This is a genomic window from Streptomyces sp. NPDC004610, from assembly GCF_040609715.1.
GTDB lineage: Bacteria > Actinomycetota > Actinomycetes > Streptomycetales > Streptomycetaceae > Streptomyces.
This window is the reverse complement of record NZ_JBEXLA010000001.1, coordinates 173014-228297: the sequence shown is the minus strand read 5'-3', so window position 1 is coordinate 228297 and position 55284 is coordinate 173014. Positions and strand designations below refer to the sequence as shown.

General features: G+C 72.9%; 53 protein-coding genes, 7 tRNA genes and 1 pseudogene (2 of these 61 cut by a window edge). 42 read left to right on the top strand and 19 right to left on the bottom strand.

From position 1 onward, the window contains the following. Both ABZX40_RS00985 and ABZX40_RS00980 read left to right on the top strand, forming a co-directional pair. Nucleotides 1–868, top strand: the 3' portion of a protein-coding gene (locus ABZX40_RS00985) for an acetylornithine transaminase (protein ID WP_355732892.1). It extends 332 nt beyond the left edge of the window; only the last 868 of its 1200 coding nucleotides appear in the window; its start codon lies beyond the left edge, outside the window; its stop codon occupies nt 866–868. Nucleotides 869–887: 19 nt separating this feature from the next. Then, nucleotides 888–1457: an arginine repressor gene (locus ABZX40_RS00980; RefSeq protein WP_355732895.1), complete on the top strand. Its 570-nt coding sequence runs from the start codon at nt 888–890 to the stop codon at nt 1455–1457. Nucleotides 1458–1778: 321 nt separating this feature from the next. Here ABZX40_RS00980 and ABZX40_RS00975 read toward each other — a convergent pair whose 3' ends face one another. The 5 genes from ABZX40_RS00975 to ABZX40_RS00955 form a co-directional block, all read right to left on the bottom strand. Further along, a complete protein-coding gene (locus ABZX40_RS00975; RefSeq protein ID WP_355733333.1) occupies nt 1779–2516 on the bottom strand; it encodes an FAD:protein FMN transferase in 738 nt (245 codons plus the stop codon). Nucleotides 2517–2559: 43 nt separating this feature from the next. After that, nucleotides 2560–3321, bottom strand: a complete 762-nt coding sequence (locus ABZX40_RS00970; protein ID WP_355732898.1) for an FMN-binding protein — start codon at nt 3319–3321, stop codon at nt 2560–2562. 34 nt (nt 3322–3355) lie between these two features. Further along, nucleotides 3356–4738, bottom strand: coding sequence for a ferredoxin reductase family protein (locus ABZX40_RS00965; RefSeq protein WP_355732900.1), 1383 nt, complete (start codon nt 4736–4738; stop codon nt 3356–3358). 117 nt (nt 4739–4855) lie between these two features. After that, nucleotides 4856–5572: a L,D-transpeptidase family protein gene (locus ABZX40_RS00960; RefSeq protein ID WP_355732903.1), complete on the bottom strand. Its 717-nt coding sequence runs from the start codon at nt 5570–5572 to the stop codon at nt 4856–4858. Nucleotides 5573–5653: 81 nt separating this feature from the next. After that, on the bottom strand, nt 5654–6241 hold the full coding sequence (locus tag ABZX40_RS00955; RefSeq protein WP_355732905.1) for a pyridoxamine 5'-phosphate oxidase family protein: 588 nt from the start codon (nt 6239–6241) through the stop codon (nt 5654–5656). Nucleotides 6242–6379: 138 nt separating this feature from the next. Here ABZX40_RS00955 and argH point away from each other — a divergent pair, with 138 nt between their 5' ends. The 11 genes from argH to ABZX40_RS00900 all read left to right on the top strand — a co-directional run bounded on the left by argH (nt 6380) and on the right by ABZX40_RS00900 (nt 17950). Continuing rightward, nucleotides 6380–7813, top strand: a complete 1434-nt coding sequence (argH, locus tag ABZX40_RS00950) for an argininosuccinate lyase (protein ID WP_355732908.1) — start codon at nt 6380–6382, stop codon at nt 7811–7813. 232 nt (nt 7814–8045) lie between these two features. Next, nucleotides 8046–9020 (top strand): aldo/keto reductase, encoded by a 975-nt coding sequence (locus tag ABZX40_RS00945; RefSeq protein ID WP_355732910.1) that lies wholly within the window; start codon nt 8046–8048, stop codon nt 9018–9020. A gap of 90 nt (nt 9021–9110) precedes the next feature. Continuing rightward, nucleotides 9111–9662 (top strand): helix-turn-helix domain-containing protein, encoded by a 552-nt coding sequence (locus tag ABZX40_RS00940; protein WP_355732913.1) that lies wholly within the window; start codon nt 9111–9113, stop codon nt 9660–9662. After that, nucleotides 9659–11338 (top strand): MFS transporter, encoded by a 1680-nt coding sequence (locus tag ABZX40_RS00935; protein ID WP_355732915.1) that lies wholly within the window; start codon nt 9659–9661, stop codon nt 11336–11338. Before ABZX40_RS00940 ends, ABZX40_RS00935 begins: the two co-directional genes overlap by 4 nt. Before the next feature lie 110 nt (nt 11339–11448). Continuing rightward, the gene (locus ABZX40_RS00930) at nt 11449–11679 is read left to right on the top strand and encodes a hypothetical protein (protein ID WP_355732918.1); all 231 of its coding nucleotides are present in this window, start codon (nt 11449–11451) and stop codon (nt 11677–11679) included. Next, nucleotides 11676–12659 (top strand): AAA family ATPase, encoded by a 984-nt coding sequence (locus ABZX40_RS00925; RefSeq protein WP_355732921.1) that lies wholly within the window; start codon nt 11676–11678, stop codon nt 12657–12659. Before ABZX40_RS00930 ends, ABZX40_RS00925 begins: the two co-directional genes overlap by 4 nt. Next, complete coding sequence (locus tag ABZX40_RS00920) at nt 12656–13567, top strand: DUF58 domain-containing protein (protein ID WP_356008894.1); 912 nt, start codon at nt 12656–12658, stop codon at nt 13565–13567. Before ABZX40_RS00925 ends, ABZX40_RS00920 begins: the two co-directional genes overlap by 4 nt. A gap of 31 nt (nt 13568–13598) precedes the next feature. Continuing rightward, nucleotides 13599–14549: a VWA domain-containing protein gene (locus ABZX40_RS00915; protein ID WP_355732924.1), complete on the top strand. Its 951-nt coding sequence runs from the start codon at nt 13599–13601 to the stop codon at nt 14547–14549. A 331-nt stretch (nt 14550–14880) separates the two neighbouring features. Continuing rightward, nucleotides 14881–15993, top strand: a complete 1113-nt coding sequence (locus ABZX40_RS00910; RefSeq protein ID WP_355732927.1) for a trypsin-like peptidase domain-containing protein — start codon at nt 14881–14883, stop codon at nt 15991–15993. Between the two features lie 44 nt (nt 15994–16037). Continuing rightward, complete coding sequence (locus tag ABZX40_RS00905) at nt 16038–16706, top strand: response regulator transcription factor (protein WP_355732928.1); 669 nt, start codon at nt 16038–16040, stop codon at nt 16704–16706. Next, nucleotides 16703–17950, top strand: a complete 1248-nt coding sequence (locus ABZX40_RS00900) for an ATP-binding protein (RefSeq protein WP_355732931.1) — start codon at nt 16703–16705, stop codon at nt 17948–17950. Before ABZX40_RS00905 ends, ABZX40_RS00900 begins: the two co-directional genes overlap by 4 nt. A gap of 236 nt (nt 17951–18186) precedes the next feature. On the opposite strand, the gene ABZX40_RS00895 is transcribed toward ABZX40_RS00900, so the two are convergent. Beyond that, nucleotides 18187–18867 (bottom strand): lysophospholipid acyltransferase family protein, encoded by a 681-nt coding sequence (locus tag ABZX40_RS00895; RefSeq protein ID WP_355732934.1) that lies wholly within the window; start codon nt 18865–18867, stop codon nt 18187–18189. A 420-nt stretch (nt 18868–19287) separates the two neighbouring features. Between ABZX40_RS00895 and ABZX40_RS00890 the strand changes: the two genes are divergently transcribed. The 3 genes and pseudogenes from ABZX40_RS00890 to ABZX40_RS00880 all read left to right on the top strand — a co-directional run bounded on the left by ABZX40_RS00890 (nt 19288) and on the right by ABZX40_RS00880 (nt 21249). Next, the gene (locus ABZX40_RS00890) at nt 19288–20484 is read left to right on the top strand and encodes a glycerophosphodiester phosphodiesterase (protein ID WP_355732937.1); all 1197 of its coding nucleotides are present in this window, start codon (nt 19288–19290) and stop codon (nt 20482–20484) included. Between the two features lie 82 nt (nt 20485–20566). Then, a pseudogene (locus ABZX40_RS00885) lies at nt 20567–20707 on the top strand (sigma-70 family RNA polymerase sigma factor); the annotation flags it as partial. 44 nt (nt 20708–20751) lie between these two features. After that, the gene (locus ABZX40_RS00880) at nt 20752–21249 is read left to right on the top strand and encodes a GNAT family N-acetyltransferase (protein WP_355732940.1); all 498 of its coding nucleotides are present in this window, start codon (nt 20752–20754) and stop codon (nt 21247–21249) included. Nucleotides 21250–21322: 73 nt separating this feature from the next. Here the strand turns inward: ABZX40_RS00880 and ABZX40_RS00875 are convergent, their stop codons facing one another. Both ABZX40_RS00875 and ABZX40_RS00870 read right to left on the bottom strand, forming a co-directional pair. Beyond that, complete coding sequence (locus ABZX40_RS00875; protein ID WP_355732943.1) at nt 21323–21775, bottom strand: hypothetical protein; 453 nt, start codon at nt 21773–21775, stop codon at nt 21323–21325. Next, nucleotides 21756–22115 carry a hypothetical protein gene (locus ABZX40_RS00870; protein ID WP_355732946.1) on the bottom strand — a complete coding sequence of 120 codons (360 nt, stop codon included), beginning with the start codon at nt 22113–22115 and terminating at the stop codon, nt 21756–21758. Before ABZX40_RS00870 ends, ABZX40_RS00875 begins: the two co-directional genes overlap by 20 nt. A gap of 81 nt (nt 22116–22196) precedes the next feature. On the opposite strand from ABZX40_RS00870, the gene ABZX40_RS00865 reads away from it, so the two are divergent. The 10 genes from ABZX40_RS00865 (at nt 22197) to ABZX40_RS00820 (ending at nt 35553) form a co-directional block, all read left to right on the top strand. Next, on the top strand, nt 22197–22847 hold the full coding sequence (locus ABZX40_RS00865; protein WP_355732949.1) for an HAD-IA family hydrolase: 651 nt from the start codon (nt 22197–22199) through the stop codon (nt 22845–22847). A gap of 561 nt (nt 22848–23408) precedes the next feature. Next, the gene (locus ABZX40_RS00860; RefSeq protein ID WP_355732951.1) at nt 23409–24461 is read left to right on the top strand and encodes an ATP-binding cassette domain-containing protein; all 1053 of its coding nucleotides are present in this window, start codon (nt 23409–23411) and stop codon (nt 24459–24461) included. Beyond that, on the top strand, nt 24458–25195 hold the full coding sequence (locus ABZX40_RS00855; protein ID WP_355732954.1) for a methionine ABC transporter permease: 738 nt from the start codon (nt 24458–24460) through the stop codon (nt 25193–25195). Before ABZX40_RS00860 ends, ABZX40_RS00855 begins: the two co-directional genes overlap by 4 nt. A gap of 132 nt (nt 25196–25327) precedes the next feature. Next, complete coding sequence (locus ABZX40_RS00850; RefSeq protein WP_355732956.1) at nt 25328–26170, top strand: MetQ/NlpA family ABC transporter substrate-binding protein; 843 nt, start codon at nt 25328–25330, stop codon at nt 26168–26170. A gap of 20 nt (nt 26171–26190) precedes the next feature. Then, nucleotides 26191–27027: a MetQ/NlpA family ABC transporter substrate-binding protein gene (locus tag ABZX40_RS00845; RefSeq protein ID WP_355732959.1), complete on the top strand. Its 837-nt coding sequence runs from the start codon at nt 26191–26193 to the stop codon at nt 27025–27027. Nucleotides 27028–27189: 162 nt separating this feature from the next. Further along, a complete protein-coding gene (locus ABZX40_RS00840; RefSeq protein WP_355732961.1) occupies nt 27190–27828 on the top strand; it encodes a GNAT family N-acetyltransferase in 639 nt (212 codons plus the stop codon). A 193-nt stretch (nt 27829–28021) separates the two neighbouring features. Beyond that, nucleotides 28022–29227: a precorrin-6y C5,15-methyltransferase (decarboxylating) subunit CbiE gene (gene cbiE, locus ABZX40_RS00835; protein WP_355732964.1), complete on the top strand. Its 1206-nt coding sequence runs from the start codon at nt 28022–28024 to the stop codon at nt 29225–29227. Between the two features lie 393 nt (nt 29228–29620). After that, complete coding sequence (gene cobT / locus ABZX40_RS00830) at nt 29621–33238, top strand: nicotinate-nucleotide--dimethylbenzimidazole phosphoribosyltransferase (RefSeq protein WP_355732967.1); 3618 nt, start codon at nt 29621–29623, stop codon at nt 33236–33238. 187 nt (nt 33239–33425) lie between these two features. Continuing rightward, entirely contained in the window at nt 33426–34670 is a 1245-nt protein-coding gene (gene cobA / locus ABZX40_RS00825; RefSeq protein ID WP_355732970.1) for a uroporphyrinogen-III C-methyltransferase, read from the top strand. Between the two features lie 64 nt (nt 34671–34734). After that, nucleotides 34735–35553: an RNA methyltransferase gene (locus tag ABZX40_RS00820; protein ID WP_355732973.1), complete on the top strand. Its 819-nt coding sequence runs from the start codon at nt 34735–34737 to the stop codon at nt 35551–35553. Nucleotides 35554–35877: 324 nt separating this feature from the next. Here ABZX40_RS00820 and ABZX40_RS00815 read toward each other — a convergent pair whose 3' ends face one another. Beyond that, the gene (locus ABZX40_RS00815; protein ID WP_355733339.1) at nt 35878–37236 is read right to left on the bottom strand and encodes a serine/threonine-protein kinase; all 1359 of its coding nucleotides are present in this window, start codon (nt 37234–37236) and stop codon (nt 35878–35880) included. A gap of 196 nt (nt 37237–37432) precedes the next feature. Here ABZX40_RS00815 and ABZX40_RS00810 point away from each other — a divergent pair, with 196 nt between their 5' ends. From ABZX40_RS00810 to ABZX40_RS00795, 4 genes are all read left to right on the top strand, one after another. Beyond that, the gene (locus tag ABZX40_RS00810) at nt 37433–37708 is read left to right on the top strand and encodes a hypothetical protein (protein WP_355732976.1); all 276 of its coding nucleotides are present in this window, start codon (nt 37433–37435) and stop codon (nt 37706–37708) included. Between the two features lie 209 nt (nt 37709–37917). Then, a complete protein-coding gene (locus ABZX40_RS00805; RefSeq protein ID WP_355732979.1) occupies nt 37918–38103 on the top strand; it encodes a hypothetical protein in 186 nt (61 codons plus the stop codon). 349 nt (nt 38104–38452) lie between these two features. Further along, nucleotides 38453–39427: an aminoglycoside phosphotransferase family protein gene (locus ABZX40_RS00800; protein ID WP_355732982.1), complete on the top strand. Its 975-nt coding sequence runs from the start codon at nt 38453–38455 to the stop codon at nt 39425–39427. Nucleotides 39428–39557: 130 nt separating this feature from the next. Continuing rightward, nucleotides 39558–39860 (top strand): zf-TFIIB domain-containing protein, encoded by a 303-nt coding sequence (locus tag ABZX40_RS00795; RefSeq protein ID WP_355732984.1) that lies wholly within the window; start codon nt 39558–39560, stop codon nt 39858–39860. Nucleotides 39861–39929: 69 nt separating this feature from the next. Here ABZX40_RS00795 and ABZX40_RS00790 read toward each other — a convergent pair. From ABZX40_RS00790 to ABZX40_RS00770, 5 genes are all read right to left on the bottom strand, one after another. Next, nucleotides 39930–40001: transfer RNA gene (locus ABZX40_RS00790), tRNA-Val, on the bottom strand. Nucleotides 40002–40051: 50 nt separating this feature from the next. Continuing rightward, a tRNA-Val gene (locus tag ABZX40_RS00785) sits at nt 40052–40123 on the bottom strand. A gap of 23 nt (nt 40124–40146) precedes the next feature. After that, nucleotides 40147–40218, bottom strand: a tRNA-Val gene (locus tag ABZX40_RS00780). Nucleotide 40219: 1 nt separating this feature from the next. Further along, nucleotides 40220–40293, bottom strand: a tRNA-Cys gene (locus tag ABZX40_RS00775). 37 nt (nt 40294–40330) lie between these two features. Further along, nucleotides 40331–40403: transfer RNA gene (locus tag ABZX40_RS00770), tRNA-Gly, on the bottom strand. A gap of 179 nt (nt 40404–40582) precedes the next feature. On the opposite strand from ABZX40_RS00770, the gene ABZX40_RS00765 reads away from it, so the two are divergent. The 3 genes from ABZX40_RS00765 to ABZX40_RS00755 all read left to right on the top strand — a co-directional run bounded on the left by ABZX40_RS00765 (nt 40583) and on the right by ABZX40_RS00755 (nt 43363). Then, nucleotides 40583–41647 carry a chorismate-binding protein gene (locus ABZX40_RS00765; protein ID WP_355732987.1) on the top strand — a complete coding sequence of 355 codons (1065 nt, stop codon included), beginning with the start codon at nt 40583–40585 and terminating at the stop codon, nt 41645–41647. 6 nt (nt 41648–41653) lie between these two features. Beyond that, nucleotides 41654–42475 (top strand): aminodeoxychorismate lyase, encoded by an 822-nt coding sequence (locus ABZX40_RS00760; RefSeq protein WP_355732990.1) that lies wholly within the window; start codon nt 41654–41656, stop codon nt 42473–42475. A 63-nt stretch (nt 42476–42538) separates the two neighbouring features. Next, nucleotides 42539–43363 (top strand): GNAT family N-acetyltransferase, encoded by an 825-nt coding sequence (locus ABZX40_RS00755; RefSeq protein WP_355732993.1) that lies wholly within the window; start codon nt 42539–42541, stop codon nt 43361–43363. Between the two features lie 100 nt (nt 43364–43463). Here the strand turns inward: ABZX40_RS00755 and ABZX40_RS00750 are convergent, their stop codons facing one another. Next, on the bottom strand, nt 43464–43985 hold the full coding sequence (locus tag ABZX40_RS00750) for a DsbA family protein (RefSeq protein ID WP_355732995.1): 522 nt from the start codon (nt 43983–43985) through the stop codon (nt 43464–43466). 326 nt (nt 43986–44311) lie between these two features. Between ABZX40_RS00750 and ABZX40_RS00745 the strand changes: the two genes are divergently transcribed. Beyond that, nucleotides 44312–44758, top strand: a complete 447-nt coding sequence (locus ABZX40_RS00745) for a hypothetical protein (protein ID WP_355733340.1) — start codon at nt 44312–44314, stop codon at nt 44756–44758. A 668-nt stretch (nt 44759–45426) separates the two neighbouring features. After that, nucleotides 45427–45579 carry a hypothetical protein gene (locus ABZX40_RS00740; protein ID WP_355732998.1) on the top strand — a complete coding sequence of 51 codons (153 nt, stop codon included), beginning with the start codon at nt 45427–45429 and terminating at the stop codon, nt 45577–45579. 246 nt (nt 45580–45825) lie between these two features. On the opposite strand, the gene ABZX40_RS00735 is transcribed toward ABZX40_RS00740, so the two are convergent. Both ABZX40_RS00735 and ABZX40_RS00730 read right to left on the bottom strand, forming a co-directional pair. Further along, nucleotides 45826–46386 (bottom strand): CGNR zinc finger domain-containing protein, encoded by a 561-nt coding sequence (locus ABZX40_RS00735; RefSeq protein WP_355733001.1) that lies wholly within the window; start codon nt 46384–46386, stop codon nt 45826–45828. 311 nt (nt 46387–46697) lie between these two features. Beyond that, nucleotides 46698–47111, bottom strand: a complete 414-nt coding sequence (locus ABZX40_RS00730; RefSeq protein ID WP_004002642.1) for an SsgA family sporulation/cell division regulator — start codon at nt 47109–47111, stop codon at nt 46698–46700. Between the two features lie 191 nt (nt 47112–47302). Between ABZX40_RS00730 and ABZX40_RS00725 the strand changes: the two genes are divergently transcribed. Then, entirely contained in the window at nt 47303–47767 is a 465-nt protein-coding gene (locus ABZX40_RS00725) for a TIGR02611 family protein (protein WP_355733003.1), read from the top strand. Between the two features lie 107 nt (nt 47768–47874). After that, nucleotides 47875–47946 (top strand) — tRNA-Val (locus ABZX40_RS00720). 330 nt (nt 47947–48276) lie between these two features. Here the strand turns inward: ABZX40_RS00720 and ABZX40_RS00715 are convergent. Beyond that, nucleotides 48277–50643 (bottom strand): hypothetical protein, encoded by a 2367-nt coding sequence (locus ABZX40_RS00715; protein ID WP_355733006.1) that lies wholly within the window; start codon nt 50641–50643, stop codon nt 48277–48279. A 107-nt stretch (nt 50644–50750) separates the two neighbouring features. Between ABZX40_RS00715 and ABZX40_RS00710 the strand changes: the two genes are divergently transcribed. Both ABZX40_RS00710 and ABZX40_RS00705 read left to right on the top strand, forming a co-directional pair. Further along, the gene (locus ABZX40_RS00710) at nt 50751–51236 is read left to right on the top strand and encodes an SRPBCC family protein (protein WP_355733008.1); all 486 of its coding nucleotides are present in this window, start codon (nt 50751–50753) and stop codon (nt 51234–51236) included. Between the two features lie 49 nt (nt 51237–51285). Next, nucleotides 51286–51357, top strand: a tRNA-Val gene (locus ABZX40_RS00705). Between the two features lie 87 nt (nt 51358–51444). On the opposite strand, the gene ABZX40_RS00700 is transcribed toward ABZX40_RS00705, so the two are convergent. After that, nucleotides 51445–52170 (bottom strand): 3'-5' exonuclease, encoded by a 726-nt coding sequence (locus ABZX40_RS00700; RefSeq protein WP_355733011.1) that lies wholly within the window; start codon nt 52168–52170, stop codon nt 51445–51447. Between the two features lie 221 nt (nt 52171–52391). Between ABZX40_RS00700 and ABZX40_RS00695 the strand changes: the two genes are divergently transcribed. The 3 genes from ABZX40_RS00695 to thrS form a co-directional block, all read left to right on the top strand. Further along, complete coding sequence (locus ABZX40_RS00695) at nt 52392–52982, top strand: DUF4365 domain-containing protein (RefSeq protein ID WP_355733014.1); 591 nt, start codon at nt 52392–52394, stop codon at nt 52980–52982. Beyond that, a complete protein-coding gene (locus ABZX40_RS00690; protein ID WP_355733017.1) occupies nt 52979–54199 on the top strand; it encodes a hypothetical protein in 1221 nt (406 codons plus the stop codon). Before ABZX40_RS00695 ends, ABZX40_RS00690 begins: the two co-directional genes overlap by 4 nt. Nucleotides 54200–54927: 728 nt before the next feature. Beyond that, on the top strand, nt 54928–55284 hold the start of the coding sequence (thrS, locus tag ABZX40_RS00685; RefSeq protein WP_355733020.1) for a threonine--tRNA ligase. The gene runs 1620 nt beyond the window's last position; 357 of the gene's 1977 nt are visible here — the first part of the coding sequence; its start codon is at nt 54928–54930; the stop codon falls past the right edge of the window.

Genomic DNA, 55284 nt, shown 5'->3' with positions numbered 1-55284 from the left:
CGAGGGCGCCTTCAAGATCGGGCGGCTCACCGGGCGGGGCCATATGGTCGCCACCGACGGCGGCTTCCACGGCCGCACCATGGGCGCCCTCGCCCTCACCGGCCAGCCCGCCAAGCAGGCCCCCTTCCGCCCGCTGCCCGGCGATGTCACCCATGTCCCCTACGGCGACCCGCAGGCGCTGGCCGCCGCCGTCACCGAGGACACCGCGCTCGTCATCATCGAGCCGGTCCAGGGTGAGAACGGCGTCGTCGTCCCGCCGCCCGGCTATCTCAAGGCCGCCCGCGCGATCACCGCCGCGACCGGCAGCCTGCTGGTGCTGGACGAGGTGCAGACCGGGATCGGCCGCACCGGGCACTGGTTCGAGTACCAGGCCCACGAGGGGGTGCTGCCCGATGTCGTCACCCTCGCCAAGGGGCTCGGCGGCGGGCTGCCGCTGGGCGCGACGGTCGCCTTCGGCCGCGCCGCGGACCTCCTCCAGCCCGGCCAGCACGGGACGACGTTTGGGGGCAACCCCGTGGCCTGCGCCGCCGGGCTCGCCGTGCTCGACACCATCGCGAACGAGGGGCTGCTGGACAACGTCAAGCGGCAGAGCGGGAGTCTGCGGGACGGGATCGAGGCGCTCGGACATCCGCTGGTCGCGCATGTCCGGGGTGCGGGGCTGCTGCTGGGTATCGTGCTCACGGAGCCGCTCGCACCGCGGGTGCAGCAGGCGGCCCAGGACGCCGGCTTCCTGGTCAACGCGCCCGCCCCCGATGTCGTACGGCTGATGCCGCCGCTGAATCTCGGCGACGACGAGGTGGCGGCGCTGCTGCGGGCCCTGCCGGGTGTCCTCGACGCGGCGAGCGGGGACGGACGATCCGGCGAATGAACCGGGGATTGAGACGACGATGAGTCAGGCGCAGGGTCAGGAACGGGACCGGGACCGGGACCGGGATGCCGAAGGGGCGTCGGGGGCGTCGGTGCCGCAGACGCGCACCGCGCGGCACCGGCGGATCGTGGACATCCTCAACCGGCAGCCGGTGCGGTCGCAGAGCCAGCTCGCGAAGCTGCTCGCGGACGACGGGCTGAGTGTCACGCAGGCCACGCTGTCGCGGGACCTGGACGAGCTGAACGCGGTGAAGATCCGGGACAACGACGGTGATCTGATCTACGCCGTGCCCAGCGAGGGCGGGTTCCGCACACCGCGGGCGCCGCTCGGGGAGTCGGCGAAGGAGGAGCGGATGCGGAGGCTGTCGGCGGAGCTGCTGATCTCCGCGGAGGCCTCGGCGAATCTGGTGGTGCTGCGGACCCCTCCGGGGGCGGCGCAGTTCTTGGCCTCGGCGATCGATCAGGCCGAGCTGCACGACATCCTCGGGACGATCGCCGGGGACGATACGTTGCTGCTGATCAGCCGGGGGGCTGAAGGGGGGCAGGCGTTGGCGGATCATTTGCTGCGGTTGGCTCAGAACGGGGGGTGAGGGGGGGTGTTCTTCGGGTGCGGGTCGGGTCGGGTGCGGGTTCGGGGGGCGGGTGCGGGTCGGTGGGGGCTGGTCGCGCAGTTCCCCGCGCCCCTGGGAGGGGTGGTTGAGGTGCGTTTTCTTGTGCGGGTGGTGGGTGGTTGCTCGCGCAGTTCCTCGCGCCCCTGAAGGCCGGGCGTTGTACCTATCTGCGTGACAGGTGCGAGTGGGTTCCCCAGCCGTGCGCGGTTCCCCGCGCCCCTGAAAGCGGGGGGGTCCCCCCGCCCCTGAAAACCCGCCGACGGTCCCCCCGCCCCTGAAAACCCGCCGACGGCACCCCGCTCACCCCAGCCGTGCCGCCAAACCCCCCGTGCACCGGACCTCGTCCCCCGCCGTGATCAGTAGGGCCTCCACGTCCGGCAGGGACTCCAGCCACGTCAGGCCCTCTCGGGAGCCCATGGCGAAGGCTGCTGTGGCCCAGCAGTCCGCCCAGGTCAGGCGGGGGGCCACCACCGTGACCGCCAGGAGGTCCGTCACCGCGGAGCGGCCCGTGCGCGGGTCCACTATGTGCGCGCCCCGTTCCGCCGTGCCCGATGTCGCCACCGCCAGCTCCGGCAGCCCCGAGGACGAGATCACCGCCGCCAGACCCCCCGGTCGCAGCGGATCCGCGACGCCCACCCGCCATGGACGGTCCGCCGGAGCGCCCAGCAACTGCACGTCCCCGCCGCCGTTCACACTCACGCCCGTCACCCCCGGCACCCCCGCCAGCCGCAGCGCCGCCCGCTCCACCGACCAGCCCTTCACGATCCCGGTCGGATCCAGCCGCCCCCGGTAGCGCGGGCTGAACCACCCCTCGCTCACCCGCTTCGCCTCCGCCGCCAGCCCCAGCACCTCGGCGACCTCCGGCGCGCACTGCTCCACCGTCAGCTCCCCCGCCGCCAGCCGCGACACCTGGCTGTCCTCGCGGTACGTGCTGAACACCGCGTCGGCCTCGTGCAGCCCGGCGACCACCTCCCGTACCGCCGCCGCCACCGCCCGCGCGTCACCGCCCCGGACATCCAGCGAGAAGACGGTCCCCATGACCTCCTCCACATGCCGGACCCCGACGGGAGCGGCCACCGGCTCAGCCACCGGACTGGTCCAGGGCTGATTGGAGGGATTGTTTGTAGCCGGCGCTGGTGTAGGTGGCTCCGGAGATCGCGTCGATCTGGGCGGTGCCGGTGGCGATCGCCGCCGCGTTGAGTTTGGGTACGGCGTTCGCGGTGATCTGGGTGCTCTGGCCGCCGGTCGGGGCCTGGATCGTCTCCGCCTCGGTGATCTTTCCGCCGGTGACCGTGATCCGTACCTGCACCGGGCCGTACTGGGTCCGGGCCGCCTCGCCGGTCAGTACCTGCCGCTGGGCCGGTGCGGTGGGTGGCTGTTCGGTGGGGTCGGGGCTTTCCTTGCTCAGCTGGTCCAGGGCGGATTGGAGGGATTGTTTGTAGCCGGCGCTGGTGTACGTCGCTCCGGAGATCGCGTCGATCTGGGCGGTGCCGGTGGCGATCGCCGCCGCGTTGAGTTTGGGTACGGCGTTTGCCGTGATCTGGGTGCTCTGGCCGCCGGTCGGGGCCTGGACCGTCTCCGCCTCGGTGATCTTTCCGCCGGTGACCGTGATCCGTACCTGGACCGGGCCGTACTGGGTCTGCGCGGCGGTGCCCGTGACCGTGCCGGTGCCCGCGGGCTGGGCGCCGCCCTGCGCGGACTGCTGGCCGGCGGCCGGGGGGCGGGTGCCGGCCGCCGCGGCGCCGGGGTCGGCGCCCGGCTTCATCGACAGCAGCAGCACGACGCCGGACACGGTGGCCGCGGTGGCGAGCACGGCACGCCGAACGGGGTGGCTCTTCTTCATGGTCTGCCGGTCTCCTGATGCTCGTGACGCCCGCTCACATCGCGAACGACTCGTGGTGGATGCGGCGGGCCGGAACACCCGCGCCGCGCAGGGCCTCGTACACCGTCTGGGCGAAGCCGGGCGGCCCGCACAGGAACACGTCGTGGCGGTCGATGTCGGGGATCTTGCGTTGCAGGGTCTCGGCGGAGATGTCGGGGCGGGCGCCGTTCGGACTGTTCACCGCGTACATCAGCCGGGCGCCCCGCTCGTCGGCGATGGCGGCCAGCTCGTCCCACAGGGCGAGGTCCTGGGTGGTGGTGGCCCGGTAGAGCAGGGTGATGTCACCGGCCGCGCCGGGCAGGGTCTCGAACAGTGCCCGCATCGGGGTGATCCCGACCCCGCCCGCCACCAGCAGCACCTTGCCCCGGCTGCGCCGCGACGCGGTCAGGGCGCCGTACGGGCCCTCCGCCCACACCCGGGTGCCGGGACGCAGCCCGCGCAGCCCGGCACTGTGGTCGCCGATCGCCTTCACGGTGATCCGGAGCAGGTCGGGGCGCGGCGCGGCGGACAGGGAGTACGGGTGGGAGCTGAAGCGCATACCGGGCGCGAGGAACCGCCAGCGGAAGAACTGCCCGGCCTCGGCGCCCATCCGGTGCAGCCGGCGCCCGCCGATCAGCACCGACACGATCCCCGGCGACTCCTCGATGACCGCCTCGACCCGCATCCGGTGGCGCAGGTTCAGCCGGATCGGGGTGAGGATCCGGAACCACAGCACCAGCGCGGTGACCACCCCGTACAGCCCGTACCAGAAGGTCTTCGCGACCGGCTGCACGGCGAAGTCGTTGCCGGTGGAGATCTGGTGCCAGAACGTCAGGAACACCGCCGCGTAGGTCGTCAGATGCACGTGGTACCAGGTGTCGTACGGCATGCGGCGCCTGACCGGGCCGATGGAGACCAGGCCGATCAGCACCAGCAGGGCGGTGCCGATGGCGGCCTTGCCCACGTCGGGGAGCTGGTCGATGGAGTCGGTGGTCTGGCGGACGATGTCGGCGAGGCCGAGGCCCGCCTGACGGGCGTAGCCCCACATGATCAGGAAGACATGGGCGAGGACCAGGCAGAGGGTGTAGCGGCCGGTCATGGCGTGCCAGCGGGCCACCCGGTCCGAGCCGACCCGCCGCTCCAGCGCGGGCACCCGGGCCATCTGGAGCACCACCAGCGCCATCAGATAGCCCGCGAGGAGTCCGGTGATCCGGCCCGCGTTGATGATCCGGCCGGTGTCGTCGCCGATCGAGGGGGTGTTGTGCCACCACAGCCACAGCACCGCCGCCGCGCCCGCCCACACCGCGATCAGCAGGGGCACGGCGGGGGAGCGGCGCGGGCGGATACGGCGCATCGTCTGCCGCCGGGCGGCACGGCCGCCTGCGAGCGTGCTGGTCACGGTTCCTCCGGGGACGGGGGCAACGGTGGTGTCGGAGTCCCTTGGCCCAGAGATACGTGCCGGGTCGGCGCCGCGTTCAGCACCCGGTCGGTCCGTACGCGGTCGGTCAGTACGTGGTCAGTACGTGGTGACGGCGGTGGCTCCGGACTCCGTCCCGATCGCGATGTGCGGGCGGGCCGAGGGCCGCGCCCAGGCCAGGATCGTCCGCATGGCGTCGGCCGGTACGGAGACACAGCCGGCCGTCGGTCCGCTGCCGTTCACATGCAGGAAGATCCCGGCGCCGCGCCCGCGCACCGGGGCGTCGTAGTTGAAGCCGATGACGAGCGCGTGGGCGTACTGCGTGCCATAGGTCACCAGGTGTTCGGCCTGGTCGGCGCGGCAGTCGGCGGCGCGCGGCTCGCTCCAGCGGTTGTAGTCCTTCGAGGCGTTGTCCTGGCACCACCAGGACTCCTCCCGCACCGCCCGGAAGGCGTACGTCGTCCCGGGCGGCGCGGGCTCGATGCCGAAGGCGTACGGCAGGTCGTACAGGCCGGTCGGAGTGGTGTTGGTGCCCTGCTCGCGGGTGCCGCCGTCGACCAGGCCCCTGGCCCCGAACCGGGCGGGCGCGGAACCGGACTCGGTCCAGGTGCCGTCGTCCCGCCGGTCCCACCAGGTGACGGTGCCGGTGGTGGAGCCGGTGTCCGGGGCCACGGCGGTGATCAGCTGGTCGCCGCCCCCGGTGTCGGCCATCCGTCCGGGCAGCGGCAGCGGCTCCGAGTCGGTGGGGGACGGCGCCGCGCCCAGCAGGGCGGCGGAGGTGAACAGGGCGAGGGCGGCGGCGAGTACGGGGCGCATGGCGCCGACGCTAGGGCGCACCCCCGGGCCCGGCAGCGCGGGTGACCCGTTCGGGGCGGGCTGTCGTCCCTCGGCGGGGCGCTACGCCGGGGTCGGCGGCAGGGGCAGCGGCAGTCCGGGCAATCCGTCGAGGGAGCGGGCCACATGCTCCTTCTTCTGGAAGTAGGCGTCGAGCGAGGCGTCGTCCTCCCGCGCGAACCGCCGCCCGTGCAGATCCCGGTCCTCGTCGTAGGTCATCAGCGGGACCGAGTAGCCGCAGCTGTCGCGGATCAGTTCGGCGGTGACGACGATGATCGCGCGCAGTCCGTGCGGGGTGGGGTCGATGCCGGGGAAGTGCGCCAGCAGTCCGGGGAAGCGCGGGTCGTCGCGGAAGACCGGCTCGCCGGTGCCGTGCACCCGCACGATGTTCGGCGGCCCCTGGAAGGCGCACCACATCAGCGTGATCCGGCCGTTCTCGCGCAGATGCGCGATGGTCTCGGCGCCCGAACCGGCGAAGTCGAGATACGCGACCGTCGACGCGTCGAGCACGGCGAAGGAGCCCTTGAGGCCCTTGGGGGAGAGGTTGACCGTCCCCTCGCCGGACAGCGGGGCGGTCGCGGTGAAGAAGAGCGGCTGCTCCTCGATGAACGTACGGAGTCTTCCGTCTATGCGCTCATATGTCTTTCCCACGCCTAAAGGTTATTCCGCCTAACGATCGCAGGGCAATGGGAAGGTGGGAGGGTGGTGGCGCCGGGGAAATTGACTGATCATGCAGGGGTCTGCATACTCATGCAGGACGGGTTGGGTGCGGAGTGAGGAGCAAAGCGAGTGAGCAGCAACAGCGGTGACGTTCGGCTCTGGGGCGGCCGTTTCGCCGACGGTCCCGCCGAGGCCCTGGCCAAGCTGTCCGCGTCCGTCCACTTCGACTGGCGGCTGGCCCCCTACGACATCGCCGGTTCCCGCGCCCACGCGCGCGTGCTCCACACGGCCGGGCTGCTCACCGAGGACGAGCTGACCCGGATGATCGCCGGGCTGGACCGGCTGGAGGCGGATGTCGCCGACGGCTCCTTCACCGGCACCATCGCCGACGAGGACGTCCACACCGCCCTGGAGCGCGGCCTGCTGGAGCGGCTCGGCCCCGACCTCGGCGGCAAGCTGCGCGCCGGGCGCTCCCGCAACGACCAGGTGGCGACGCTCTTCCGGATGTATCTGCGCGACCACGCCCGGACGATCGGCGCGCTGATCGCCGCTCTCCAGGACGCCCTGGTCGGTCTGGCCGAGGCCCACCCGGAGGTGGCGATGCCCGGCCGCACCCATCTCCAGCACGCCCAGCCGGTGCTGTTCGCCCACCATGTCCTCGCCCATGTGCAGGCGCTGTCCCGGGACGCCGAGCGGCTGCGCCAGTGGGACGAGCGCACCGCCGTCTCGCCGTACGGCTCCGGCGCGCTGGCCGGGTCCTCGCTCGGCCTGGACCCGGAGGCGGTGGCCGAGGAGCTGGGCTTCGAGCACGGCTCCGCCGGTAACTCCATCGACGGCACGGCCTCCCGGGACTTCGCCGCCGAGTTCGCCTTCATCACCGCGATGATCGGGGTGAACCTCTCCCGGATCGCCGAGGAGGTCATCATCTGGAACACGAAGGAGTTCTCCTTCGTCACCCTGCACGACGCCTTCTCCACCGGCTCCTCGATCATGCCGCAGAAGAAGAACCCGGACATCGCGGAGCTGGCACGCGGTAAGTCGGGCCGTCTGATCGGCAACCTCACCGGACTGATGGCCACCCTCAAGGCCCTCCCGCTCGCCTACAACCGGGACCTCCAGGAGGACAAGGAGCCGGTCTTCGACTCCATCGACCAGCTGGAGATCCTGCTGCCCGCCTTCACCGGCATGATGGCCACCCTCACCGTCCACCGCGAGCGCCTGGAGGAACTCGCCCCGGCCGGTTTCTCCCTGGCCACCGACATCGCCGAGTGGCTGGTCAAGCAGGGCGTCCCGTTCCGCGTCGCCCATGAGGTGGCGGGGGAGTGCGTGAAGGCGGCGGAGGCCGAGGGCAAGGAACTGGCCGACCTCACGGACGAGCAGTTCGCCAAGATCTCCACCCACCTCACCCCCGAGGTCCGCACGGTCCTGAACGTCCCCGGCGCGCTCGCATCCCGAGACGGCCGAGGCGGCACGGCCCCCAGCGCGGTCGCGATCCAGCTGGCAGAGGTGAAGGCGGACCTGGCACGCCAGCACCAGTGGGCGGCGGCGAAGGCGCGGGGCTGAGCCCTCAGCCAAGGGGTCCTTCGAGGAGAGGGCTGGGCAACGCGGGGGTGTCTTTTTAGGGGCGCTGGGGGTACCCCCTCTGGGGGAGGAACTGCGCGACCAGCCACGACGCACCCGCACCCGCCCTCTCCCCTTCTCCACTCACCCCCCGACGCGCCCCCGGGTTATGTTGATCGCACCGGCGCCGAAAACCGCCGACGCAACGCGATCAACGCAACCAACGGAGCCCGCGATGCCCTTGTCCCGCCTGGCCAAGGCAACCGCCCCCACCGCCCACATCGGCCTCGGCCTGGCCGCGATCGGCCGCCCGGCGTACATCACCCTCGACCGCGCCGAAGCCCTCGGAGAGACCCGCACCGCCGACGCCCTCCGCACCCGCACCGCCGAACTCCTCTCCGCCGCCTACGCCCAGGGCGTCCGCTACATCGACACCGCCCGCTCCTACGGCCGCGCCGAGGAGTTCCTCGCCGACTGGCTCACCGCCCACCCCGGCATCGACGACCTCGTCATCGGCAGCAAATGGGGCTACACCTACACCGCCGACTGGGCCCTCGACGCCGAGCGGCACGAGGTCAAGGACCACTCCCTCGCCGCCTACGAGCGCCAGCGCCGCGAGACCGGCGCCCTCCTCGGCGACCGTCTCGACCTCTACCAGATCCACTCGGTGACCCCCGACAGCCCGGCCCTCACCGACCGGGCCCTGCACGCCCGCCTCGCCGAGACGGCCGCCGCCGACGGCGTCACCGTCGGCTTCTCCACCAGCGGCCCCGCCCAGGCGGACGCCATCCGCGCCGCCCTCGCCGTGACCGTCGACGGCGAGCCCCTCTTCCGTACCGTCCAGTCGACGTACAACGCGCTGGAGACCTCGGCCGGGGCCGCGCTCGCCGAGGCGCACGACGCCGGGCTGACGGTGATCGTCAAGGAGGCGATGGCCAACGGCCGGCTCGCCGCGCCGCACGCCCCCGAGCCGCTGCGGGCCGTCGCCGAGGAGACCGGGCAGGGCGCCGACGCCGTCGCCCTCGCGCTGATCCTGCGCGAGCCCTGGGCCGGGGTGGTGCTCTCCGGCGCCACGACGGTCACCCAGCTCGCCGCCAATCTGCATGCCGCCGTGGTCGACCTGGACGACGACCAGCTCGCCCGGCTGGCGACGCTGACCGAGGCCCCCGAGGCGTACTGGACCCACCGCGCCCACCTCCCCTGGCACTGACCTGCGCGTTTGGTCGACCCCCGCTCCGTGAGCGACCTCACACACCCCCTCCGTGAGACAAGAGTGTCTCAAATGGGTTATCGTCGTCTCATGGCTGTCGATCGTGACCATGTGCTGCGCACCGCCGCGGCCCTGCTGACCCACAAAGCCACCGCGACCATGGACGAGGTCGCCAAGGCCGCCGGGATCAGCCGTGCCACCCTGCACCGGCACTTCGCCGGCCGGGACGCCCTGATCCGGGCCCTGGAGGCCCAGGGCATCGCCGCGTGCGAGACGGCCCTCGACCGGGCCCGGCTCGACGAGGGCCCCGCCGCCGACGCCGTCCGCAGACTCGTCCGCGAGATCGAGCCGGCGGCCGGACTGCTGGGCTTCCTGGTCACCGAGAACCAGCTCTTCGAGGGCGAGGAGCAGAACGCCGGCTGGGCCCGGCTGGACGCGCGGATCTGCGCGCTGTTCCGGCGCGGCCAGGACGCCGGGGAGTTCCGCATCGATCTGACCCCCGTCTGGCTCACCGAGGCCCTCTACGGGCTGGTTGGCTCCGCGGCCTGGGCCGTGATGGACGGCCGGGTCGCCGCCAAGGACTTCGAGAACATGATCGTCGAGCTGCTGCTCGGCGGAGCGATACGGAGAGAGGAATCATGAGCAGCACCGTGCGGTCGGCGGCCCCGACCGAGGTGGTGAAGCGCCCCGGGCGCTGGCTGGCACTGGCCGTCCTGGTGCTCGCCGTACTGCTGGTGGCCGTCGACGCGACCGTCCTCGGCCTGGCCACCCCGTACATCAGTGAGGACCTCGACCCCACCGGGAACCAGCTGCTGTGGATCGGTGACGTCTACTCGTTCGTCATCGCCGGTCTGCTGGTCTCCATGGGCAGCCTCGGTGACCGCATCGGCCGCAAGCGGATCCTGCTGATCGGCGCGACGGCGTTCGGCGCGGTCTCCGTGCTCAACGCCTACGCGACCACGCCCGAGCTGATGATCGTGGCGCGGGCCCTGCTCGGTGTCGCCGGTGCCACCCTGATGCCGGCCACCCTGGCCCTGATCCGCAACCTCTTCCACGACCCGCGCGAGCGCAGCCTCGCCATCGGCATCTGGGGCGCCACCGCCTCCGCCGGTACGGCGATCGGCCCCGTCATGGGCGGGTTCCTGCTGGAGCACTTCTGGTGGGGCTCGGTCTTCCTGATCAACCTGCCGGTGATGGCGGTGCTGGTGCTGGTCGGCGCCAAGCTGCTGCCCGAGTCCCGCAATCCGCACCCCGGCCCCTGGGACATGGCCAGTGTGCTGCTGTCGCTGGTCGGCATGATCGCCGTGGTGTACGCGATCAAGGAGGCCGCCAGCCATGGCTTCGGCTGGGCCACCGCCGGGTCGGCCGTACTGGGTCTGGGCGCGCTGTACGGCTTCGTACGGCGGCAGTTCGCCCTGCCCTCGCCGCTGCTGGACATGCGGCTGTTCCGCAACCGCGGCTTCAGCGGCGCGGTCCTCGCCGATCTGCTGACCATCTTCGGTCTGTCCGGTCTGGTCTTCTTCCTGTCGCAGTTCTTCCAGCTCGTGCAGGGCAGGCGGCCCCTGGAGGCCGGACTCGCCGAGCTGCCCGCCGCGGTCGGCGCGGTGGCGGCCGGTCTGATCGCCGGGTGGGCGGCCCGCCGCTTCTCGGTGCGGGCCGTGGTGTCCGGCGGGCTCGGGGCGGTCGGTCTCGGGCTCGGCACGCTGACCTTCATGGGGCAGTCCACGGGCTATCCGCTGCTCGGCGCCGCCCTGCTGGTCGTCGGCATCGGCGCGGGCTTCGCGTTCACCGTCACGGCGGACGTGATCCTCGGCTCCGTACCCAAGGAACAGGCGGGCTCGGCCTCCGCGGTCTCGGAGACGGCGTACGAACTCGGCGCCGCGCTCGGGATCGCCCTGCTCGGCTCCATCGTCACCGGCGTCTACCGCGGCTTCGCCGCCCCGCCGGGGACACCCCAGGCGGCGCACGAGTCGCTCGGCGGTGCCGTGGAGTCGGCCGGTCAGCTGCCCCCGGAGAGCGCCGGGCAGCTGCTGGACGCGGCCCGGCAGTCCTTCGTCGACGGTCTGACCACGGCGGCGGGCATCGGCGCCGCGGTACTGCTGGCCGCGGCGGTGGCGGCGTGGTTCCTGCTGCGCGGCCAGCGCCTGGAGACCACAGAGACGGCCGAGACGGCCGAGACCCCCGAGACGGCCGAGACGGCCGAGACCACAGAGACGGCCGAGACGGCCGAGACCGCCGAGACCGTGGAGACGGCCGACGCCGGGGTCGCCTCCGGGGCTGCCTCCGGGGCCGACTCCGGAAAGCAGGCCGCCCCGTAAACGGAGGCTAAGTAGGGGCAGCGTCTCCGCTTTAAGTCCCTTTTCGCGTCCACCTGATGGTCTTGACTCCTCACCCCGTCGTCATCACACGACAGAAGGAGTCACCGACCATGACCCGACGCACCCGCCTCCTGGTCAGCCTGGGCGCCGTGCTCGCCGCCGGTCTCTCGGCCGGCGGCGCCACCCTGGCCGGGGACGAGCACCCCTCCGAGGACAAGATCAGCTACGTCGTCCAGGAGACCGACAGCGCCGTCAGCGACACCGGCGCCGACGACGGTGACTGCCCCTGGAAGAACGACGGCGCGGCCACCACCGCCGAGACACCGGAGTCGGCCCTGTGAGCGCCTCCGAGGGCAAGCTCCTCGAAGAGGCGCTCTTCGAGGTCAAGCGGGTGATCGTGGGCCAGGACCGCATGGTGGAACGGATGTTCACCGCGATCCTGGCCCGCGGCCACTGCCTGCTGGAGGGCGTGCCCGGCGTCGCCAAGACCCTCGCCGCCAAGACCCTCGCCCAGGTCGTCGGCGGCCACTTCGCCCGTATCCAGTTCACCCCCGACCTGGTGCCCTCCGACATCACCGGCACCCGGATCTACCGCCCCTCGCAGGAGACCTTCGACGTCGAGCCCGGCCCCGTGATGGCCAATGTGGTGCTCGCCGACGAGATCAACCGCGCCCCCGCCAAGGTGCAGTCGGCGCTGCTGGAGGTCATGGGCGAACACCAGGTCTCCATCGGCGGCACCACCCTCACCGTGCCCGAGCCGTTCCTCGTCCTCGCCACCCAGAACCCCATCGAGTCCGAGGGCGTCTACCAACTCCCCGAGGCCCAGCGCGACCGGTTCCTGCTGAAGGTGGACGTCCGGGCGCCCAGCGAGTCCGAGGAACTCGCCATCCTCTACCGGATGAGCGTCGACCCGCCCCGCCCGCGCCGGATCCTCACCCCGCAGACCCTGGTCGCCCTCCAGCGCGCCGCCGACGATGTCTTCGTGCACCACGCCGTCGCCGAGTACGCCGTCCGCCTGGTCGTCGCCACCCGTGAGCTCGCCGGGCCCGGCAGCCGGGTCGCGCACGGAGCCGGGCCCCGCGCCACCCTCGGCCTGGTCGCCGCCGCCCGCGCCCTCGCCCTGCTGCGCGGACGCGGCTACGTCCTGCCCGAGGACATCCACGACCTCGCCCACGAGGTCGTCGCCCACCGGCTGGTGCTCTCCTTCGACGCCCTCGCCGACGGCATCGGCGCCGGTCAGATCGTCGACGAGGTGCTCGCCGCCGTAGAACGCCCCCGGATCAGCCCCCGCCCCGCCCCCGGGGACGAGGCCGCGGCATGACCTCCCCCACCCTGCGCGACCTCACCCCCGAACAGGCCCTGAAACATCTGGAGCTGCTGTTCACCCGGCGCCCCGACGGCCTCCTCCAGGGCGACCACGCCTCCGCCGTCCCCGGCCCCGGCAGCGAGGTCTCCGAGACCCGCGCCTACCTGGTCGGCGACGACGTGCGGATGATGGACTGGAACGCCACCGCCCGCACCACCGTCCCGCATGTCCGGCGCACCCTCGCCGACCGCGAGCTGACCATCTGGCTCGTCCTCGACGCCTCCGCCAGCATGGACTTCGGCACCGCCCGGATGGAGAAGCGGGACCTCGCCGTCGGCGCCGCCGCGGCCGTCGCCTTCCTCACCGAACGCGCCGGGAACCGCCTCGGCGCCCAGCTCACCGGCCCCGACGGCATCCGCCGCATCCCGCCCCGCCCCGGCCGCCGCCACCTCCTGTCCATCCTCTACGCCGCCCTGGACCGGCCCCGGGTCGAGCCCGGCGTCCCCGAGCACACCCTCGGCGAGGCCCTGCACGCGCTGCGCGAACTGCCCGCCCGCGGGATGATCGCCGTCATCTCCGACTTCCTGGAGACCGGCTGGGAGCAGCCGCTGCGCGTCGCCGCCCGTCGCCACCAGGTCCTCGCCATCGAGACCGTCGACCCGCGCGAACTGGAACTGCCCTCCGTCGGCCTGCTCACCCTCGTCGACCCGGAGACCGGCCGCCGCCGCGAGGTCCCCACCCACTCCCGCAAGCTGCGCGAACGCTACGCCCATGCGGCGCTGGAGCAGCGGGCCCTGATCAAACAGTCCATCCGCCGCTCCGGCGCCGCCCATCTGCGGCTGCGCACCGACCGCGACTGGGTGCGGGACGTGGCCCGCCATGTCGAGGCCCAGCGCCGCCGCGGCGGCGGGGGCGCGGCATGAGCCCGGACCCCCGGCACCCTACGGAGACCCCATGAGCCTCACCTCCCCGGTCTGGCTGGTGCTGCTGCTGCCGCTGCTCGCCCTGATCGCCGCCTATGTCGCGGTCCAGCGCCGCCGCACCCAGTACGCCGTCCGGTTCACCAACCTCGATCTGCTGGACAAGGTCGCGCCGCGCCGCCCCGGCCGCCGCCGGCACATCCCGGCCGCCGCCTTCTGCGCCGCCCTGGCCCTGCTGGTCGTCGGGTTCGCCCGGCCGGTCACCGAGGTCCAGGTGCCCCGCGAGCGCGCCACCATCGTCGTCGCCTTCGATGTCTCGGCGTCCATGGAGGCCACCGACATCGCCCCCACCCGCTTCGAGGCCGCCCGCGAGGCCGCCCTCGCCTTCGTGGACCAACTGCCCGAGCAGTTCAACGCCGGACTGGTCCCGTTCAGCGGCTCCGCGACCGTGGCGGTGGCGCCGACCACCGACCGGGAGGCGCTGCGCGCCGCCATCCGGCGGCTCACCACCGGCGAGGGCACCGCCATCGGCGAGGCCGTGGTCGCCGCCCGGGGTGCCATCCGGGCCCTGGACGAACGCGCCGAGACCGAGCCCCCGCCCGCCCACATCGTGCTGCTCTCCGACGGCTCCAACACCACCGGCCGCCCCATCGAGGAGGCCGCCCAGGAGGCCGCCGCCGAGGAGATCCCGGTCTCCACCATCGCCTACGGCACCGAGGAGGGCACGATCACCCTCGACTCCGGCGACACCATCCAGGTCCCGGCCGACGGCCCCGCCCTGGAAAGCCTCGCCGAGGCCACCGGCGGCGACTTCCACGAGGCCGCGACCGGCGAGGAGCTCCAGGCGGTGTACGAGGACATCGGCAGCTCCGTCGGCTACCGCACCGAGGAGCGCGAGATCTGGCCGTGGTTCGTGGCCGCCGGACTGATCGCCGCGCTGGCCGCCGCCGCGACGTCGCTCCTCTGGTTCTCCCGGCTGCCATGACGACCCGCCGCTCCCTGGCTCCTGGGGCTACTCCTCTTCTCCTGGCCGCCGCCGTGACGACCAGCCGCTCTCCGGCTTCCGGGGCTGCTCCTCTTCTCCTGGCTGCCGTGACGACCCGCCGTTCCCCGGCTCCTGGGGCTGCTCCTCCTCTCCCGGCCGCCGTGACGACCAGCCGCCCCCCGGCTCCCGGGGCCACTCCTCCTCTCCCGGCCGCCATGACAACCCGCCGCCCCCCGGCTCCCCGGGCCACCCCTCCTCCCCCTCCTCCCCCTCCTCCCCTGGCTCCCCCGGCTCCCCTGACAACCTTCGACCCCGCCCAAGGAGGCAGCTCGTGAGCGACAACGGCCATCCCGGCCCCGGCGGCCGGCTGGAGAACCTCGGCCCCTTCGGGGACCACCCCGTCCCGGCCCCGCCCCCCGGCGTCCCCACCGTCGACAACGGCCTCATCCCGGCACACGAGATACCCCGGGCCAACGGCTACCTCGGCGACCGGGGCGGCACCCTCCCCCCACCCACCGACCCCGGCCCCACCGACCCCGGTGAGCCGACCGCCCCGCCCGCCCTGCCCGGCCTGGGCGCACCCCGCGGCCCCGGCTTCCTCGCCGGCCGCCCACCCGAGCCCATGGACACCAGCCCCGCATCGAACCCCGCTCCCTCCTACACCCCGGCCCCCTACGCCACCTTCCAGGCCCCGCAGCCCGCCCCGCCCCGGACCACCGGGCGACGGGCCTCGCGGGCCGTCGCCCCGCTGGTCACCCTGCTCGCCGCGATCCTCGCGGGCGGCGCCGCCGGATACGGGGCCGCGGGCTTCGCCGGTGACGACCCGGAGACGGCCGCGCCGGTCCGGGCCGGGGACCTGGAGGCGGTCGCCGCGCGGGTCCTGCCCAGCGTCGTCTCCGTGGAGACGGACAACGGACAGGGCTCCGGCTTCGTCTTCGACGCCCGCGGCCGGGTCCTCACCAACGCCCATGTCGTCGAGGGCAGCACCCGGGTCACCCTGGAACTCCAGGACGGCCGCCGGCTCGACGCCGAGGTGATCGGCGAGGACCCCGCAAGCGACGTCGCCGTCCTGGAGCCGGAGACCGCCCGCGGGCTGGACGCCGCCGACCTGGCCACCGGCGTGCCGCCCGCCGTCGGCGACACCGTCCTCGCGATCGGCTCGCCGCTGGGCCTCAGCGGCACGGTGACCTCGGGTATCGTCAGCGCACTCGACCGGGACGTCCGCCTCGGCGACGGCGGCCGGCGCAGGGCGCTCCAGACCGACGCGTCCATCAACCCCGGCAATTCCGGCGGACCACTGGTCGACGACGAGGGCCGGGTCATCGGGATCAATACGGCCATCGCCACGTTGAACCAGCAGACGGGCGGCTCCATCGGCATCGGCTTCGCCATCCCCGTGGCCGACGCGCTGGACGCCGCCGAGACCATCATCGACGGCGGCTGACCCATGACGACCCGCCCAGGAACAGCGCCGCACCGGAGGCCCAGATGAGACTGCTCGTGGTCGAGGACGAGGAGGACCTGGTCGTCGCCCTGCGCGTCGGCCTGGTCCGCGCCGGATACGCGGTCGATGTCGCCCCCGATGTCGACACGGCCGGCGAGAAGCTCACCGTCAACGACTATGACCTGGTGCTCCTCGACCTCAATCTGCCCGACGGCGACGGATTCGCCGTCTGCCGGGCCATCCGGGCCACCCCGGGAGGCCCCCGCATCCTGATGCTCACCGCCCGCGACCGCCTCGCCGACCGGGTGCGCGGCCTGGACGAGGGCGCCGACGACTACCTCGTCAAACCCTTCGCGCTGCCCGAACTCCTCGCCCGGATCCGCGCCCTGCTGCGCCGCGAGGACGGCGGCACGGCGATCGTGGAGGTCGGCGAACTGCGCCTGGACACCGCCCGCTTCGAGGCGTACCGGGGCGAGCGCCGGCTCCAGCTCACCCCGAAGGAGTTCGGCGTGCTGCACTATCTGATGACCCGCCCCGGCCGGGTCGTCCCCGCCGAGGAACTCCTCGAACACGTCTGGGACGAACACGCCGACCCGTTCACCAACACCGTGCGGGTCACCGTCGGCTCCCTGCGCCGGAAGATCACCGGCGAGGACGAGCCCCTGATCGAGACGGTGATCCGCCAGGGCTACCGGCTCAAGGACACGCCATGAGATTTCTGCGGCGGCTGCGGGCCGTCGTCCGCGCCCTCGGCAGCCGGCTCCCCGCCTTCACCCACTCCATCCGCTTCCGGCTGACGGTCCTCTACTCCGGCCTGATCTTCATCCTCACCGCGATGGTCCTCGGCGCGACCTATGTCGCCGTCGTCCGCAGCGGCGAGGCCCACCCGGTCAGCAGCCAGTTCACGGCGAAGAAGTACGTCAACGACGACTACATCGGCGAGATCGACGTGGTGAAGCTCCAGGAGGTCGAGGCGGCCGTCAACTACGAGACCCTCGGCAATCTGCGCAACTTCTCCTTCCTCGTCCTCGCGCTGCTCGCCGTCGCCAGCCCCCTGATCGGCTGGATCCTCTCCGGCCGCGCCCTGCGCCCGGTCCGCTCGATCTCCCGGACCGCCGCCGAGATCCAGGCCACCGATCTCTCCCAGCGCATCCGGCTGACCGGCCCCAAGGACGAACTGCGCGAGCTGGCCGACACCGTCGACTGCATGCTGGACCGGCTCGACGAGGCGTTCAAGGCCCAGCGCCAGCTGATCGACGACGCCTCCCACGAACTGCGCAGCCCGCTCGCCATCATCCGCGCCAATCTGGACGCCGTCCTCACCGCGGAGGAGTCCGACGAGGACGAACGCCGGGCCGCCGCCGACAGCGTCGACCGGGCCACCACCCGGATGACCCGGCTGGTCGAGGACCTCCTGGCCACCGCCCGCCGCAACGCGCCCGCGCTCTCCGACTCGGATGTCGATCTCGCCGCGGTCTCCCGGGAGGCGGCCGAGGAGTTCGCGCCGCTGGCCGCCGAACGCGGCCTCATCGTCCAGCGCAGACTGGCGGGCGGTCTGACGGTCATCGGCGACCACGACGCCCTGCGCCGCGCGGTCGGCAACCTGCTCTCCAACGCCGTACGGCTGGCTCCGCCGGGCACCCGCATCACGGTCGCGGCCGGCCGGGGCGAGGGCTGGGTGTGGATGGCCGTCCAGGACGAGGGCCCCGGCATCCTGGACCACGACCAGGCCCGGGTCTTCGACCGCTTCTGGCGCGCGAAGGACGACACGGCCGACACCCGCGACCGCCACGCGGGCCTGGGCCTGGCGATCGTCCGCCAGATCGTGGAGTCCCACGGCGGCCAGATCCACCTGTTCTCCAAAATGGGCGAGGGCTCCACCTTCGTCCTCTGGTTCCCCACCCCCGGAGAGGACACCCCCCAAACCCCCCCGGAGGAATCCCCGATCCCCCACTAATCCAGAAACGAGAGAAAAGCGCAAAAAACGACCACAACCCGCACCCGAAGTCAGAGGGGCGGGCAATCCAGGGGCGCTGGGGGTACCCCCTCTGGGGGAGGAACTGCGCGAAAAGCGACCACAACCCGCACCCGAGAACGGTCAGTCGCACCTCAGGGGCGCTGGGGGTACCCCCTCTGGGGGAGGAACTGCGCGACCAGCCCCCACCTACCCGCACCCAAAAAACCACCCAAACCCTACGCCGCATCCTTCGCCTTGGTCGCATACATATCCACATACTCCTGCCCCGACAACCGCATCACCTCGGTCATCACAGAATCCGTCACCGCCCGCAACACATACCGATCCCGGTCCATCCCCTCGTACCGGGAAAACTCCAGCGCCGCCCCGAACCGCACAGTCACCCGCACCCGCCCGATCCGCGGCATCCCCGCCCCACCCGGCTGAATCTTGTCCGTGCCGATCATCGCGAACGGCACCACCGGCGCCCCCGTCATCAGCGTCAGCCGCGCGATCCCGGTGCGCCCCCGGTACAGCCGCCCGTCGGGCGAGCGCGTGCCCTCGGGATAGATCCCGAAGACCCGGCCCTCCTCCAGGATCCGCCGCCCGGTCATCAGCGCGGCGACCCCGCCCTTCCCGCCGTCCCGGTCCACCGGGATCATCCCGACCCCGGTGAAGAACCAGGCCATGGCCCGCCCCTTGAACCCCTTCCCGGTGACGTACTCGTCCTTCCCGATGAAGAACACCTGACGGTCGCAGACCAGCGGCAGGATCATCGAGTCGATGAAGGTGAGATGGTTCCCGGCGAGGATCACCGGACCGTCGCCCGGGATGTTCTCCACTCCCTCCACCCGGGGGCGGAACATCAGGCGCATGATCGGTCCGAGCACTGCCTTGATGAGCGCGAAGCGGGACAACGGGCCCTCCGGTGTCAAGGGTTTCGATAGGGATGTCTATGAAGTCCGTGCAGGTGAGGACGATACTCGCGGTGACCCACCGGACGCACATCGGGTTCATCGAGGTCTAACGCACAATTGACCTGCGTTCATCTGTGCGACCGCCCGGCCGACCGCCCGTAACCCGTACGTGACGTTGCGCCTGCCCCGCCATCGCCCACCCACTCCGGCACCCCGGCATCCCGGCGTTCCGGTATCCCGACGTTCCGACGGACCGTCACACCCCGCGCCCCGGACGACATCCACCGTCACCCAGGTGTTCGGGTCGGCGCCCCCCTTCCGTCATATCCACCGCCCTACGATCGGCGCGCACCACCCGGCGCCCGGCCGGAGGGATCGCGCCCCCGGTGGGGTGCGGAGCGGATGGCGAGGAGGCCGCTGATGGGATCGCAGGACCCGAACGAGCAGGCGAGGAACCAGGCGCACACGGGACGGCGGGCGCTGCTCGGGGCGGCCGTGCTCGGCGCGGGCGGAGCCGTCCTCGGGCTGCCCGGCGCGGCGACCGCCGACGCGGCCCGCCCGTCATCCGGCAGCGGCAGCGGCGGCGGCGGTGGGGTCAAAAACCTCCCCCGGCCGACGATCATCGGCCACCGCGGAGCCAGCGGCTACCGCCCCGAGCACACCCTCGGCGCCTACCAGCTCGCGCTGGACCTGGGCGCCGACATCGTCGAGGCCGGTGACCTGGTCCCCACCAGGGACGGCCATCTGGTCTGCCGTCACGAGCCGGAGATCGGCGGCACCACCGACGTGGCCGCCCATCAGGAGTTCGCGGACCGCAAGAAGACCAAGCTGCTGGACGGCGTCTCCACCACCGGCTGGTTCACCGAGGACTTCACCCTCGCCGAGCTGAAGACCCTGCGGGCCGTCGAGCGCATCCCCGCCAACCGTCCGCACAACACCCTCTACAACGGCCGCTGGGAGATCCCCACGTTCGAAGAGGTGCTGAAGTGGCAGGACGAGCAGACCCGCAAGCGCGGCAAGCAGGTCTGGATCTACCCCGAGCTGAAGCACCCCACCTACTTCCGCAAGCAGGGCCTCGCCCTGGAGGAGCGGGTCGCCAAGGTGCTGCGCAAGTACGGCCGCACCAAGTGGAACTCGCCGGTCATCCTCCAGTCCTTCGAGCCGACCAGCATTCAGCGCCTGAACAAGCTGGTCGACAACCCGCTGGTGGTGCTGCTCTCCGGCGCGAACACCCGCCCGTACGACTTCGTCGAGTCCGGTGACCCGCGCACCGTCGCCGATCTGGTCAAGCCGGCCGGTCTGCGCGAGATCGCCTCCTACGCCGACGGCATCGGCCCCACCCTGGACCTGGTCATCCCGAAGGACCCGACCGGCAATCTCACCCGGCCGACCACGCTGGTCGCCGACGCGCACAAGGTGGGCCTGATCCTCCACCCCTACACCCTGCGCAACGAGAACCCGTTCCTGCCCCCGGCCTTCCGCAAGGGCACCGACGCCGACCAGTACGGCGATGTCCTCGGCCTCTACCAGGCGTACTTCGCCACCGGTATCGACGGTGTCTTCACCGACCAGCCGGACACCGGCCTGCTGGCCCGCGCGGACCACAACGGCCGCTGACCGGGTCGACCACCTACCGCCGCCCACCCCGATGGGGTGAGGAAACACCGCCCGGGGCAACCGCGCCCCGGGCGATGGCGTCCCCCGGGACCCGGCCTATCGGCAGATCGCGGGGGAGTTGGGTATCTCACAGGGCGGTCTCGGCCCGGAACGTTCCAGATGTCTGGGATGTCTGCGGCGATTGCTCACCCCGGAGGTTGCGGCGCGTGGAGCACGGGGATAGGAGTGAGGGACAACAGGCGACAGGTGAGCGGGAGGCGTGCACACATGGGCATGAGCGTGGTCATCTCCGAGGCGGCCGAGCACGACGCCGAGCAGATCTTCAGGCTGCAATACCTGTGCTTCCAGAGCGAGGCCGCGCTCTACGGCAACTACCGCATCGACCCGCTGGTCGAGAGCCTCGACTCGGTCCGCGCGGAGATCGCCGCCGACTGTGTCTTCGTGGCCCGGCTCGGCGACGAGGTGATCGGCGCGGTGCGCGGCTCGGTCACCGAGGACGGCGCCGCCGCGATCGGCCGCCTCTGCGTCCACCCCCGCCTCCAGGGCCACGGCATCGGCGCCCGCCTCCTCCGTGCCGCCGAGTCCGCCCTCGCCGACCGGCACGGCGCGAAGCGCTTCCGCCTCCACACCGGCCACCGCAGCGAGACCAACCTCCGCCTGTACCAGAAGGTCGGCTACGAGACCGTGGGCACCGAGCAGGGCAACGACGGCGTCCCGATGATCGTCCTGGAAAAGCCGGCGGAGGCATTCGCCCAGACGGCCTGAGCCCGCAAGGCTTTTGTCTGTCGGGGGCGCTGGGGGGCGCCCCCTCCGGGGGAGGCACTGCGCGAGCAACCACTCACGAACCGGCACTCACGAACCCGGCCCCCCGCCCCCTCCGCAACCAATACATAGCCGTCACCGGCAAAATCACCGGGATGAACAAATACCCCATCCCGAAGTCCGACCACACCGTCGAGTCCGGAAACGCGGACGGCTCGACCAGCGTCCAGGTCCCCACCCCCAGCACCCCCACCAACTCCACCGCGCAACAGACGAACGCCGCCCGCCGCGCGGCCTCCCCACCCCGCACCAGCGAGTACGTGATGAACCCGTACACCACCCCGGCGATCGCGGACAGCGCATACGCGAGCGGCGCCCGGTCGAACTGCGTGGCGATCTGCACGGCGGACCGCGACACCGCCCCCACGACCATCACGCCGTAGAGCCAGACCAGCAGGATCCCGGGCCCGCTGATCAGCCGGGCGCGTGGGGCCGTGCCCACCTCGGACTCAGCCTCCCCAGATGTCATGGAGCCGCACCTCCAGAACGGCCAGGACCACCCCGCCCGCGGCGACCGTCACCGACCCCCACTTGGTCCGCTCGGCCAGCGACATGAACCCGGCGGCCGGGATGCAGGCGAACGCCCCGATCAGATACGCCACGAAGATCGTCGTCCCCTGGTCCGGCTGCTCACCCCGCGCGAGCTGCACGATCCCGACGATCAGCTGGACCAGCGCCAGCACCGAGACCACGGCCATCCCGATGAAGTGCCAGTCCTTCGTCGGCTGGTCCCGGTACGCGGCCCAGCCGCACCACGCGGCCAGCAGCAGCGCGGCGACCGAGGTCGCCAGGGTCAGGGCTACAAGCATGCCGACGACCTTATTACGCCTCCCACCAGCCGGTGCCGCCGCCCCCGGGCCGCCCGGCGCGGCCCACGTAGGGTCGAGGGCATGACGATCCACGCACAGGCCCTTCTCTTCGACAACGACGGCACCCTGGTCTCCTCCCTCGCCTCCGTCCAGCGCTGCTGGAGCCGGTGGGCGGCGGAGTACGGACTGGCCGCCGAGGACTTCGCCCGCGTGGAACTGCACGGCCGTACCGCCGTCGAGATAGCCGGTGATCTGCTGCCCGCCGCCACCGTGCCCGCCGCCGTCGCCCGGATCGAGCAGCTGGAGGTGGACGATGTGCCGGGCGGCGGCGCCGTGCTGCTGCCCGGCACCCGGGAGCTGCTCGACGCGCTGCCCGCCGACCGCTGGGCGGTGGTCACCTCCGCCACCCTCAGGCTCGCCGAGGCCCGGCTCGCCGCGGTCGGCATCCTGCCCAAGACCCTGATCACCGCCGAGGACGTGACCCGGGGCAAGCCCGACCCCGAGCCCTATCTGCTGGCCGCCTCCCGGCTGGGGGTCGACCCCGCCCGCTGTGTGGTGTTCGAGGACGCCCCGGCCGGGCTCGCGGCGGGCCGCGCCGCCGGGATGACCACCGTGGCGTTGGCCACAACCCATACCGCCGCCGAGCTGGACGCCGATCTGGTGGTGAGGGACCTCTCCGCGCTGTCCGTGCTGGTCACGGGCGGGGGAGTGGAGATCTCGGCCGCCCGCTGACCCCTCGTCCGGCCCCCGCCGATCGCCGTCCGGCACTGTCCATGTGTGTCCAGTATCCGGACAGCGGTCACCGGTAAGGACCATACGTCTGCTTTACTGCTCGCATGACCACGACGAGCAGCCGCATCCCCGCGACCGAGGCGCCCATGCCGCCCGGTGCTCGCTGTATGTGTCGAATGTGCGCCTTCTAGAGGGCCCCCGCACCACCCGCGTCTCGCGCCCCGAAGCGAGACCGCCCGCCTCCGCGCGTACCGCTCCGCCCTGACCGGCGGGCAACGGTACGGCAGCGCGGACCGGGCACGCCCCGCGCACCCGTTCTCCCCGGACCGGACCCGAATCCGAGCCCCGGACCCGGACCCGGACACCCGGTCGGACCCGGGACCAGGACCGCCCGGAACCGCCCAGGCTCCGGCACCGCCCGGAACCGCCCGGAACCGCCCGGAACCGGTCGGCCCCGTCGCCACGGCGAGAACCGCGTCGCCCCCCGACCGACCTTCCCGACCATCTGCACCCGCGCGCGGCGCACATCCACGCCCGCACTCGACAGTGACGGAAACCCCAGTGATCACGACAACGGACCTCACCAAGGTCTACCGCTCACGCGGCCGTGAGATCACCGCCCTCGACGGCGTCGATCTCGAGGTGCGCGAGGGCGAGGTGTTCGGCGTCATCGGCCAGTCCGGCGCCGGCAAGTCCTCCCTCATCCGCTGCGTCAACCTCCTGGAGCGCCCCACCTCCGGCACGGTCACCGTGGCCGGCCGGGACCTGACCGCGCTGGCCGGACGCGGACCGCGGGCCGGCAAGGAACTGCGGCGGGCGCGCAGCGCGATCGGCATGGTCTTCCAGCACTTCAACCTGCTGTCCTCGCGGACCGTCCAGGACAATGTCGAACTGCCCCTGGAGATCCTCGGCAAGTCCGGGAAGGAACGTTCCCGCAAGGCCCTGGAACTCCTCGACCTGGTCGGTCTCGCCGACAAGGCCAGGTCGTACCCGGCCCAGCTCTCCGGCGGCCAGAAGCAGCGCGTCGGCATCGCCCGCGCCCTGGCCGGCGACCCCAAGGTGCTGCTCTCCGACGAGGCCACCAGCGCCCTCGACCCGGAGACCACCCGCTCGATCCTCAAGCTGCTGCGCGACCTCAACCGGCAGCTCGGCCTGACCGTCCTGCTCATCACCCATGAGATGGACGTGGTCAAGAGCGTCTGCGACTCCGCCGCCCTGATGGACCGGGGCCGGATCGTGGAGTCCGGCACGGTCAGCGAACTCCTCGCCACCCCCGGCTCCGAACTCGCCGCCGCCCTCTTCCCGGTCACCGGCGACGCCTCCGCCGACGACCGCACCGTCCTGGACATCACCTTCCACGGCGAGACCGCCACCCAGCCGGTGATCTCCCAGCTGTCGCGGACCTACAACATCGACATCTCCATCCTCGGCGCCGCCATCGACACCGTCGGCGGCCTCCAGGTCGGCCGGATGCGCATCGAACTGCCCGGCCGCTACGAGGACAACGTGGTGCCCATCGGCTTCCTGCGCGAGCAGGGACTCCAGATCGACCCCGTGAACAACGGCGACCCGGCCCCGGCCGGCGAACCGGTCAAGGAAGGTGCGGCCAAGTGACCTGGTCCGAGATGTGGCCGCTGCTGGAGCAGGCGTGTACCGAGACCCTGGTGATGGTCGGCTGGTCGACCCTGATCGCGGTCGCCGCCGGGCTGCCGCTGGGGGTGCTGCTGGTCCTCACCGACCGCGGCGGACTGCTCCAGAACACCGTGCTGAACAAGGTCATCGGGCAGGTCGTGAACGTCGGCCGCTCGATGCCGTTCATCATCCTGATGGTCGCCCTGATGGGCTTCACCCGCTGGGTCACCGGCACCACCATCGGCAGCGAGGCGGCCATCGTCCCGCTCGCCATCGGCGGTATCCCGTTCTTCGCCCGGCTGGTCGAGACGGCCGTCCGCGAGGTGGACGGCGGGCTGGTCGAGGCCGTGCAGTCGATGGGCGGCAACACCTGGACCATCGTCCGCAAGGTGCTGATCCCCGAATCCCTGCCCTCGCTGATCGCCTCCACCACGACCACCGTCATCGCCCTCATCGGCTACTCGGCGATGGCTGGCACGGTCGGTGGCGGCGGACTCGGCGACCTCGCCATCCGCTACGGCTACCAGCGCTTCGAGACCGGGCTGATGTGGATCACCGTGGCCATCCTCGCCGTGGTGATCTCCCTGATCCAGTTCGCCGGCGACGCCGCCGCCCGCTCCCTGCACCGCCGGGGCGGACGCTCCGGCCCGATGCCCCGGCTCGCCCTGCTGCGCGCCAAGGAGACCGGCACCGCCGAGATCGGCAAGGCCATCTGACCCGGCCCGCGCCACCCGGCAACGCCGCCCGACCCCGGCCCGTCCGGGCCCACCCCGGCCCGTCCGGTCCCGTCCCCCAGACTCCCCGCACACCACCGCGGGGCGCACCACCCGATAGGAAAGGCACTTTTCGTGCGTAACACCGCCAAGATCACCACCGCAGTCCTCGCCGCCGGAGCCCTCACCCTCGGACTCTCCGCCTGCGGCTCGGAAGAAGGCTCCGGCTCCGGTTCGGCCGGCGCGAGCGGACCGCTCACCATCGCCGCCACCGCCACCCCGCAGGCCGAGATCCTCAACTACGTCAAGGCCAACCTCGCCGCGGACGCCGACCTCGAACTGGAGGTCAAGGAGTTCACCGACTACGTGACCCCCAACACGGCCGTCCAGGACGGCGAGGTCGACGCCAACTACTTCCAGCACCAGCCCTACCTGGACGACTTCAACAAGAAGAACGGCACCGATGTCGTCGCCGTCCCCGGCGCCACCGTCCATCTGGAGCCCCTCGGCCTCTACTCCGACGGACTGAAGAGCCTGGACGACCTCAAGAAGGGCGCCACGGTCGCCGTCCCCAACGACACCACCAACGAGGCCCGCGCGCTGAAGCTGCTGGAGGCCAACGGTGTCATCACCCTGAAGCCCGGCGTCGGCTACGAGGCCACCCCCAAGGACATCGCGACCAACCCGAAGGACATCCAGTTCAAGGAGCTGGAGGCGGCCCAGCTGCCGCGCTCCCTCGGCGATGTCGACGCGGCCGTGATCAACGGCAACTACGCCCTGGAGGCCGACCTCAGCCCGGCGAAGGACGCCCTGGTCGCCGAGTCCCCGACGGACAACCCCTACGGCAACTTCCTCGCCGTGAAGAAGGGCGACGAGAACGACCCGCGGATCCAGAAGCTGGCCGGGCTGCTCACCTCGCCCGAGGTGAAGAAGTTCATCGACGACACCTACGACGGCGCCGTCGTCGCCGCCTTCTGAGCAGCGGCCGGAACAGCACCATGAAGCACCGCTCCGCACTCACCGTCACCGCCGCCGCGCTCACCCTCGCCCTCGGGCTCACCGCGTGCGGCTCCGGCTCCGGCGCGGACTCCGGCGGCACCGACGGCGACACCCTCGTCGTCGGCGCCACCGCCGTCCCCGCGGGCGAGGTCCTGACCTACATCAAGGACCATCTCGCCGAGGACGCCGGGCTCGGCCTGGAGATCCGCGAGTTCACCGACTACGTCGTCCCGAACACCGCCCTCCAGGAGGGCTCGCTGGACGCCAACCTGTACCAGAACAAGCCCTATCTGGACGACTTCAACGAGGCCAAGGGCACCGACCTGGTCCCGGTGGCGGACGCCTATCTGCCACCCATGGGCGTCTACTCCAAGCAGATCGAGGACGTCACCGCGCTGCCCGACGGGGCCACCGTCGCCGTCCCCAACGACACCACCAACGAGGGCCGCGCCCTGCGGCTGCTGGCCTCCGAGGGCGTCATCACGCTCAAGGACGACGCCGCCACGGACGCGTCCCCCGCGGACATCACCGCCAACCCCAGGAACCTCACCATCAAGGAACTGGAACCGGCCCAGCTGCCCCGCTCGCTGGACGACGTCGACGCCGCGGTCATCAACAACAACTTCGCGCAGGACGCCGGACTCAGCCCGGCGAAGGACGCCATCCTGCTGGAGTCGGCGCGGGACAACCCGTACGCCAACATCCTCGCCGTCAAGCGCGGCGACGAGGACGATCCCCGGGTCGCCAAGCTGGTGGAGCTGCTGGCCTCCGCCGAGGTGAAGCGGTTCATCGAGGACACCTACCAGGGCTCGGTCCTCCCGGTCACCACCGGCTGACGCCCCGTCCGCCCCCCGCACCACGGGGTGCGCCCCCGGCCGCGGGGCGCACCCCGTGGTGCGATCCGGTCCCGCGATGCTGCATGCTGGGCAGTTCAGCGGGACCTGACGGTCTGACGGTCGAAAAGGTCACTTCGAGGTTTCGAGATGACGGAGCGGCACATGAAGAGCACCTTCCCCAGCATCTCCATCAGCACGGAGCGGTTGGTGCTGCGTCCTCTGGAGGACGACGACGTGCCCGCCCTCACCGAGATGATGAACGACGAGCAGGTCGTGGCCTGGACGGATGTGCGCCAGCCGTTCCCCGAGGCCGCCGCCCGCGCCTGGATCACCCGGGGCGCCCCCGCCGAGCGCGCCGCCGGCCATGGCCTCGCCCTCGCCGTCACCGAGTTCCTGACCCAGCGGCTGGTGGGCGTCATCCGCCTCGACAAGACGGACTGGCATGTCCGCTCCACCGAACTGATGTACGTCATCGCCCCCTGGGCCCGGGGCGAGGGCTATGCCTCCGAGGCCGCGCTCGCCACCGCCCGCTGGCTCTTCCACGGCCAGCGTCTGGAACGGATCGAACTGCGCACCGCCGCCGACAACACCGCCGCCCAGCAGGTGGCCCAGAAGATCGGCTCCATCAGCGAGGGCGTCCTGCGCGGCGCCTGTATAGCGCGGGTCCGCGCCGAGGACGGCACCTGGAGCGAGGCCCGCACCGACTACATCGTCTGGAGCCTCCTCCCGGAGGATCTGGACGGCGCCGAGGGCCAGCTCGCGGACACCGGCGGCTTCAGCTCGTACCCCGACTGGAGCTGACCGGACGGAGTGTCATGTCCGGCGAGGGCGGCCTTCCGCCCGGACCGGGCCTTCCGCCCGGACCGGACGGCGCCGCCCGGCCACCACCGGACGCGATGCCGCGCCGGGCGCTGATCGCGGGGTACGCTCTCCGGGCCCGCGCCCCTCGCGAGCACACCCGACGACCTGCGTGAACCCCTGGAGACTGACGACCATGGCCGACCGGGTCACGGTGATCGGCTGGGACGGCTCGCCGCTGACCGCCGCCGCCCGCTCCGCCCTCGGTGCCGCCACCCTCGTGGCCGGTGCCGCCCACCATCTGGCACTGCCCGAGGTACCCGCCGCCGCCGAGCGGATCCGCCTCGGCAGCCTCCCCCTCGCCGCCCGCCGGATCGCCGCCCACCGCGGCACCGCGGTCGTCCTCGCCGACGGTGACCCCGGCTTCTTCGGTGTCGTCCGCACCCTGCGCGCCCCCGAGCACGGCCTGGAGGTCGAGGTCGTCCCCGCGGTCTCCCCGGTCGCCGCCGCGTTCGCCCGCGCCGGGATGCCCTGGGACGACGCCCAGGTGGTCGTCGCCCACCGTCGCACCCTGCGCCGGGCGGTCAATGTGTGCCGCGCCCACACCAAGGTCGCCGTCCTCACCTCACCCGGCGCGGGCCCCGCCGAACTCGGACTGCTGCTGGAGGGCGTGCACCGCACCTTCGTCGTCTGCGAGGAACTCGGCACCGCGCGCGAACAGGTCTCCGTCGTCACCTCCGACAAGGCCGCCGATCACACCTGGCGCGACCCCAATGTCGTCATCGTCATCGGCCCCGCCGGTCCCCTCACCGAGGACGGCGGCTGGATCGCCGGCCGCGACCCGGCCACCGGCCCCCGCGGCTGGACCCGCCCCGCCACGGCCTACGACGGCGAACTCGGCGAGGGTGAGCAGGAGGTGCTGCGCGCGGCCCAGCTCGCCCGCCTCGGCCCCCGGGTCGGCGACCTGGTCTGGGACATCGGCTGCGGCGCCGGAGCCTTCGCCACCGAGGCGGCCTCCGCGGGGGCCGCCGTCATCGCCGTCGACCTCGACCCCCGCGCCTGCGCCCGCACCGACGCCGCCGCCCGCCGCTTCGGCGTCCACCTCCAGATCGTCCACGGCACCGCCCCGCACGCCCTGGAGAACCTCCCCGAACCCGATGTCGTCCGCGTCGGCGGCGGGGGAGCGGCCGTCGTCCAGGCTGTCGCCGACCGCCGCCCGCGCCGTATCGTCACCCACGCCGCCACCCGGGACGCCGCCGAGCGCGTCGGCCGCGATCTCACCGAGCACGGTTACCGCGTCGAGTGCGCCCTGCTCCAGTCCGTCCGCCTCGACACCCGCCTCTGGACCGAGACCGAACGCAGTGTCGCCTTTCTGATCAGCGGCGAACTGACACGCCCCTGACGAAGGCCAGTAAAACCGGTCATATCGGGGTGCGAAAAGTCTCCCGGTGATCCGGTTGTCGTACTGCGCGCGGTAGGCTGGCCGATCGTTGTACCGCAGCCGGGACCCCGTCGAACCGTCGGCCAATGTCCGGAAAACCCGCCCCTTTTGGGATGGGTGTGGTACGGCGAGGACCGGGGGACGCGCAACGTGGCGCAGTCCACAGCGGGCCGTGGCGGATCAGGCTGCCGCGGCGGGTGATCGGCCGCGACAATGCCACCGTATGGCTTTGTCGTCTTTTCCGGCGGGTCGTTCGTGCCGCTGGGCATGCGCGCTCGTTCTTCACTGCGGGGCGGTCGGCGCGCCGCTCCGGGTGAGCTGGCAGGAGCACTAACCGATGGGCGAGGGGTACGCATGACCGACACCGGCCAGATCCCGGCCGAGGGGCTGCCGGAGCACGCAGGCACGGTGGAGCAGCCGGGCGTCCCCGCACCGGCCGCGTACGCCTACCTCTCCGAGAGCCCCGCCGAGGACGAAGACCTGCTGCTGCCGGGCGCCCAGGGCGCCTGGGGCAACGAGGTCGCGCCGCCCGCCCCCGAGCCGGTGGTCGAGGCCGTCCACCAGCCCGACCCCCACGAGACCCCGGGCCAGGACAGTACCCATGTCGACATCGACATGACGGGCGTCCGCCCGACGGCACCGGGCGCGGTACCGGTGGTGGGGGGGACTCCGGCTGCGGGCACGCCGGTCCCCGGGTCGACGCCCCCTGGGGGTACGCCTCTGGTGGGGACGCCTGCGGGCGGGGCCACTCCCGCCGGGGGTACGCCCGTGCCGGGGGGTACGCCCGCTGCGGGTACGCCCGTGCCAGGGGGAACGCCCGCCGGGGGTACGCCCGTGTCCGGTGTCATTCCCGTCGGGGCCACTCCCGCTGGAGGCACGCCGATGGCGCCGCGCCGGCCGCTGCACCTCGGTCCGCCCACGCCCGACGCCTCCGCCAGCCCGGTCCGCTCCCTCGCCGACCGGGGCCCCGCGGGCGTACCGGCCCGTCCGCCCGGCCCTGCGTCCACCGGCCCCGAGTACCTGGACGTCCCTCGCCATCGCGAGGCCGCCCCGCAGAGCGCGGCGCCCTGGGGACCCGCCCCGGCAGCCGTGCAGACACCGCCCGCGCCGGTCGCGGTCGCGTCGCCGGAGACCCTGGCCGCCGTTCCCGCCCCAACCGTCCCGAACCCTGCGGAAACGGTTGGCCCAACGGTGGCCGCGGCACCGGAAGCGGCACCTGCGGAGCCCGAGCCGGTGGTGGAGCCGGTGGTGGAAGCGGCAACGGAGCCGGTGACGGAACCTGTGGTGGCGCCCGTCGCGGAGCCCGTCGTCGAGCAGCCGACGGCCGTGGTGCCGGAGGCCGTGCCCGACGATGCCGTCACATCACCGCCCGCACCCCCCGCGGCGGAGCAGCCGCAGCCGGAACCGGTCCCTCTCCCGGTGCCGCCCCAGCCCGTGGCCGAGGCGCCGCCCGCGCCGGAGGCGATTGCCCCCGAGCCGACCCCGGTCGCCGCTCCCGTGACGCCCGTCGCTCCCGAAGCCACGCTCGTCGCCCCCGACCCCATCCCGGTTGTCATCGTCGCCGAGCCCGCTGCCGTCTCCGTGCCCCAACCCCCGCGGCCCGTGGGCGAGTTCGTCCCGGTCGAAGGGCAGGTGCCCACCACTCCGCACCTCGCGCCCACGCCCACCCCGCCGCACCCGATCCCGGTACCGCCGGTGTTCGAGCCTGCGGCCCAGCCGGAACCGTTCGTCGTGGTCCCGGCCCCGCGTGAGGCCGCCGAGCAGCCGGACGCCGGACTCGTCCAGCACGCGGAGGACCTGGATACCCGTGCCGCCGACCAGGACGAGCACAGGGATACGGAACCGGAGCCGGTGACGGAACCGGTCGAGGCACCGGCCCCGGAACCCGTCGCGGAGACACCCGAGGCCCCCGAAGCAGTAGAGGTCCCCGAAGCGGCGGAAGCCCCCGAGGCGACCCCGGTAACCCCCGAACCCCCAGTAGCCCCAGGAACCCCCGAAACCCCCGTAGCCCCCGAAACCCCAGCGACTCCGGAGACCCCGGAAGTCCTGGAAGTCCCAGCAGCCCCAGAAGTCCCGGAAACCCCGGACGCACCAGAGCAACCGCAGGCAGCAGAAGCACCCCCCGTGACAGAAGAACAACCACAGCTCACCCACCCCGCCGCCGAGGCCCCCGAGCCCACCCCGCTCCCGGAGCCCGCGCAGCCGGAAGCCGTCCCCACCCCTACCCCCGCCCCCCTCACTCCCCCCGCCCCGGCGTACGAGGACGCCGAGCGGGAGGCCGTGCTGAAGGTGATGCGGGAGCGGCGGGACATCCGCAACGGCTTCCGCAGCGACCCCATCCCGCACGAGGTGCTGCTCCGGGTCCTGGAGGCCGCGCACACCGCGCCCTCGGTCGGCCACGCGCAGCCCTGGGACTTCGTGGTGATCCGGTCCACCGAGACCCGGCGGGCGATGCACGAACTGGCCACCCGCCAGCGCGACGCCTACGCCAAGTCGCTGCCGAAGGGCCGGGCGAAGCAGTTCAAGGAACTGAAGATAGAGGCCATCCTCGACACCCCGGTGAACATCGTGGTCACCGCGGACCCGACGCGCGGCGGGCGCCACACCCTCGGCCGTCACACCCAGCCGCAGATGGCGCCGTACTCCTCCGCGCTCGCCGTCGAGAACCTGTGGCTCGCGGCCCGCGCCGAAGGGCTCGGGGTCGGCTGGGTCTCCTTCTTCGACGAGCGGGAGATGGTCCGCGCCCTCGGTCTGCCCGAGCATCTGGAGGTCGTGGCGTATCTGTGCGTCGGCTATGTCGACGAGTTCCCGGACGAGCCCGAACTCGCCCAGGCCGGCTGGTCGCGGCGCCGCCCGCTGTCCTGGGTGGTGCACGAGGAGACGTACGGCCGGCGCGCGCTGCCCGGTGAGGAGCCGCACGATCTGCTGGGCGAGACCGTCGCCCAGATCCGTCCGCTGGACGCCAAGGCGCTCGGCGAGGCGTGGGAGCGGCAGAAGCGGATGACCAAGCCGGCCGGGGCGCTCGGCATGCTGGAGATCATCTCCGCCCAGCTCTCCGGGCTCTCCCGGCAGTGCCCGCCGCCGATCCCGGAGCCCGCGGCCGTCGCGGTCTTCGCCGGTGACCACGGGGTGCACGCCCAGGGGGTGACGCCCTGGCCGCAGGAGGTCACGGCCCAGATGGTGGCCAACTTCCTGGGCGGGGGAGCGGTCTGCAACGCGTTCGCGGCCCAGGTCGGCGCCGAGGTGTGCGTGGTGGATGTCGGCGTGGCGAGCGACCTCCCGGCGACCCCGGGGCTGCTGCCGCGCAAGATCCGCGCGGGTACGTCGGACATGACGACCGGTCCGGCGATGACCCGCGAGGAGGCGAAGGCGGCCATCGAGGTCGGCATCGAGACCGCCCGCGATCTGGTCGCCGCCGGGAACAAGGCGCTGCTGACCGGTGAGATGGGCATCGCGAACACCACCGCGTCCGCCGCGCTGATCTCGGTCTTCACGGCCACCGACCCCTCCGAGGTCACCGGCCGGGGCACCGGTATCAACGACGAGACACTCGCCCGCAAGACCGAGGTGGTCCGCCGGGCCATCGAACTCCACCGGCCGGACCCCGCCGACCCGATCGGTGTGCTCGCCGCGATCGGCGGTCTGGAGCACGCTGCGATCGTCGGTCTGCTGCTGGGCGGGGCGTCCCTGCGGACGCCGGTGATCCTGGACGGTGTGAGCGCGGGCGCCGCCGCGCTGGTCGCCCGCGCCATCGCGCCGGAGGTGCTGGCCGCCTGCATCGCGGGCCACCGCAGCGCCGAGCCCGGCCATGTGGCCGCCCTCACCAAACTGGGCCTGCGCCCCCTGGTCGACCTGGACCTGCGCCTGGGCGAGGGCACGGGCGCGCTGCTGGCGCTCCCGATGGTCCAGAGCACCGCGAGAGCGATGCACGAGGTGGCCACGTTCGACTCGGCGGGCGTGACGGAGAAGTAGCACCGAACCCGCACGACACAACGCCCCTGAGGACCACCCCCTCAGGGGCGCGAGGAACTGCGCGAACGGCCCCCACAACCCTCACCCGCTCGTCGCACCGCACCACCCCCCACCCCGCGCCCCTCCCCCTCCCCGCATAAAATCCGCACGTCAGGGCAGCCACACCCGCCCCCAAGGAGCCGTACCCATGGCAGAACACCCCGCCTACCCGGTAGGACTCCGCCTCGCCGCCCGCAGGGTCGTCGTGCTCGGCGCCGGTCAGGTCGCCCAGCGCCGTCTGCCCGCGCTGATCGCGTCCGGCGCGGACATCGTGCTGATCTCGCCGGAGGCGACCCCCTCCGTCGAGGCCATGGCCGACACCGGCGAGATCACCTGGGAGCGCCGTCGCTACGAGGACGGGGACCTCGCCGACGCCTGGTACACCCTGATCGCCACCAGCGACCCCGACACCAACTCCCGCGCCTCCGCGGAAGCGGAACGGCACCGGGTGTGGGCGGTGCGCGCCGACGACGCCGACGCGGCCACCGCCTGGACCCCGGCCACCGGCCACAGCGAGGGCGTGACGGTCGCGATCCTCACCACCGACTCCAGGTCCCGCGACCCCCGCCACACCGCCGCCGTCCGGGACGCGGTGGTCGAGGGCCTGCGCGACGGCACCCTCGTCGCCCCGCACCACCGCACCCGCACCCCCGGGGTCGCCCTGGTCGGCGGTGGCCCCGGCGACCCGGATCTGATCACGGTCCGGGGCCGCAGACTGCTCGCCGAGGCGGATGTCGTCATCACCGACCGCCTCGGCCCACGCGATCTGCTCGCCGAACTGCCCCCGCATGTCGAGGTGATCGACGCGGCGAAGATCCCGTTCGGCCGTTTCATGGCCCAGGAGGCCATCAACGACGCCCTGATCGAGCACGCCCGGCAGGGCAAGTCCGTCGTACGGCTCAAGGGCGGCGACCCGTATGTGTACGGGCGGGGCATGGAGGAGGTCCAGGCGCTGGCCGAGGCGGGGATCCCCTGCACGGTCGTCCCCGGGATCTCCAGCTCGATCTCGGTGCCGGGCGCGGCCGGGATCCCGGTCACCCATCGGGGCGTGGCGCATGAGTTCACCGTGGTCAGCGGGCATATCGCGCCGGACGACCCGAACTGCCTGGTCGACTGGGCGTCCCTCGCCAAGCTCTCCGGCACGCTGGTGATCCTGATGGGCGTCGACAAGATCGGCCGGATCGCCGAGACCCTGATGGCGGGCGGCAAGCCCCCGACCACCCCGGTCGCCCTGGTCCAGGAGGGCACCACCGCCGCCCAGCGCCGGGTGGACACCACCCTCGCCGAGGTGGCCGAGGCGGTCCGCGCGCACGGGGTGAAGCCCCCGACGGTGATCGTCATGGGCGCGGTCGTGACCGTCGGCCCGCCCCCCACCACCGCACCCACCAAGTAACCCCGGGTAACGCAACACCTCCCCAGCCGTTGGCACCACACGCACGACAAGGCAGTATCACCCTGTGGCCGATCTCATCACCGTCGACGACCCCGACGACCCGCGCCTGAGCGACTACACGGGCCTGACCGACGTGGAGCTGAGGCGCCGACGCGAACCCGCCGAGGGCCTGTTCATCGCCGAGGGCGAGAAGGTCATCCGCCGGGCCAAGGACGCGGGCTACGCGATGCGCTCCATGCTGCTCTCCGCGAAGTGGGTCGACGTCATGCGCGATGTCATCGACGAACTCCCCGCCCCGGTCTACGCGGTCAGCCCCGAACTCGCCGAGCGGGTCACCGGCTACCACGTCCACCGCGGCGCGCTCGCCTCCATGCAGCGCCGACCGCTCCCCACCGCGACCGACCTCCTCCGGACCGCCCGCCGGGTCGTCGTCATGGAGTCGGTCAACGACCACACCAACATCGGCGCGATCTTCCGCTCCGCCGCGGCCCTCGGCATGGACGCCGTCCTGCTCTCCCCGGACTGCGCCGACCCGCTCTACCGCCGCAGTGTGAAGGTCTCCATGGGCGCGGTCTTCTCGGTGCCGTACGCCCGCCTGAGCACCTGGCCCAAGGGACTGGAGTCGGTCCGCGAGGCGGGTTTCGCCCTTCTTGCGCTGACCCCCGACGAGAAGGCCACGTCCCTCGACGAGGCCGCGCCCCACCGGATGGACCGGGTGGCCCTGATGCTGGGCGCCGAGGGCGACGGCCTCTCCACCCAGGCCCTGGTCGCCGCCGACGAATGGGTCCGCATCCCGATGGCCCACGGCGTCGACTCCCTCAACGTGGGCGCGGCGGCGGCGGTCGCCTTCTACGCGGTGGCAACGGGCCGCCCGAACCTCTAACGGCGTCCGCCGGACGGTATCGGTCCCCTGGAACGGGCGGACTTGAACCGGTCTCTCAGGGCCACCGGTTCCGTACCGGGCCCCCAGTGCCGCCGGTTCTCTACCGGTCTCCCAGGGCCGCCGTTCCCGTACCGGGCACCCAGGGGGCACCGCTCCCGTACCGGGCCGTCAGGGTCGCCGTTCCCGTACCGGGCCCCCAAGGGGCACCGCTCCCGTACCGGGCCCCCAGGGTTGCCGCTCCCGTGTCGCCCCCCCAGGACCACCGCTCCCGTATCAACCCTCAGCGCCACCGGAGCTGCGTCGGTGTCCCGGGCGCGTCCTCCCTCAGCCCGAAATCCCCTGTACCACCGCGATGCCCAGTGCCACCACCAGCGTCACCACCACGAACACGAAGATCCGCTGACGCAGCAGCCGCGGATTGGCGGGCCGCAGCCGGGTCGCCGTACCGCGCGGCGGCTGCCGCCGCTGACCGGGCCGCCCGCCCGCCCCGGTGGAGTTCCGCGTACCGGACCGCGCGCCTTTGGTCCCGTTCACCCGCGAGGAACCGGCACCGGCACCAGCACCGGCCCCCGTGCCATGCGGACGCTGGGCGCCGCCCCCGCGCGAGGGCGCGTTGCCCCGGACCGGCCCCGTGGAGAACCCCGCGGACCCTGCGGATCCCGCGGAGCCCGCAGACCCCGGTCCCCGGGACGGCATGGAACCGCGCGGCGGGGGAGTGGCCCCCCGCTGCCCCGGACCGGGCCCCTGGGGGCGCCGCTGCACCCGCTGCGGGTCGGGGTAGGTGTCGGCGAGCCGCCCCGTGGGCCGGTCGGCCTCCGCCGAGCGCGGCGCGGGCGGACGCCCGTCGTAGAGGTCCTGCGCCTCCCGCGCGGCGATCTCCTTGAGCCGCAGCGACAGATCCAGGGTGCTGGGCCGGTCCTCGGGATCCTTGGCGAGGCACGCCCGGACGAGCGGAGCGAGCGCGTCCGGCACCCCCTGCAACTGCGCCTCCTCGTGCACGACCCGGTACAGCATGACCTCGGAACTGCCGTGCCCGAACGGCGAGTCGGCGGTCGAGGCGTACGCCAGCGTGGCCCCCAGCGAGAACACATCGGTCGCCGGGGTGACCAGCGCCCCCCGCACCTGCTCCGGCGCGAGGAACCCGGGCGAGCCGACCGCGGTACCGACATGGGTGAGCGTGGAGGCGCCCGTCGCCCAGGCGATCCCGAAGTCGATGATCCGGGGGCCCTTGGGCGACAGCAGGATGTTGGACGGCTTGAGGTCCCGGTGGACCACGCCGGCCTCGTGTACCGCGACCAGGCCCTCGGAGAGCGCGGCGCCCACCCGGGCGACCTCGGCCGCGCTGAGCGCGCCCTGGTCGGCCACCTTGTCGTGCAGCGAGGGTCCGGGCACGTACTGCGTGGCGAACCACGGACGCTCGGCCTCCAGATCGGCCGCCACCAGCCGGGCCGTGCAGCCGCCGCGGATCCGCCGGGCGGCCGATACCTCGCGCGCGAACCGCGAGCGGAACTCCTGGTCCTCCGCCAGATCCGGCCGGATCACCTTCAGCGCGACCCGCTGGCCCTTCTTGTCCGAGCCCAGGTAGACCACGCCCATACCGCCCGCGCCGAGCCGTCTGTGGAGCTTGAACGAGCCGACGACACGCGGGTCCTCGCGCCTCAGGCGCATCATCGCCATGTTCATCCCCGCTGCCCGGTCCGTGTGACGAGCCACAGCTTACGTTTACCCGGCCGCCCGCGCGCAGAGGCCGCGCCCTCTCGTCCCGATGGATTGTCAGTGCCGGGTGGGAGACTTGAAGAGTGGTCAGAGAGCGTGCGAGCAGGGCGGCTTACGGCCGCCTCTGATCCCAACGGACCGGACCAGAAGGGGGATTGGCCGCATGAAGGGTGATCGGGTCGAGATCGTCGTGGACGCCGGGGACACGACACGGACATACGAGGTGGTGGCGAGCCGCGCGGGCCGCCGGGTGGAGACGGCGGTACGCCGGGGTGTCGTCGAAGTGAGCGAAGTCACTCGCACCGGGGCGGTGGTGCGGACGGCCCGCTTCATGGCCAACCGGGTCCTGGCCCTGGTCGAGCAGCCGGTCCCCCGGGAGGACGGCTCGGAAAAGTCGGGGCAGACCGGACGCCCCCTCCGGGAAGACCCGGAGACGTAGGCCGAGGCGTAGGACCTGGTCTCCACCCAGGGGAGTACGCACCTGCAAGCGGCTCATCCTCCGGGAGGCCCGCCAATCGGTACGAGGGCATGACGCCCGGCGCCCGCCGCGCACCTAGATTTGAGGTCAAGCGGCGGGTGCAGCACTCGTCCCCCGAGGTCAGACACCCGCCGCTGCCAACGACACCGATACCGGTCAGGAGAGGGACCATGGCCTACACGGCACCGCGGACAGCACTCCGCGAACGTGAGCGACAGCACCGTACGGGCCGCCGCCACCCCTTGGTGGCGACGCTGATGGCCCTTCCCCTGGCGGTCCTGCTCCTCGTCGTCTTCGACGGCTGGGAGACAGTGGCCACACAGGCGTCGTCCGTGGGCGTGATGCTGGGGCGCTGAGCGGCGACCCCAGGCCCGGATGAGCGGTCCGGGCGGGGACATCCACCCATAACCCCGTGGGGACGGGGGTGCGGCGGACGGCAAAATGCCGGCGCAGCTGGGGAGCTGCGCCGGCATTGTCATGCCCGCATGCCCCACCGAGCCCGGCGGGGCAACCGCCGTGCACCCGCACGGCCCGGCCCTGATCCCCACCTCCACCCACACCCGACGCCGGAAGCTCACGGCCCGCCAGCCCGCCGCGCAGGCGAGCCGCGATTCCCCACCCCCACCCTGGCGGACCGCGCCCGCGCCCCCCTCCCGTACCCTCCCCACACCACCCCGCTCCCCGTCCGCACCCCCGAAGGCCGCCGTGACCACCACCCTCCTCTCCGCGCTGACCGCGAGAGCCAGAACCGCGGCGCACCCCGGTCCCGGCGGAACTGGTGCCCCTGGTGGAACCGGCACTCTCGGCGGAACAGGTGCCCCCGGCGGAGCCGACTGCGCCTGCGGTGTCCGTACCCTCGCTCTCGCCGACCGTCCCGACGCCACCGTCGTCCGCCACGCGGCCACCGTCGCGAAGGCCCACGCCCCCGGCACCGACCCGGCCCGGCTCACTGCCCTCCTCGCCACCGCCGCCCGCTTCCCGGCCGTCTTCGTCCCCCCGCTCCGCCCGGACCCCGTCCCCCTGCACGGCCGCCTGGTGACCTTCTGGCCCTATGGCACCCCCGTCGACCCGGACGACCCCGACGCCGCCCCCTGGGAAGCCGCCGCCACGCTCCTCGCCCGCCTCCACCGCGCCCCGGCCCCCGCCCTGCCCCCCATGCGCGGCCCGGAGAAGACCGCCCGCGCCGTCGACCGGCTGCGCGCCGCCCGCACCCCGCATCCCGCCACCCCGGACATCCTGCGCGCCTGGGCCGCCCTCCCCGCCTGGGCCCGCGCCGACGCCCCCATGGACCCCGGCGCCACCACCCTCTGCCACGGCGATCTGCATCTCGGCCAACTCGTCCGCCATCCCGCCCCGGACGGCCCCTGGCGGCTGATAGACGTCGACGACCTCGGCGTGGGCGTCCCCGCCTGGGACCTCGCCCGCCCCGCCGCCTGGTACGCCTGCGGTCTGCTCGCCCCCGAGGAGTGGATCCGCTTCCTCGCCGCCTACCGCGCCGCCGAAGGCCCCGCCGTCCCGCCCGACGGCGACCCCTGGCCCGCCCTCGACGTCCCGGCCCGCGCCCTCACCGTCCAGACCGCCGCCACCACCCTCGCCAAGGCCCTCGCCGCGGGCCGCCCCCTGGACGAGGTGGAGGAGTCCGTGATCGACGCGGCGGTCCGGATCGCCTCCCTGCCCTGAACTCAGCTCCCCGCGAACGCGGGCGGTGGGATCGAACTCCCGCCAAGTAGGGTGCAACCGACCGCCGCTGGACAGTGTCTGTCCTGGCGAAACGTGAAGCAGCACCGACCGGCGAGGAGTTGAGCCGACCATGCAGTGTCCGAAGTGCCGTGGACAGATGCAGACGTACAACCGCAATGGTGTTCAGATCGAGCAGTGCGCCAATTGCCGCGGGATCTTCCTGGACTACGGCGAGCTGGAGGCGCTGACCCGTCTGGAGTCGCAGTGGACCCAGCCCGGCCCCCCGCCCCCGCCGGCCGCTCCGCAGTACCCCGCCGCGCCCGTCGCCCCGGCCGCTCCCGCCTGGGGCGCCCCGCAGCACGGCGGCCATGGCGGTCACTACGGCCACGGCCACCGCCAGAAGGGCTTCGGCCGCATGCTGTTCTCCAGTTGACGGACGGCTGACCGCACCAGCACGACGAAGCCCCCGGCCGTACGAGACGGCCGGGGGCTCCGGAGTGTGTGGACGATACTGGGATTGAACCAGTGACCTCTTCCGTGTCAGGGAAGCGCTCTCCCGCTGAGCTAATCGTCCTCGGGACCAAGAACCGGAATCACTGGGTGAAACCGGCCATGGGCACTGCGTGCGCGATACTGGGATTGAACCAGTGACCTCTTCCGTGTCAGGGAAGCGCTCTCCCGCTGAGCTAATCGCGCGAGTCGAAGCCGAACGGCTTCAGTGGACGATACTGGGATTGAACCAGTGACCTCTTCCGTGTCAGGGAAGCGCTCTCCCGCTGAGCTAATCGTCCTTGGAGGTGGAGACGGGATTTGAACCCGTGTAGACGGCTTTGCAGGCCGTTGCCTCGCCTCTCGGCCACTCCACCAGGAGTGTAGGGGACCGGGAAGCCCCCTGTTCCTGCGAGCGGACGACGAGGTTCGAACTCGCGACCTCAACCTTGGCAAGGTTGCGCTCTACCAACTGAGCTACGTCCGCCTGTCGTTTCGGCCCGCTTGCGCGTGCCGGGCGACGTGTTGAACTCTAGCGGATTCCCGGTCCAGTACAAAAACGCGTTTGTGCAGCGTGCTGGCCTGCGCTCCCGCGCCCACCGCCCGCGGCCACCCGTGAGGACACGGCCGGGCCACCCGCCGGACACCCGTCCTAGACTCGGCGATGTGCTCGACCTGCCTCCCCTCGCCCGCTTCGGTGACCGTCTCGCCACCGGCCTCCTCGATGTGACCAGCGATCCCGCCGCCCTGGACTCCACGGGCTTCTGGGCGGTCTGCGCCGACTTCGAGGGCGGGCTGACCTGCGCCCGCTTCGCCGATGTACGCGAGCGACCGGTGCCCGCACCGGTGCCGGGCGCCTGGCGGGGACCGGCCGTCACCGACTGGACGACCTCCCTCGACCGCGCCGCCTACACGGCGGGCGTCCGCCGTATACGCGCCCATATCGCCGCCGGTGCGGTGTATCAGGCCAACCTGTGCCGGGTGCTCTCCGCCCCCCTGGACCCCGGCGCCGATGTGGACGCCCTCACCGCCCTGCTCGCCCGCGGCAACCCGGCACCGTACGCCGGAACGATTCGGCTGCCCGGTCGCGGGGTGGAGGTGGCCACCGCCTCGCCGGAGCTGTTCCTGCGGCGGGACGGGCGGGTCGTGGAGTCCGGGCCGATCAAGGGGACCGGGCGGACCGAGGCGGATCTGCTGGCGAAGGACCACGCCGAGAACGTGATGATCGTGGACCTGGTCCGCAACGACCTCGGCCGGGTCTGCGCCACCGGCAGTGTCACCGTCCCCGAACTGTGCGTGGTCGAGAAGCACCCGGGGCTGGTGCATCTGGTGTCCACCGTGCGCGGCGAGCTGCGCGCGGGCGCCGGATGGGCCGAGCTGCTCGCCGCCGCCTTCCCGCCCGGGTCGGTCACCGGCGCCCCCAAGTCCAGCGCCCTGCGGATCATCGGCGCGCTGGAGACCGCGGCGCGCGGCCCGTACTGCGGCGGTATCGGCTGGGTCGACGCCGATCGCGGCACCGGCGAGCTGGCCGTGGGCATCCGTACCTTCTGGATCGACCGCGCGGCCGGGCTGCTGCGCTTCGGCACCGGCGCCGGCATCACCTGGGGCTCGGACCCCGAGGCCGAGTGGCGGGAGACCGAGCTGAAGGCGTCCCGGCTGCTCGCGGTAGCGTCGGGCACGTACGACGACGGGGAGGCCACCGGGGCTCCCCCTGCCAGCGAGGCGAGGTAGGCACCAGTGAAGCTATGGCTCGACGGCGGACTCCAGGACGCCGACTCCGCCCGTGTCTCCGTCTTCGACCACGGACTGACCGTGGGCGACGGCGTCTTCGAGACGGTGAAGGCGGCCGGCGGAACGCCCTTCGCGCTCACCCGGCATCTCGGCCGGCTCACCCGCTCCGCACGCGGCCTCGGTCTGCCCGACCCCGACCTCGACGAGGTCCGCCGGGCCTGCGCCGCCGTGCTGGCCGCCAATCCCATGCCGCTCGGCCGGCTGCGCATCACCTACACCGGCGGCCACGGCCCGCTCGGCTCCGACCGGGGCGCCCACGGCCCGACCCTGGCCGTCGCCCTCGGCGCGACCACCCGCCGCCCCGACAGCACCGCCGCCGTCACCGTCCCCTGGACCCGCAATGAGCGGGGCGCCCTGACCGGCCTCAAGACCACCTCGTACGCCGAGAACGTCGTCGCGCTGGCGCGGGCCCAGGAACAGGGGGCCAGTGAGGCGCTGTTCGGGAACACGGTGGGGCAGCTGTGCGAGGGCACCGGGTCCAATGTGTTCGTGGTGCTCGACGGGCAGCTCCACACCCCGCCGCTCGCCTCCGGCTGTCTCGCGGGCATCACCCGTGAACTCGCCGTCGAGTGGACCGGCGCCAAGGAGACCGAGCTGCCGCTGGACGTCCTCGGCCGGGCCGACGAGGTCTTCCTCACCTCCACCCTGCGCGACATCCAGGGCGTCCACCGGCTCGACGGCCAGGACCTGCCCGGGGCCGGGGGCCCGGTGACCGCCAAGGCGATGCGGATCTTCGACGAGCGCTCCGGCGCCGACCTCGACCCCTGACCCGCTCTCCGGGCGGTCCGGAAAATCGTTCCGGTCGGGCCCGCGCGGTCGGGTAGAACACCCATGATGACCACCACCCTGCGGCCGACCGAGCCGCTTCAGCGCGCGACCGACGGGGCGCTGTCCCGCCACTTCCAGGTGTGCGTGAACAGCCGCCCCGTCGGAGCACTGCGCCTCACCACCGACCCCGTCTTCGGGCCCTCGGTCGCGGTGATCGAGTCCCTGCACATCGACGAGAGCGACCGTGGACGCGGCCGGGGCACGGTCGGCGCGCTGGCCGCCGAGGAGGTCGCCCGGGGCTGGGGCTGCGCCCGGATCGAGATCGCCGTGCCCGCCGACGGCCCGGCCCTGCGGTGGGTCACCGCGCTCGGCTACCTCGTCCGCAACACCCGCAGGGCCAAGGAACTCGGCCCCGACGCCCCCGGACTGCCCCCGGGCACCACCGGCCGGCCCATGACCGGGGCCGAGTTCGACGCCTGGTACGCCACCGCGCTGCGCACCTACGCCCGCACCTGGACCGAGCGCGGGGTCCCCGCCGACCAGGCCGACGCCAAGTCCAGGCGCGACCACGAGAGACTCCTGCCCCAGGGCACCGCCACCGAGAACATGCTGCTCAGCGTCCTGGAACACCGGGGCACCCCGGTCGGCACCCTCTGGCTGGCCCGCCAGGAGGAACAGGCGTACATCTACGACGTCGAGACCGCCCCCGAGTACCGGGGTCACGGCCACGGCCGGTCCCTGATGCTGCTGGCCGAGGCCCAGGCCCTCACCGTCGGCCGCCGCCGCATCGGCCTCAATGTCTTCGCCGGGAACACCCCGGCCGAGCGGCTCTACGACTCCCTGGGCTATGTCCCGACCGAGCACAGCCTGTTCAAACCGCTGCTCTGAGGCCGGAGTCGGTCGTGTCCGGCCCCCCGCGCGGTCGCTGCCGGTCCGGTTCAGTCCCGCTCACTCCGGCCCAGTCCGGTTCAGCCTGGTTCAGCCCGGTTCAGTCCCGCTCCGCGAGCAGCCGGTCGGCGATCTCCTCGACGCGCTCGCGCAGCCCTTCCTGGCTCTTGCCGCCGTCCAGCCGCTCCCCGCCGATGACATAGGTGGGCGTCCCGGTCACGCCGATCGCCTTGCCCTCGGCCTGATCGGCGTCCACGGCGAGGATGTGGCGGCCGTCGATCAGCGCGGTGTCGAACTCCTCCGCGTCCAGGCCCAGTTCCCCGGCCACCTCGACCAGGAGGGGTTCCCCCTTACGGCCCAGGTCCGCGATCCGGTCCAGCACGGCCTCGACGTACCGCCAGCCCTGCCCCTGCTCGGCGGCCTCCTCGGCGGCCTGCGCGGCGGCGAAGGAGTGCCGGTGCTTCTCCAGCGGGAAGTGCCGCAGCCGGATCTCCAGCCGGTCGCCGTAGCGGGCGCGCAGGGCGGTGAGGTCGTCCAGGGCGGTACGGCAGTCCGGGCACTGAAGCTCGCACCAGAAGTCGAGGACGACCGGAGAGACGGAGGCGGGTGAGGAGTCGCTCATGGGGTCAGTCTGGCAGCCGGGGGAGGGGCGGCCCACCTCGGGACCGGGTGACGGGGGCGGGACCTTGCGGTCGGGCGGAGGCGGGGCTTCCGGTTCCCTTGCGCTGTCCATCTCATGCCTTTCCCCCGCCGCTTCCGGCGCCCTTCCGGCGCTCTTCCGATGCCCGTCCGGGGGTGCCCGGTGGTGCCCGGGAGCGACCTCCGGAGGAGATCGAACCCGGAGATGTCCCTGATGTCCCGCTGGGGCATGGCCCGCGAGGGTGGGGACGGTGCAGGATGGAAGGGACGAAAACCCTTCTGATCGACTCGGCCTGCCTGGAGGACCGGATGATTGCCGAGACCGTCTGTTCCGCCGTCGCCGCGGCCGGGCTGGGCATCGCCGCGATCACGGCGTACCGCAAGCGCTTCCTGGCGGCCACCCGCATCGCCGCGTACGCGCTGGTGCCGCTGGGCCTGGTGATGACCGGCGTCGTCCAGTGGGCGGCGGACACCGCGTTCAGCCCGATGGCCTGGGCCGGCTTCGGGGTGCTCGGCGGGGCCTGGCTGCTGTTCATGGGTACGCGTGCCGTGGAGCGACGGCGGGGCGGCACCCGCAAGGAGCGCAGAGCGGCGGCGCGGGCCGCGCAGACCGAGGCGGTGGCCCCGGGCGCCTCGGCCCCGTCCCTGGGCCCGTCGACCCGCCCGGCCGCCCAGCCGAAGGCCGCCCCCCGCGCCACCGGCACGGCGGACGACTTCAGCGACATCGAGGCGATCCTGAAGAAGCACGGCATCTGAGAGCACTCGGTGGCTGGGCCACCCTGGCGGACCGCTGCCGCGCACGGGCCGACCGGCGACGGCCGGAATCGCACCGGCCTGCCGAGCCCGGCCGGACCAGGCGACGGCTGCCTGCGCCTGGCTGGCGCGAGGTGGTCTTGCCCAGCCCGGCACGGCGAGGGTTGCCCGCGCCCGGACGGTGTGAGGCTGTCACGCTCGGCTCGACCGGCGGACACCTGCCCATGCATGGATGACATCAGGTTGTCGTGCCCGGCGCTCGACCGGGGACGGTTTCCTGTGTGTGGGTGGGCAGCGCGAGTTTGTCGTGGCCCGGCTCGCCCGGCGGACGACTGCCCACCCACGGTTGGCGCAAGCCCGTCTCTCACCGCCTCGACCAGGCGACCACTGCCCGCGCCCGCACAGCGCGGGCTGTCCCACACCGCCCCGCCTCGCCCGCCCCGCACCGCCCCGGCGTCGGTTGCCCCTGCCCGGACGGCGCCAGGCAGCCGCACGGCCCGACCGGCGGACGGTCACATACGACACTGACCCCGGCGGAGCCCTCCGCTCACTCCCCGCACCCACCCCATAACCCCTAGCCACCCTCCCTGTCACGGGTTCTGGCGAACTACCCCTCTCCTCGGGCGTGTTGGGTGTGTCAAGGGTGCCTATTGCGCCATCATCACGGCGAGATGCTGGACACGACACAGAGCGAGACCGCGCCACCTCAGGACGAGCCGCGCGGGTGCCTCTTCGCCCTTTCCCAGCCACCGTTGATGATCTTCCTGACGGTGATCGGGTGTCTGTTCCTCATGGCAGCGCTGCACGACCTGCTGTTGCTGTGAGCCGAACCCGTGGTCCTCGGCGCCACCCGCCGGGGGCCGCGACAGTCGGCGGCCTCGACCCCGACGGGCGGAACGATCTCCGTGCGACCGTCCATCGGTCACGGTCCGCAGTCACCGCGGAGGCGGCCCGGTCGTTCGGTCGGATGTCAGGTGTCGTATATCGGCCAGATTTTGGTTGGCGAGATTTTTACCGGCGCTCCGCCGGTCCGCGGAGCCCCTCGGTCCGCTCCCCGTCGCTCCGGGAGGTCAGCCCGTGGCCTCGCGGCGTCGCGCTCGGTAGGCGGCCACATGCAGCCGGTTGCCGCAGGTGCGGCTGTCGCAGTAGCGCCGGGAGCGGTTGCGGGAGAGGTCCACGAAGGCGTGCCGGCAGTCCGGGGCCTCGCAGCGGCGCAGCCGCTCGCGCTCCCCGGCGACCACGAAGAAGGCCAGCGCCATCCCGCAGTCCGCCGCCAGGTGGTCGGCGATGGAGGCGCCGGGCGCGAAGTAGTGGACGTGCCAGTCGTAGCCGTCGTGGTCGGTGAGGCGGGGGGTGGTGCCCGCGGCGGCGACCAGCTCATTGATCATTCCGGCGGCCGACCGGGAGTCCGGCGCCGTGAAGATCGTGGCGAAGCGGCCCCTGAGTTTTCGGACCGCGGCGAGGTCGAACTCCGAGAGCGCGCCGACATCGCTGATCTTGTGGTTCCGTACGAACTCTTCGAGTGCGGCGACGTCCGCCAGCCCGTCCGGGCTCTCGTCGTCGTCCGGTGCGGTGTTCACCAGATCCACCACGGAGTCGAGGGCGCACCGGGTGTCGTGGGTGATCAGCACGTTTCGCTCCCTGGCCTGGGGTCGGGCGGGTGCCCGCCGATGCTGGCCGATGGTAGTGGCTCCGGGACCGAGGGCCGGTGGTCTCGGGCCACGCACGGCTTGGCGGTACAACGCCGGGGCCCCGGGATGCGTTCCCGGCCCCGGGTGGCCCCGCGGGGAGCGGCGCGGGAGCGGGCGGTCACGCACAGTGAACCGGCGCCGGGTCGCGGGATACGCGACACCGGCGCCGGTGTTTGGCCCATATGCGGTTGTCTTGGCCCGAGCCGTCTCCCCGAGTTGGACGGCGCCGGGCGGCTCTACGGGGTCTCGCCCTAGCTCTCCGCCAGGATGTGCGAGAGCTCTTGGTCGAGATCGAAGTGCCGGTGTTCCGTGCCGGGTGGCACGGCGGCGTCGGTTCGCTTCAGGAACGATTCCAGGGCCCTCGCGGGGGCCTCCAGCAGGGCCTCGCCCTCCGGCGAGCTGAGGGCGATGCAGACGACGCCCTGCCCATGACTGCGCGACGGCCAGACGCGGACGTCGCCGGTGCCGGTGGGGCGGTGCAGCCCCTCGGCGAGGAGGTCGCGGGCGAACACCCACTCGACGGTCTCCTCGGCTCCGGTGTGGAAGGTGGCGTGCACGGCGTAGGGGTCGGCCGTGTCGTACCGCAGGCCCGCGGGGACGGGCAGGGAGGACTCGCTCGACACAACGAGGCGCAGGTGCAGCTCGCAGCTGACCGTGGTGTTCATAAGCGCCAGGGCCTTTCGCTCAGTGTGCGCTCGGGGATTCGCACGTCGGCGAAATCGACATGCCACCTACGGTGCCGTTGTAAACCCCTCTGAGTGTTTTGCCTGTCTTTACGTAACTCTTCCGGCCGAGAACCTCTTGGTGGGGTACGACCATTCCGGTGACCGGATTCGCTCGGGTAAGGTCTGGCTGTATGAATACGGGGCGTGACGAGCCCGGCGAGGTCGCCGTGGCCGCTGACAACATTGGTACGGACCAGGCGACGGACGCGGCGAAGGGGGAGCGCGCACTGGGATCCCGGGCACCGGAATTCATCAAGGCTCGCCGGATGCTGCACGTCAGCTGGCAGGTCGGGGTCTTCGTGGTCGGCCTCGCCGTGGTGGCCGCGGGCGCCGCGATGCTGGTGCTGCCCGGCCCCGGCTGGGTCGTGATCTTCGGTGGTATGGCGATCTGGGCGACCGAGTTCGTCTGGGCCCAACTGGTGCTGCGCTGGACCAAGCGCAAGGTGACCGAGGCCGCCCAGCGCGCCCTGGACCCCAAGGTCAGGCGCCGCAACATCATCCTCACTGTCATCGGCATGGTGATCATCGGTGCCCTGTGCGCGGTCTATCTGTGGCAGTTCGGCCTCGTGATGCCCTGGAGCATCGAGAACCAGTGATCCGCGGCCCCGGTCGGACGGCCGGTTGGCCGGATCCGAGCGGCGCGGGTCCCTCCGGCGGTGGTCACGGCCACCGTCTGACATGGGGTAATGTTCTTCCTGCGTCCGGGCGATTAGCTCAGTGGGAGAGCGCTTCGTTCACACCGAAGAGGTCACTGGTTCGAACCCAGTATCGCCCACCCGGATCGACGGCCCGTCTGCGTGATGCAGACGGGCCGTCGGTGTTTCTGCGCCTCCGCCGGGTCCGGTGCTGTCCGGTCCCGGTCGTCCCGGACGGCCCCTCGGCGAGCGGATGATGACGGTCCGTTACTTGATCAATGAGGCGGATCTCACATCCGCCTCTTATCTTTCATTTAGGGAGAAGGGTCTGAGCTGGGTCGTCAAAGGAAATCCCCGAACAATTCCCGGAACCTCGCCGCATTTCTCCGGAAGGGTGAGATCCGAGGAAGAAGCGGGACGGTGAGGGGCGGGCCCGCCGCCAGGCCCGCCACTGCCCCGCCGGCCTCTCGCTAGTCCATCCTCCCCAGCGTCTCCCGCACCTTGCGCACATCCCGCAACCGCTGTTCATAGGTCGCCCCCAGCGTGAGCAGCAGCAGACCGGCCAGCGCGGGCGGCACCCAGCGCGGCAGCAGCCCGGCCACCTGGACGAGATACGGGGCGAGTTCGTGCAGGCTCACCAGCAGCAGCACCGAGCCGCCCAGCACCAGCGGGGCCAGCAGCCGGGACCGGGCACCGGCCAGCGTGACCACCAGCGCCGCCCCGCCCAGCAGCAGCGGACGCAGCCAGTGCGGGTCGGTCCACACCATCACCAGGCTCGGCAGCAGCGTCACCGACAGCCCGGGACCGTACGCCACCCAGGACGACGTCCGGGGGTCGCCGTGCCGCAGCAGCAGACCGATCAGCAGCGCCGGGACGGTGACCGGCAGGGTGTACGCCTCCGGCGCCGTCACCTCCCACGCCGCCAGCCGCACCCAGGCCGCCAGCACGAACAGGCCCGTCGACACCCACTCCGCCGCCGGGCGCCGCTCCGGACGCAGCGCCGTACCCGCCGCGATCACCCCGCACAGCGCGATCACCAGCGCCAGCATCGGCGGATCGGTCACCGCCAGCCCGATGGCCACCAGTGCCGCCGTACCGCCCGTCACCTCCACCCCCAGCCGGGTCGCACCCTCGGTGCGCGGGGCCAGCAGCGCCGCCGCCACCGGCACCAGCAGCACCAGCGGCGCGACCGACGGCGCCTCCCAGCCCAGCGAGGCACCCGCGGCGCCCGCCAGCCCCGTCGCCCAGACCAGCGCCAGCACCGCCCCGACCGTCCGCCCCACCCCGGCGGCGGACAGCGCGACCCCCGCGAACAGGGCCGTCAGCAGGGCCAGTACCGCGAGCGTGGCCGGTTCGGAGGCCAGCGCGAGCAGCGCCAGGTCCGCCGCCGTGACCGCCGCCAGCACCAGCGGCACGATCCGCCGCAGCGCCAGCAGCACCACCGTCACCGCCCCCAGCAGCACCAGCGTGGCGGCATACGGCAGTCCCAGCGTGTACGGCAGCAGCAGCACCGACGCCCAGACCAGACCGAGCGCCCCCGCCAGCGCCCGGGGGCGCCAGGCCGCGTCCCGGACCACCGCGACCGCCAGCGCCGCCACCATCAGCAGCACCACCGGCACCGCCACCACATCGGTCGGCCACTCCACCTCACCGGTCGGCAGCAGCCCGTCCCGCGGCGCACCCCCCCACACCGACTCCGCCCAGCCCACCGGCCCCACCAGCGCCCCCGCGACCATCGGCGCCGCCCACAGCAGCGCCGCGCCCTGCACACCCACCGACGCCCAGCCCAGCCCCCGCCGCACCGGTTCCGGCACCCCGTCCGCCCGCAGCGCCGCCAGCAGCGCCATACCGAACACCAGATGCACCGGCACCGCCCACGCGTCGGGCAGCAGCACCCGCGGCACCGCCGCCACCGCCACCACCAGCAGCACCCCACCCGCGACCGAGAGCCCCAGCGCGAGCCCCGGACCCGCGCCACCGCGCGACGCGGCGCCCAGCGCAATCGCCACCGCGAGGAGAAGGAGCGCCGCCGCACGGGCGGCGGCGCTCGGACCGGAAGCCGTCGACGACAGCCAGCCGGCCGCCAGCACGCCCCAGCCGCCCAGCCCGTACGCGCCCGTCGCCGCGACGACGCGTATCGAGGGGGCCGTCCACCGGAGCGCGACAACCGTGTCCAGCGCCGCCGTCACCAGCAGCGCGGTCGTGATCCCGTACGGCAGCGCGTCCAGCGCCACCGCGCCGAGCAGCAGCGGGAGTTGCGCCGCGCACAGCGCCGCCGGGAGCGGCAGGAGCAGCGCGGGCCCGGCGACCCGGGCCAGCCCCCGCCCGTACGCCGCCCAGCCCGCCGCCAGGACGGCCGAGGCGAGGGCCGCGTACGCGGCGCCGTCGGTGTCCGCGAGGGCCACCCGGTGCAGCGCGTACGCGTCCAGCACCGTCAGCGCCAGCCCCAGGCCCGCCACCGTCTCGGCGGTCGCCCGCAGCCCGCGCCGCAGCAGCGCCACCGGCACCGCCAGCGCCGCCGCCGTGACCGCGCCCAGCACCAGCGACCGTCCCGCGATCCCCAGATCACCCCAGCTGACCAGGGTGAACGCCACAGCCGCGAGGGTCAGCAGGGCACCGCCGAGCAGCAGCAGCAGATTCTGGACACCCGGCGTCGACGCCTCGGGCACCGGTGCCGCCGGGCGAGAAGGAGGGGTCGGGGCGGTGCGGGGCGGGCCGTGGAGCTGGGCGACCAGCCAGGCACGCCGGGCCAGCAGGTGGCTCCGACGGGCGTCGAGCCAGGACAGCTCGGCGTCCAGGAGCCGCAACTCCTCGGCCGGTGGCGGGATCTGTGTCATGCCAGGGAGTGTGGCCGCCGTCACGCCACCCGGCATGAGCGCACATACTCAGAACGTACTCAGATGGGACACCCGAGGTGGACGCGCCCAGATATGGGAGGGACCGGATGGACTGGAGTCACTACCGCTTCCGCAGCCGCTGGATCCTGCCCGCCCCGCCCGGCGCGGTCTACGCGGCGCTGGAACGCGCCGAGGAGTACCCGCGATGGTGGCGCGAGGTCCGCTCGATCGACCGCGTCGACGACACCTCCGGCGTGATCACCATCCGCTCCCTCCTGCCCTACGCCATGACCTTCACCGCCCGCGCCACCCGCCGCGATCCGGCCGCCGGGGTGCTGGAGATCGCGATGTCCGGCGATGTCGAGGGCTGGGCGCGCTGGACCGTCACCGCCCGGGGGAGCGGCACCGTCGCCCGCTACGACCAGGAGGTCGACGTCCGCAAGCCGCTGCTGCGGAGGCTCGCCGTGCCGGGACGGCCGCTGTTCCGGGCCAACCACACGCTGATGATGCGCTCCGGGCGCCGCGGGCTGCGCGCCCTGCTGGCCACGGAGCGGGACGGCCGGGCGCGCCGGGGAACGTCCGGCCGGGGTTGAAGCGGTTTGAAGGAAGCGCGCCGGGGCCTGTATGGTTCAGTGCGTTCCCGGGCGATTAGCTCAGTGGGAGAGCGCTTCGTTCACACCGAAGAGGTCACTGGTTCGAACCCAGTATCGCCCACCGGGAAAGGCCGGTCCGCCACAGCGGACCGGCTTTTTGCATGTCCAGGGCGTGCGCCGGATGGGCGCGCCGCCCGCCCGGCGGATCTCAGGCCGCCGCCGGCAGTTCCGGGCGCAAGGGCCACGCCGGGTCCACCGCCTCCTCACTGCCGCTGCGCGCGAACCACGCCTGGAGGCCCCGCGCCTGGGCCGCGTGCCACACCGCCTGGAGCGTGTGCAGCTCGGCCGGGGACAGCCGCTCCAGCCGCGTCGTGAACCGCCGCCCTATCGCCCGTACGACCTCCAGGGAGGCCTGCGCGTCCGCCGCCGCCTCGTGCGCGCCGTCCAGCGTGACGCCGTAGTGCGCGCACAGATCGGTCAGGGTGCGGCGGCCCTTGCGGTAGCGGTCCAGATGCTTGTCCAGGACCCGCGGATCGAGCACCAGCAGCGGGCTCGACTCGAACCAGCGCCCGAGCGACGAGGCGCGGTGGCGGCGCAGCTCGCGATCCAACAGGGTCAGATCGAACGGGGCGTTCATCACCACCAACGGACGCCCCACGGTCGCCTGTTCGGCCAGGGCCACGGCTATCTCCTGCATCACCGGCGCCGGCCAGCGGCCGTTGCGCGCCAGATGCTCCTCCGTCAGCCCGTGCACCGCCGTGGCCGCCTCGGGCACCGGCACGCCCGGATTGACCAGCCAGCGGCTCACCCGGGGCCGGGTCCCCGGACCGTCCTGGACGACGAGGGCGGCCGACACGATCCGGTCGGTCTCGACGTCCACACCTGTCGTCTCCGTGTCGAATGCGGCCAGAGGGCCCTCGTACCAGCACGTCATACGAACACAACTCCTCGTTCACCCACGGCAGCTGACGCACCGTCCTCCGCCCGTTTCGGTGATACCCGGGCTGTTTGCGCACTACGCCGCGAGGAGACAACAGGAGTACGGGAACGCGCAGTTCAGCGACCTCTCCCACGCCGCAGCCGTCGCAGCTGCCCCGCCCCCACCCACCCGAGCGTCACGGAACACATCCACACTGTCTGGAAGGCTGTCCGGTCATGGCGATAGCGCAGCCCGAGCGGGGCGGGCTGCTGCCCGAACGCACGGGCCCCCGCCGCGGTACGCACCACGGCACCTCCCGCGGATCCCTCGCCACCACCGCCTGCATGGAGACCTTGCAGGTGGGCTATCTGCACGCCGTCGCCGCGGCGGCGGGCTGCTCGCTCTCCCAGCCCTTCCCGGACAACGGCATCGACTGGCACGTCAGCCACAGCGCCCCCGGCCACACGGTCGACGACGAGGTCACCATCAAGGTCCAGCTCAAGGCCACCCACCAGGTCCCGCCGAACCCGCCCGGCCCCTCCTTCTCCTTCACCCTCGACAACGACCACCTCAGAAAGCTGGCCCGCACCCCGGTGTCGGTGCACAAGATCCTGGTCGTGATGCTCGTCCCGCGCTCCCAGGACGACTGGCTGCGCGCCGGCCACGACCGCCTCGACCTGCGCCACTGCTGCTACTGGGTCAACCTCGCCGGCCGGCCGGTCACCGGCCGCCACCGGACCACCGTACGGATACCGACCGCCAAGATCTTCGACGACCGGGCGCTGTGCGAGATCATGACGCGCGTCGGAACGGGAGGCAGACCATGACCCACCGCCCGCTCGGTGAACCGCTCCGCCCCGTACGCCCCCACCCCGCCGATCCGGCCTGGCACCGCGTCCCCGAACCCGGCCAGGTCGACCCCGCCGTCCTCGGCGCCCTGCTGGCCCGGCACGGCTGGCGGCGGCGCGGCGGTGCCATCGGACGCTACGGCCGCTGGACCCCGCCCGGACCCGGCGGCCGGGGCACCAGCCTGCTGGTCCCCGAGAGCCGCGCCTTCCCCGACAGCGAGGACCTGCTCGCCGAGGCACTCGTCGCCCTCGCCCGCAGCGCCTCGCCGTCCGCGCGCGAGATCCTCGTCGGGCTCAGCGTGCCCAGCGACGAGATCAGCTGGCGGCGGGACGTCCCCGCCGGACCCGCCGGGACCGCGCCCTGGACCGTCGAGGAACAGCTGCGCGGCGCCGCCCGCCAGATGCTGCTCGCCGCCGCCCTCGCCGCCCACGCCCGCGCCGGCTACTACGGCAACCGGCACCGGCGACCCGCCGCCGCGCTGCTGGACCACGTCCTCGTCGGCTCCGCCGCCGGAAGCGGCCGGCTCACCGCCTTCGTGCCCGTCGCCACCGGCCGCGCCCTGTCGGAGCGGCTCCACCACGCCGTCTACGCGGTCCGCGAGGCGATCGACTACCAGCGCGCCACCGGGGGCATGGACGCCTTCGACGGCGCCGTCGAGGCCGGGGCCAGCCGGGAGCTGACCGAGGCGCTGATCGGGCTGGTCCGGGGCACCGAGGGCGCCCGGGTCGCCGTCGACTGGGCGCCCGCCGCCGGAGCGCCGGAGGGGGCGGTCGCCCCGGCCGAGGCGGTCGAGTTCTCCCCGGGCGACCTGCCCGTCCTGCGCGAGGCCGGCGCCCGCTATCTGCGCGACGAGCCCTCCGTGCCGGTCCGCATCACCGGCGCGGTGGTCCGGATGCGCCGCCCGGAGCCGCGCGGCGAGGGCAGCGTACGGCTGCGGGTGCTGGCCGGGGCCGACATCCCGCACGTCCGGCTGACGCTGGACGAGGAGGACTACCGCATCGCCGGGCACGCCCATCTGGTCGGGCTGCCGATCCGGGTGCACGGCCGACTGGAGAGCCGGGGCGGCTTCCGGCGGCTGACCGGGGCGGGCGGAGTCGTCCCCGTACAGGTGGACGAGGAGGAGCGGGACCAGCTGATGAAGTCCTTGCAGGAGAACCTGGACTTCTTCGAGGAGGCATGCAGCGGGGAGGACTGACCGGGTGGGCGGCGGGGGCGTGTAAGGGGGTGGGGGCGTGGATCGGGGGTGCGGTGGTCGGGGTGGCGGCGGTCGGTTGGAGGTGGCGGGGTGGTCGGGCGGGCGGTGGCGACGGGGGTGATCGGCTGGGTAGATGGGCGGGGGTGGGCGGGGTGTTGGGGCGGTTGGTCGGTTGGTTGCTCGGGCGGTGGGGTGTTGGGGCGGTGGGCCGGGCGGGCGGTGGGGCGGTCGGGCGTGGTGGGGGTGAATGACTGGGGGAAGGCGCGCGCCGGGGCGACCGATCGGGCGCGGCGGCCGACGATGGGGAACGGTGCTGGGGATCGGCCATGGAGACCGGTGAGGGACTGCCCCTGGGGACCGGCGATGAGGACTGGCGCTGGAGACCCGCGGCGGAAGCGGGCGACAGTGACCGGCCGGGAAGGCGATCGCGGCGGCGACCGACCGGGCGCGGAGCGTTGCCGTTGCCGTTGCTGGGGCCGTTGCCGGGGCCGCGGTACGGGGTCAGGGCCGGGGTCGGCCCGGCGCGGCCCGGCGCGGCGGCCGAGCCCGCCCGGCCCGCCACCCCCCGGAGGGCTCCGGTGGCGCTCCCCGCAGGGCTCCGGCGCCATATCCCGGAGGGCCCCGGCGGCGTTTCGCGGAGCGCCCCGGTGGCTCGGTAGGATCGGTGGGCATCGCCCCGCATGCCCTGCGCCGCCAGAGCGCGGGCCCCCGTCAGTCAGGAGAGACCGGTGTCAGACGTCCGTGTGATCATCCAACGCGATTCCGAGCGGGAAGAGCGCACGGTGACGACGGGCACGACGGCCGCCGACCTCTTCGCCGGTCAGCGCTCGATCATCGCCGCGCGGGTGGCCGGCGAGCTGAAGGACCTCGCGTACGAGGTGGCCGACGGCGACGAGGTCGAGGGCGTCGAGATCACCTCCGAGGACGGCCTGAACATCCTGCGCCACTCCACCGCGCATGTCATGGCGCAGGCCGTGCAGGAGCTGTTCCCCGACGCCAGGCTCGGCATCGGCCCGCCGGTCAAGGACGGCTTCTACTACGACTTCGATGTCGAGAAGCCGTTCACGCCCGAGGATCTCAAGGCC

Excerpts from the sequence above, each read along its gene's own strand:
- ABZX40_RS00980 (WP_355732895.1), top strand. The coding sequence starts at position 888 with ATGAGTCAGGCGCAGGGTCAGGAACGGGACCGGGACCGGGACCGGGAT.
- ABZX40_RS00975 (WP_355733333.1), bottom strand. The coding sequence starts at position 2,516 with ATGGGGACCGTCTTCTCGCTGGATGTCCGGGGCGGTGACGCGCGGGCG.
- ABZX40_RS00970 (WP_355732898.1), bottom strand. The coding sequence starts at position 3,321 with ATGAAGAAGAGCCACCCCGTTCGGCGTGCCGTGCTCGCCACCGCGGCC.
- ABZX40_RS00960 (WP_355732903.1), bottom strand. The coding sequence starts at position 5,572 with ATGCGCCCCGTACTCGCCGCCGCCCTCGCCCTGTTCACCTCCGCCGCC.
- ABZX40_RS00945 (WP_355732910.1), top strand. The coding sequence starts at position 8,046 with ATGCCCTTGTCCCGCCTGGCCAAGGCAACCGCCCCCACCGCCCACATC.
- ABZX40_RS00940 (WP_355732913.1), top strand. The coding sequence starts at position 9,111 with ATGGCTGTCGATCGTGACCATGTGCTGCGCACCGCCGCGGCCCTGCTG.
- ABZX40_RS00935 (WP_355732915.1), top strand. The coding sequence starts at position 9,659 with ATGAGCAGCACCGTGCGGTCGGCGGCCCCGACCGAGGTGGTGAAGCGC.
- ABZX40_RS00930 (WP_355732918.1), top strand. The coding sequence starts at position 11,449 with ATGACCCGACGCACCCGCCTCCTGGTCAGCCTGGGCGCCGTGCTCGCC.
- ABZX40_RS00920 (WP_356008894.1), top strand. The coding sequence starts at position 12,656 with ATGACCTCCCCCACCCTGCGCGACCTCACCCCCGAACAGGCCCTGAAA.
- ABZX40_RS00915 (WP_355732924.1), top strand. The coding sequence starts at position 13,599 with ATGAGCCTCACCTCCCCGGTCTGGCTGGTGCTGCTGCTGCCGCTGCTC.
- ABZX40_RS00905 (WP_355732928.1), top strand. The coding sequence starts at position 16,038 with ATGAGACTGCTCGTGGTCGAGGACGAGGAGGACCTGGTCGTCGCCCTG.
- ABZX40_RS00900 (WP_355732931.1), top strand. The coding sequence starts at position 16,703 with ATGAGATTTCTGCGGCGGCTGCGGGCCGTCGTCCGCGCCCTCGGCAGC.
- ABZX40_RS00890 (WP_355732937.1), top strand. The coding sequence starts at position 19,288 with ATGGGATCGCAGGACCCGAACGAGCAGGCGAGGAACCAGGCGCACACG.
- ABZX40_RS00880 (WP_355732940.1), top strand. The coding sequence starts at position 20,752 with ATGGGCATGAGCGTGGTCATCTCCGAGGCGGCCGAGCACGACGCCGAG.
- ABZX40_RS00875 (WP_355732943.1), bottom strand. The coding sequence starts at position 21,775 with ATGACATCTGGGGAGGCTGAGTCCGAGGTGGGCACGGCCCCACGCGCC.
- ABZX40_RS00870 (WP_355732946.1), bottom strand. The coding sequence starts at position 22,115 with ATGCTTGTAGCCCTGACCCTGGCGACCTCGGTCGCCGCGCTGCTGCTG.
- ABZX40_RS00865 (WP_355732949.1), top strand. The coding sequence starts at position 22,197 with ATGACGATCCACGCACAGGCCCTTCTCTTCGACAACGACGGCACCCTG.
- ABZX40_RS00845 (WP_355732959.1), top strand. The coding sequence starts at position 26,191 with ATGAAGCACCGCTCCGCACTCACCGTCACCGCCGCCGCGCTCACCCTC.
- ABZX40_RS00840 (WP_355732961.1), top strand. The coding sequence starts at position 27,190 with ATGAAGAGCACCTTCCCCAGCATCTCCATCAGCACGGAGCGGTTGGTG.
- cbiE (WP_355732964.1), top strand. The coding sequence starts at position 28,022 with ATGGCCGACCGGGTCACGGTGATCGGCTGGGACGGCTCGCCGCTGACC.
- cobT (WP_355732967.1), top strand. The coding sequence starts at position 29,621 with ATGACCGACACCGGCCAGATCCCGGCCGAGGGGCTGCCGGAGCACGCA.
- cobA (WP_355732970.1), top strand. The coding sequence starts at position 33,426 with ATGGCAGAACACCCCGCCTACCCGGTAGGACTCCGCCTCGCCGCCCGC.
- ABZX40_RS00815 (WP_355733339.1), bottom strand. The coding sequence starts at position 37,236 with ATGAACATGGCGATGATGCGCCTGAGGCGCGAGGACCCGCGTGTCGTC.
- ABZX40_RS00810 (WP_355732976.1), top strand. The coding sequence starts at position 37,433 with ATGAAGGGTGATCGGGTCGAGATCGTCGTGGACGCCGGGGACACGACA.
- ABZX40_RS00805 (WP_355732979.1), top strand. The coding sequence starts at position 37,918 with ATGGCCTACACGGCACCGCGGACAGCACTCCGCGAACGTGAGCGACAG.
- ABZX40_RS00795 (WP_355732984.1), top strand. The coding sequence starts at position 39,558 with ATGCAGTGTCCGAAGTGCCGTGGACAGATGCAGACGTACAACCGCAAT.
- ABZX40_RS00755 (WP_355732993.1), top strand. The coding sequence starts at position 42,539 with ATGATGACCACCACCCTGCGGCCGACCGAGCCGCTTCAGCGCGCGACC.
- ABZX40_RS00750 (WP_355732995.1), bottom strand. The coding sequence starts at position 43,985 with ATGAGCGACTCCTCACCCGCCTCCGTCTCTCCGGTCGTCCTCGACTTC.
- ABZX40_RS00745 (WP_355733340.1), top strand. The coding sequence starts at position 44,312 with ATGATTGCCGAGACCGTCTGTTCCGCCGTCGCCGCGGCCGGGCTGGGC.
- ABZX40_RS00740 (WP_355732998.1), top strand. The coding sequence starts at position 45,427 with ATGCTGGACACGACACAGAGCGAGACCGCGCCACCTCAGGACGAGCCG.
- ABZX40_RS00730 (WP_004002642.1), bottom strand. The coding sequence starts at position 47,111 with ATGAACACCACGGTCAGCTGCGAGCTGCACCTGCGCCTCGTTGTGTCG.
- ABZX40_RS00725 (WP_355733003.1), top strand. The coding sequence starts at position 47,303 with ATGAATACGGGGCGTGACGAGCCCGGCGAGGTCGCCGTGGCCGCTGAC.
- ABZX40_RS00715 (WP_355733006.1), bottom strand. The coding sequence starts at position 50,643 with ATGACACAGATCCCGCCACCGGCCGAGGAGTTGCGGCTCCTGGACGCC.
- ABZX40_RS00710 (WP_355733008.1), top strand. The coding sequence starts at position 50,751 with ATGGACTGGAGTCACTACCGCTTCCGCAGCCGCTGGATCCTGCCCGCC.
- ABZX40_RS00700 (WP_355733011.1), bottom strand. The coding sequence starts at position 52,170 with ATGACGTGCTGGTACGAGGGCCCTCTGGCCGCATTCGACACGGAGACG.
- ABZX40_RS00695 (WP_355733014.1), top strand. The coding sequence starts at position 52,392 with ATGGCGATAGCGCAGCCCGAGCGGGGCGGGCTGCTGCCCGAACGCACG.
- ABZX40_RS00690 (WP_355733017.1), top strand. The coding sequence starts at position 52,979 with ATGACCCACCGCCCGCTCGGTGAACCGCTCCGCCCCGTACGCCCCCAC.